The 57,671-nt window shown below is 68.3% G+C and carries 47 protein-coding genes (2 of these 47 running past the window's edge); 35 read left to right on the forward strand and 12 right to left on the reverse strand.

The window, feature by feature from the left end:
• Nucleotides 1-243 carry the 5' portion of an alpha/beta hydrolase family protein gene (locus NX02_RS01080; protein ID WP_025290370.1) on the reverse strand. 879 nt of this gene lie to the left of the window's left edge, so 243 of the gene's 1,122 nt are visible here — the first part of the coding sequence; its start codon is at nt 241-243; its stop codon lies off the left edge, out of view.
• A gap of 171 nt (nt 244-414) precedes the next feature.
• Here NX02_RS01080 and NX02_RS01085 point away from each other — a divergent pair, with 171 nt between their 5' ends.
• From NX02_RS01085 to NX02_RS01110, 6 genes are all read left to right on the forward strand, one after another.
• Nucleotides 415-1,020 (forward strand): hypothetical protein, encoded by a 606-nt coding sequence (locus NX02_RS01085; RefSeq protein ID WP_047099713.1) that lies wholly within the window; start codon nt 415-417, stop codon nt 1,018-1,020.
• Nucleotides 1,021-1,040: 20 nt separating this feature from the next.
• Nucleotides 1,041-2,624 carry a GMC oxidoreductase gene (locus NX02_RS01090; protein WP_025290371.1) on the forward strand — a complete coding sequence of 528 codons (1,584 nt, stop codon included), beginning with the start codon at nt 1,041-1,043 and terminating at the stop codon, nt 2,622-2,624.
• A gap of 13 nt (nt 2,625-2,637) precedes the next feature.
• Nucleotides 2,638-4,512, forward strand: coding sequence for a hypothetical protein (locus tag NX02_RS01095; protein ID WP_158013852.1), 1,875 nt, complete (start codon nt 2,638-2,640; stop codon nt 4,510-4,512).
• Between the two features lie 98 nt (nt 4,513-4,610).
• Nucleotides 4,611-5,075 (forward strand): Rrf2 family transcriptional regulator, encoded by a 465-nt coding sequence (locus NX02_RS01100; protein WP_025290373.1) that lies wholly within the window; start codon nt 4,611-4,613, stop codon nt 5,073-5,075.
• Nucleotides 5,068-5,766 (forward strand): class I SAM-dependent methyltransferase, encoded by a 699-nt coding sequence (locus NX02_RS01105; RefSeq protein ID WP_025290374.1) that lies wholly within the window; start codon nt 5,068-5,070, stop codon nt 5,764-5,766. Before NX02_RS01100 ends, NX02_RS01105 begins: the two co-directional genes overlap by 8 nt.
• A gap of 173 nt (nt 5,767-5,939) precedes the next feature.
• A complete protein-coding gene (locus tag NX02_RS01110; protein ID WP_025290375.1) occupies nt 5,940-7,097 on the forward strand; it encodes a winged helix-turn-helix domain-containing protein in 1,158 nt (385 codons plus the stop codon).
• A 39-nt stretch (nt 7,098-7,136) separates the two neighbouring features.
• On the opposite strand, the gene NX02_RS01115 is transcribed toward NX02_RS01110, so the two are convergent.
• On the reverse strand, nt 7,137-7,895 hold the full coding sequence (locus NX02_RS01115) for an SDR family NAD(P)-dependent oxidoreductase (protein WP_039996962.1): 759 nt from the start codon (nt 7,893-7,895) through the stop codon (nt 7,137-7,139).
• A gap of 255 nt (nt 7,896-8,150) precedes the next feature.
• Between NX02_RS01115 and NX02_RS01120 the strand changes: the two genes are divergently transcribed.
• Nucleotides 8,151-11,744 carry a hydantoinase B/oxoprolinase family protein gene (locus NX02_RS01120; protein WP_025290377.1) on the forward strand — a complete coding sequence of 1,198 codons (3,594 nt, stop codon included), beginning with the start codon at nt 8,151-8,153 and terminating at the stop codon, nt 11,742-11,744.
• Nucleotides 11,745-11,980: 236 nt separating this feature from the next.
• Here the strand turns inward: NX02_RS01120 and NX02_RS01125 are convergent, their stop codons facing one another.
• Nucleotides 11,981-13,054, reverse strand: coding sequence for a branched-chain amino acid aminotransferase (locus NX02_RS01125; RefSeq protein WP_039996343.1), 1,074 nt, complete (start codon nt 13,052-13,054; stop codon nt 11,981-11,983).
• A gap of 235 nt (nt 13,055-13,289) precedes the next feature.
• On the opposite strand from NX02_RS01125, the gene NX02_RS33850 reads away from it, so the two are divergent.
• The 7 genes from NX02_RS33850 to NX02_RS01150 all read left to right on the forward strand — a co-directional run bounded on the left by NX02_RS33850 (nt 13,290) and on the right by NX02_RS01150 (nt 18,313).
• The gene (locus NX02_RS33850; protein ID WP_281178273.1) at nt 13,290-13,412 is read left to right on the forward strand and encodes a hypothetical protein; all 123 of its coding nucleotides are present in this window, start codon (nt 13,290-13,292) and stop codon (nt 13,410-13,412) included.
• A 44-nt stretch (nt 13,413-13,456) separates the two neighbouring features.
• Entirely contained in the window at nt 13,457-14,110 is a 654-nt protein-coding gene (locus tag NX02_RS01130; protein ID WP_025290379.1) for a DedA family protein, read from the forward strand.
• 62 nt (nt 14,111-14,172) lie between these two features.
• Complete coding sequence (locus tag NX02_RS33985; protein ID WP_025290380.1) at nt 14,173-15,747, forward strand: TerC family protein; 1,575 nt, start codon at nt 14,173-14,175, stop codon at nt 15,745-15,747.
• Between the two features lie 543 nt (nt 15,748-16,290).
• Nucleotides 16,291-17,121 carry an alpha/beta fold hydrolase gene (locus NX02_RS01140; RefSeq protein ID WP_211258324.1) on the forward strand — a complete coding sequence of 277 codons (831 nt, stop codon included), beginning with the start codon at nt 16,291-16,293 and terminating at the stop codon, nt 17,119-17,121.
• Between the two features lie 86 nt (nt 17,122-17,207).
• Entirely contained in the window at nt 17,208-17,687 is a 480-nt protein-coding gene (locus NX02_RS01145) for a carboxymuconolactone decarboxylase family protein (protein ID WP_025290382.1), read from the forward strand.
• A gap of 261 nt (nt 17,688-17,948) precedes the next feature.
• Nucleotides 17,949-18,122, forward strand: coding sequence for a hypothetical protein (locus NX02_RS32005; protein ID WP_158013854.1), 174 nt, complete (start codon nt 17,949-17,951; stop codon nt 18,120-18,122).
• Nucleotides 18,123-18,163: 41 nt separating this feature from the next.
• On the forward strand, nt 18,164-18,313 hold the full coding sequence (locus NX02_RS01150; protein ID WP_162232648.1) for a hypothetical protein: 150 nt from the start codon (nt 18,164-18,166) through the stop codon (nt 18,311-18,313).
• Nucleotides 18,314-18,371: 58 nt separating this feature from the next.
• On the opposite strand, the gene NX02_RS32010 is transcribed toward NX02_RS01150, so the two are convergent.
• Complete coding sequence (locus tag NX02_RS32010) at nt 18,372-18,563, reverse strand: hypothetical protein (protein WP_158013855.1); 192 nt, start codon at nt 18,561-18,563, stop codon at nt 18,372-18,374.
• A gap of 93 nt (nt 18,564-18,656) precedes the next feature.
• A complete protein-coding gene (locus NX02_RS01160) occupies nt 18,657-19,733 on the reverse strand; it encodes a LacI family DNA-binding transcriptional regulator (protein WP_025290385.1) in 1,077 nt (358 codons plus the stop codon).
• Nucleotides 19,734-19,795: 62 nt separating this feature from the next.
• Between NX02_RS01160 and NX02_RS01165 the strand changes: the two genes are divergently transcribed.
• On the forward strand, nt 19,796-20,608 hold the full coding sequence (locus NX02_RS01165; protein WP_084717576.1) for a ThuA domain-containing protein: 813 nt from the start codon (nt 19,796-19,798) through the stop codon (nt 20,606-20,608).
• A gap of 58 nt (nt 20,609-20,666) precedes the next feature.
• Here the strand turns inward: NX02_RS01165 and NX02_RS01170 are convergent, their stop codons facing one another.
• On the reverse strand, nt 20,667-22,769 hold the full coding sequence (locus NX02_RS01170; RefSeq protein WP_425424027.1) for an alpha-glucuronidase family glycosyl hydrolase: 2,103 nt from the start codon (nt 22,767-22,769) through the stop codon (nt 20,667-20,669).
• 160 nt (nt 22,770-22,929) lie between these two features.
• Here NX02_RS01170 and NX02_RS01175 point away from each other — a divergent pair, with 160 nt between their 5' ends.
• From NX02_RS01175 to NX02_RS01210, 8 genes are all read left to right on the forward strand, one after another.
• Nucleotides 22,930-25,254 carry a glycoside hydrolase family 3 N-terminal domain-containing protein gene (locus NX02_RS01175; RefSeq protein WP_245648912.1) on the forward strand — a complete coding sequence of 775 codons (2,325 nt, stop codon included), beginning with the start codon at nt 22,930-22,932 and terminating at the stop codon, nt 25,252-25,254.
• Nucleotides 25,251-27,620 (forward strand): glycoside hydrolase family 3 N-terminal domain-containing protein, encoded by a 2,370-nt coding sequence (locus NX02_RS01180; RefSeq protein ID WP_025290389.1) that lies wholly within the window; start codon nt 25,251-25,253, stop codon nt 27,618-27,620. The genes NX02_RS01175 and NX02_RS01180 overlap by 4 nt, the downstream gene beginning before the upstream one ends.
• Before the next feature lie 8 nt (nt 27,621-27,628).
• A complete protein-coding gene (gene manD / locus NX02_RS01185) occupies nt 27,629-28,840 on the forward strand; it encodes a D-mannonate dehydratase ManD (protein ID WP_025290390.1) in 1,212 nt (403 codons plus the stop codon).
• Nucleotides 28,841-28,844: 4 nt separating this feature from the next.
• Nucleotides 28,845-30,167, forward strand: a complete 1,323-nt coding sequence (locus NX02_RS01190) for an MFS transporter (protein ID WP_047099714.1) — start codon at nt 28,845-28,847, stop codon at nt 30,165-30,167.
• Nucleotides 30,164-31,576, forward strand: coding sequence for a glucuronate isomerase (uxaC, locus tag NX02_RS01195; RefSeq protein ID WP_025290392.1), 1,413 nt, complete (start codon nt 30,164-30,166; stop codon nt 31,574-31,576). The genes NX02_RS01190 and uxaC overlap by 4 nt, the downstream gene beginning before the upstream one ends.
• A complete protein-coding gene (locus NX02_RS01200) occupies nt 31,573-33,018 on the forward strand; it encodes a mannitol dehydrogenase family protein (RefSeq protein WP_025290393.1) in 1,446 nt (481 codons plus the stop codon). The genes uxaC and NX02_RS01200 overlap by 4 nt, the downstream gene beginning before the upstream one ends.
• Nucleotides 33,019-33,351: 333 nt before the next feature.
• Nucleotides 33,352-33,567 carry a hypothetical protein gene (locus NX02_RS01205; RefSeq protein ID WP_025290394.1) on the forward strand — a complete coding sequence of 72 codons (216 nt, stop codon included), beginning with the start codon at nt 33,352-33,354 and terminating at the stop codon, nt 33,565-33,567.
• A 76-nt stretch (nt 33,568-33,643) separates the two neighbouring features.
• On the forward strand, nt 33,644-34,855 hold the full coding sequence (locus NX02_RS01210) for an SGNH/GDSL hydrolase family protein (RefSeq protein ID WP_025290395.1): 1,212 nt from the start codon (nt 33,644-33,646) through the stop codon (nt 34,853-34,855).
• 192 nt (nt 34,856-35,047) lie between these two features.
• On the opposite strand, the gene NX02_RS01215 is transcribed toward NX02_RS01210, so the two are convergent.
• Nucleotides 35,048-36,370, reverse strand: a complete 1,323-nt coding sequence (locus NX02_RS01215; RefSeq protein ID WP_025290396.1) for a sugar MFS transporter — start codon at nt 36,368-36,370, stop codon at nt 35,048-35,050.
• Nucleotides 36,371-36,451: 81 nt separating this feature from the next.
• On the opposite strand from NX02_RS01215, the gene NX02_RS01220 reads away from it, so the two are divergent.
• Entirely contained in the window at nt 36,452-38,251 is a 1,800-nt protein-coding gene (locus NX02_RS01220) for an IlvD/Edd family dehydratase (protein ID WP_025290397.1), read from the forward strand.
• Between the two features lie 120 nt (nt 38,252-38,371).
• Here NX02_RS01220 and NX02_RS01225 read toward each other — a convergent pair whose 3' ends face one another.
• A complete protein-coding gene (locus NX02_RS01225) occupies nt 38,372-40,744 on the reverse strand; it encodes a glycoside hydrolase family 95 protein (RefSeq protein ID WP_025290398.1) in 2,373 nt (790 codons plus the stop codon).
• Nucleotides 40,745-40,747: 3 nt separating this feature from the next.
• On the reverse strand, nt 40,748-42,151 hold the full coding sequence (locus NX02_RS01230) for a hypothetical protein (RefSeq protein WP_162232649.1): 1,404 nt from the start codon (nt 42,149-42,151) through the stop codon (nt 40,748-40,750).
• A gap of 212 nt (nt 42,152-42,363) precedes the next feature.
• Between NX02_RS01230 and NX02_RS01235 the strand changes: the two genes are divergently transcribed.
• The 4 genes from NX02_RS01235 to NX02_RS01250 all read left to right on the forward strand — a co-directional run bounded on the left by NX02_RS01235 (nt 42,364) and on the right by NX02_RS01250 (nt 48,900).
• Complete coding sequence (locus tag NX02_RS01235; RefSeq protein WP_025290400.1) at nt 42,364-44,985, forward strand: TonB-dependent receptor; 2,622 nt, start codon at nt 42,364-42,366, stop codon at nt 44,983-44,985.
• A gap of 11 nt (nt 44,986-44,996) precedes the next feature.
• Nucleotides 44,997-46,256, forward strand: coding sequence for a glucuronyl esterase domain-containing protein (locus NX02_RS01240; RefSeq protein ID WP_025290401.1), 1,260 nt, complete (start codon nt 44,997-44,999; stop codon nt 46,254-46,256).
• A 102-nt stretch (nt 46,257-46,358) separates the two neighbouring features.
• Complete coding sequence (locus tag NX02_RS01245; RefSeq protein WP_245648729.1) at nt 46,359-47,084, forward strand: GntR family transcriptional regulator; 726 nt, start codon at nt 46,359-46,361, stop codon at nt 47,082-47,084.
• A 229-nt stretch (nt 47,085-47,313) separates the two neighbouring features.
• The gene (locus NX02_RS01250; protein ID WP_025290403.1) at nt 47,314-48,900 is read left to right on the forward strand and encodes an ATP-binding cassette domain-containing protein; all 1,587 of its coding nucleotides are present in this window, start codon (nt 47,314-47,316) and stop codon (nt 48,898-48,900) included.
• Between the two features lie 4 nt (nt 48,901-48,904).
• Here the strand turns inward: NX02_RS01250 and NX02_RS30480 are convergent, their stop codons facing one another.
• The gene (locus NX02_RS30480) at nt 48,905-50,290 is read right to left on the reverse strand and encodes a DUF6683 family protein (RefSeq protein ID WP_025290404.1); all 1,386 of its coding nucleotides are present in this window, start codon (nt 50,288-50,290) and stop codon (nt 48,905-48,907) included.
• A 249-nt stretch (nt 50,291-50,539) separates the two neighbouring features.
• On the opposite strand from NX02_RS30480, the gene NX02_RS01260 reads away from it, so the two are divergent.
• Nucleotides 50,540-51,085, forward strand: a complete 546-nt coding sequence (locus tag NX02_RS01260) for a superoxide dismutase family protein (RefSeq protein ID WP_025290405.1) — start codon at nt 50,540-50,542, stop codon at nt 51,083-51,085.
• Between the two features lie 19 nt (nt 51,086-51,104).
• On the opposite strand, the gene NX02_RS01265 is transcribed toward NX02_RS01260, so the two are convergent.
• Complete coding sequence (locus NX02_RS01265; RefSeq protein WP_025290406.1) at nt 51,105-53,138, reverse strand: TonB-dependent receptor; 2,034 nt, start codon at nt 53,136-53,138, stop codon at nt 51,105-51,107.
• 86 nt (nt 53,139-53,224) lie between these two features.
• On the opposite strand from NX02_RS01265, the gene NX02_RS01270 reads away from it, so the two are divergent.
• The 5 genes from NX02_RS01270 (at nt 53,225) to NX02_RS33865 (ending at nt 55,152) form a co-directional block, all read left to right on the forward strand.
• Nucleotides 53,225-53,833, forward strand: coding sequence for a TetR/AcrR family transcriptional regulator (locus NX02_RS01270; protein WP_025290407.1), 609 nt, complete (start codon nt 53,225-53,227; stop codon nt 53,831-53,833).
• A 146-nt stretch (nt 53,834-53,979) separates the two neighbouring features.
• Nucleotides 53,980-54,423 (forward strand): Imm6 family immunity protein, encoded by a 444-nt coding sequence (locus tag NX02_RS01275; RefSeq protein WP_025290408.1) that lies wholly within the window; start codon nt 53,980-53,982, stop codon nt 54,421-54,423.
• A 269-nt stretch (nt 54,424-54,692) separates the two neighbouring features.
• Nucleotides 54,693-54,824 (forward strand): hypothetical protein, encoded by a 132-nt coding sequence (locus NX02_RS33855; protein WP_281178279.1) that lies wholly within the window; start codon nt 54,693-54,695, stop codon nt 54,822-54,824.
• A gap of 32 nt (nt 54,825-54,856) precedes the next feature.
• Nucleotides 54,857-54,985 carry a hypothetical protein gene (locus NX02_RS33860; RefSeq protein WP_281178280.1) on the forward strand — a complete coding sequence of 43 codons (129 nt, stop codon included), beginning with the start codon at nt 54,857-54,859 and terminating at the stop codon, nt 54,983-54,985.
• Nucleotides 54,986-55,020: 35 nt separating this feature from the next.
• Nucleotides 55,021-55,152: a hypothetical protein gene (locus NX02_RS33865; RefSeq protein WP_281178282.1), complete on the forward strand. Its 132-nt coding sequence runs from the start codon at nt 55,021-55,023 to the stop codon at nt 55,150-55,152.
• Between the two features lie 17 nt (nt 55,153-55,169).
• On the opposite strand, the gene NX02_RS01280 is transcribed toward NX02_RS33865, so the two are convergent.
• Complete coding sequence (locus NX02_RS01280) at nt 55,170-56,843, reverse strand: MFS transporter (protein ID WP_025290409.1); 1,674 nt, start codon at nt 56,841-56,843, stop codon at nt 55,170-55,172.
• Nucleotides 56,844-57,223: 380 nt separating this feature from the next.
• Here NX02_RS01280 and NX02_RS01285 point away from each other — a divergent pair, with 380 nt between their 5' ends.
• Nucleotides 57,224-57,671: the 5' portion of a rod shape-determining protein gene (locus NX02_RS01285; RefSeq protein ID WP_025290410.1), read on the forward strand. 590 nt of this gene lie beyond the right edge of the window; the window shows 448 of its 1,038 coding nt (coding positions 1-448); the start codon lies at nt 57,224-57,226; its stop codon lies off the right edge, out of view.

Consider the following 57,671-nt stretch of genomic DNA (forward strand, 5'->3'; position numbering starts at 1 on the left):
GAAGCACCACACGTCCGGATAACCGTTGGCGTGAAGATAGCGGACGAGATTTTCATGTTCCGGCATGATGAACATGTCGGATGAGGTGGTCAGCCCATGGACGATCATCACCACATCGCGCGCCGGCGCCTTGTTGAAGCGCAACAGGCTGAGCCCCAGCATGTCCTCGGTGGCGATATAGTGCGTCGATGTCTCGCAGTCCGGTACGCCTGCAAGCGTAAACAGCGGAATTATTCGCGTCATGACCAATGTCCCTAAAACGCGGAGCCCCTTGCGCAAGTCGGAGGCATGACCGGCATGGGTAACAAAACTTGTTGACTTGGAACAGATCAAATTACGGTGGAAGATGAATTTGCCTTGAATGCCAGTTGGATTCGTGATGATCTGGACACTGGATTTGGGCGGGGTGCGTCGATGGCAGGGATTCGCTTCAACGAAGCGATGACGGGCGGTTTCGTGCTTGGAGAGACTGATCCCGAAGCGGGACGTCGGCAGGGCGAACGAACCGGCAGCGCGCTGACGATGCACGCCCAGGTCGCGATCGACGATATCGATCTGTTCCTTTCCGATCCGGGGCACAACGGCACGCTGGGCGGCACGCTCGACGTGCCGGGCTGGGGGCAGGGGATCGCCGCCACCGCCGGGGTCTTCCGCCTGTTCAGCCCGTCCGGCCAGCCCAGGCTCAAGCTGATGGTCTATGAACTGGCGTTCGCGCATGGCGGACGGCCCTATTACCTGGCCGGCCGCAAGGAGGTGCGCGACGATCCGGGGTTCGACCTGTGGCGGGACACCACCACCTTGTTCACCCGGCTGCACGAAGGGGTAGACGCGGGCGGGACGGTGGTGGGTGCCGGCACCCTCGCCCTTGGCGTCGCCGATCTGGTGCGGCTGATGTCGACGATGCGCGCGACCGGGGCGGCCGATGCCGCGGCGGCGGCGGCGGTGCTGGCGCGCTTCGGCAGGATGTTCCTCGGCGAACTGTGGGACAGTTACGGCCCGCACGGCCGGAGCGGGGGCTGACGCCGCGATGGGCCATCGCGATGGACTGTGACACGATCGTCATCGGCAGCGGCTTCGGCGGCGCGGTGGCGGCGGCGCGGCTGGCCGAGGCGGGTGAACGGGTGATCGTGCTGGAGCGCGGCCGGCGCTGGTCCACCGCCAACTATCCCCGCACCATGGCGGACGAATGGCTGTGGAGCCAGGACGATCCGGTGAAGCGCAACGGCTGGCTGGACCTGCGCGTGTTCCGCAACATGGCGGTGGCGCAGGGCGCCGCGGTGGGCGGCGGATCGCATATCTATGCCAACATCTCGGCGGTGCCGGCCGCATCGACCTTCGATGCCGGCTGGCCGCCCGAAATCGGCTTCGCCGATCTCGCGCCGCATTACGCCACGGTGGGCGCGGTGATGGAGGTGCAGCAGGTGCCGGACAACCAGTGGCCGGCGCGGATGAAGATGATGAAGGAGGGGGCGGAGGCGATCGGCGCGGGTGCGCGCTTCCGCAAGCTCGATCTGGCGGTGCGCTTCGACCCCGAATGGAGCTATGACGCGCCCGGCGCGATGACGGTCGCGCGCAGCCGCCGTTCGCTCAACCGGCATGGCGTGGAGCAGGGCACCTGCGTCCATATCGGCAATTGCGACATCGGCTGCGACGCCGATGCCAAGAACACGCTCGACAAGAATTATCTCGTCATCGCCGAGGCGCATGGCGCCGACATCCGTCCGCTGCATCTGGTCACCTCGATCGAGCCGCTGGGGCGCAAGGGCGCGGACGGCTGGCGCGTCCATTTCGACCGGATCGAGGGGGAGCGCCGCGGCGGCAGCGTGACCGCAAAGCGCGTCGTGCTGGCGGCGGGATCGCTCAACTCCACCGAACTGCTGTTGCGGTGCCGCGATGTCCACAAGACCCTGCCTGCGCTCAGCGCGTTCGTGGGGCGCAACTGGTCGAGCAACGGCGATTTCCTGACGCCGGCCTTCTACCCCGGGCGCGCGCTCCATCCGCATCGCGGGCCGACCATCACCAGCGCGATCGACTTTCTCGACGGATCGGTGGACGGCCAATCCTTCTGGATCGAGGATGGCGGCCTGCCGGATCTGATCAAGGGGTGGATCGAGGCGGCGGACACGTCGCACAAGGAGGTCGCGCGCTTCCTGGCCGTGATGCGCAAGGCGATGGCGGCGCATGGCCCGATCGACTGCATGATGCCCTGGTTCGCCCAAGGCGTGGACGCAGCCGATGGCATACTCAGCCTCAGGCGGCGCTGGTGGCTGTTCGGCCCGAAGCGGCTGACGTTGACGTGGAACATCGCGAAGTCGCGCAAGCTGATGGATACGATCGTCGACATGCATGAGCGGCTGTCGCGCGCGACCGGCGGCACGCCGGTGGTGCCGCCGAGCTGGTCGGTCGCGCGCTACCTCGTAACGCCGCATCCGCTGGGCGGCGCGAACATGGGCACGTCCCGCAAGGCCGGCGTGGTCGATCATATCGGCCGGGTGTTCGGCTATGAAGGGCTGATGGTGCTCGATGGCGCGATCGTGCCGGAAGCGGTGGGGGTGAACCCCTCCCGCACCATCGCCGCGCTGGCGGAGCGCGCGATCGCGTTGCTTGCGAAGGGCGTGGCATGAGGAGGGCGGGACGATGAGGCGCAAGCGGGCGATGACGGGCTGGTACGATCCGGCGCAGCTCGCGCAGACCGGCATCCGCGTCGCCATCTCCACCGTGTTCGGCCAGTTCGCCGACAAGCGCGAGGCGCTCGCCGCCGCCAACGCGATCGCGCCGCAGCCGTTCGACGAGAGCTTCGACTATAAGGGCAAGGGGGCGGACGGTTTCTGGCTCGATTTCGTCGCCGACACCGGCGATGGCTGGAACTCCACCTATGCGATCGCCCGCCTGCTCAGCGCGAAGAGCCTGACATTCGACGGTGTGGAACTGCCGCGCGGGCAAGTGCTCATGATGGGCGGCGATCAGGTCTATCCCACCGCCAGCCGCGCCGAATATGAGGATCGCCTGCTCGCCCCCTTCGAGGCCGCCCAGCAGGCCGAGGCGAAGGCGAACGGCTGGCCGGAGGAAAAGGCCCGGCCGGACCTCTATGCGATCCCCGGCAATCATGACTGGTATGATGGGCTCAACGCCTTTTTCGGCCTGTTCTGCCGCCGCCGCATCGCGATTCCCGGCACGATCGGTCAGGCGCGGCCCGGTCGCGCCATCGCGGGCTGGGAAACGCACCAGACGCGCAGCTATTTCGCGCTGCAACTGCCCGGCGGCTGGTGGCTGTGGGGCATCGACAGCCAGCTCGAGGGCTATATCGACCAGCCCCAGATCGAATATTTCCGGCATGCCGCGCGCTATTGGATGCCCAAGGGCTCGAAACTTATCCTCTGCGTCGGCACGCCCAGCTGGCAATATGTCGACGAGGCCGACCCCGATCCCGGTTTCGCGAGCTTCTCCTATCTCGAGCGGTTGGCCGGGGCGGAGCGCGACGACAAGGGCGACCCGATGGGGCATCAACTGCGCCTCGTGCTGACCGGCGACAGCCACCATTATGTCCGCTTCGTCGAGGGGGACCGCCACTATGTCACCTGCGGCGGCGGCGGCGCCTTCCTCCACCCCACACAGCAGGTGACGGACAAGAATTTCACCTCGGAGTTCCCGCCGCCAGGCGTACAGCATCGGCGCAACAATCCGCGATCGCAGCGCAGCTTCGAAGTCGCGCAGTCCGCGGATGGCACACCCGCAGTCTATCCCGCCGCCGCGACGTCGCGGCTGCTGACCTTCTGGAACCTGCTGTTCGCGGTCAAGAACTGGAAGTTCCCGCTGCTGCTCACGCCCGCCTATGCGCTGTTCATCTCGATTCTCGATTTCAACGCGCGGCTGGACCAGAAGGTAGGGCTCGGCGATGCACTCCTGCGCGGCGGCAGCCTATGGCGTGCCGTGGAATTATACTGGCAGTTTGTCATTGCGTCGCCGCTTGCGCCGCTGCTGCTCGGCGTAACGCTGGTGGGCTATCACTTCTTCGCCGACGTGAAGAGCGGGCTGGGCCGTTTCGCCGCTGGAGCGGTGCATGCAGCGGCGAGCGCGGCAGCGGTGACGGTGACGACCTGTGCGCTCGCCCGGGCCACTTCTTCGATCTGGCCTGAAAAGGTGACGACACTGATCAGTTTCGCCCAGCAGATCGGGCTGATCGCCGGCATCGGCTTTGCATCCGCTGTGGTCTCCGCGACGGTCTTCGGTATCTATCTGCTTGTGATGCTGCTGCTGTTCGGTCGCCACGCGAACGAGGCGTTCTCGTCGATCGGTCATCGCGGCTACAAGGGCTTCCTGCGGATGCGCATCGACGCCGACGGCGCGCTCACCCTCTATCCGATCGGGCTGACCAACGTACCGCGGGACCGGGGCGAGACTCCGCGCAATCCGCCGCTGTCACCGCATCTGATCGAGGCGCCGATCCGGATCGCCGCCGCCGCGCCGGCCGTCAGTCCCGCGCCAGCGCCGCCACCCGTGGATAGCGCCTAGCCATCGCCAGCGCGTAGCCGAGGTCGAATACCGTCGGGCTCGCTGCCCGGCGTCGATCCGGCTTGCACCTTATCGAATCATGTAATAGTGATAGTTGCATGAGTCGCGACAGTCGTCTTTCGGGCGTGCTCCACGTCCTGCTCCACATGGCGGAGCATCGCGGGCCGGTGACCTCCGAGGCGCTGGCGCGGGTGATGCGCACCAACCCCGTGGTGATCCGGCGGGTGATGGCTGGGCTGCGGCAACAGGGCTATGTCCAGTCCGGCAAGGGGCATGGCGGCGGCTGGACCATCGCGCGCGACCTCGCCACGATCACGCTTCGCGACATCTATGAGGGCATCGGCTCTCCGCCCCTTTTCGCCATCGGCAACCGCAGCAACCATCCCGACTGCGCGGTCGAGCAGGCGGTAAACGGCGCGTTGGGCGCCAGTCTGGACGAAGCCGAGCGGCAATTGCTCGCGTCGTTCGGCACCGTCACGCTGGCGGACCTCAGCACCCATTTTCACGATCGCCTGGCGCAACATGTGCCGGGCGCCTGCCCGGAGCCCGATCATCATGGCTGATGCTGCCCAGGAACCGTTCCTGAAGAATTTCTCCGATCCGGACGCGGTGGCGCGTTATGAGGATGGGCCGCGACGCTTCGTGCCCGGCCTCGAGGCGCTGCACCGGATGACCGGGCTGCTGCTGGCGGAACGCATGCCCGCCGATGCGCGCGTGCTGGTGCTGGGCGCGGGCGGCGGCCAGGAATTGCGGGCGATGGCGGATGCCCATCCGGGCTGGACCTTCGTCGGCGTCGATCCGGCGGCGGAGATGTTGCGGCTGGCCGGGCGCGTGCTGGGCCCGCACCGCGAGCGGGTGGAGTTGGTGGAAGGCTATATCGACGACGCCCCCGCGGGGCCGTTCGATGGCGCAACCTGCCTCCTGACGTTGCATTTCCTCGATGCGGCCGAGCGCGAACGCACCGTCCGGGCGATCCATGACCGGCTTCGTCCCGGCGCGCCGTTCGTCGCCGCGCATGCCAGCTTCCCGCAGGCCGCCGCGGAGCGGGACGTCTGGCTCGACCGTTATGCCAACTATCCGATCGCGATGGGCGCCGATCCCGACCAGGTGAACGGCGCCCGCGCGGCGGTGGCCGCCAGTCTGCACAGCTTCGATCCGGAAACGGACGAAGCCATCATCCGCGCCGGCGGCTTCGCCGACGTTCGCCTGTTCTTCACGGCCTTCACCTGGCGCGGCTGGATCGCTCACGCCTGACCGGGACAGGCCGCTCACCTGTCGGGGACCGTCCGCGATTGCGGTAGCGGCGACGACGATGTGATCAGCCTATCTCAGCGACCTCGAACTCGACCTCGACAGCTACGGCACCCGCCATGTCGTTCGCGGCCGGCGGTTGCCAGACACCACCCGGCCGATTAGCTGTCGGGGCAATGAAGGTCGAGCGCATCGGGTTGCCGCTCGCGCGGCGCATCGCCCTTGCCGCGCAGGGCTTTGGCACGAAACAACCGGATGCGCCGGGTGCGGCGCATTTGCGGCGCAATCTGAAACGGCTGGCGCTGCACCAGATCGACAGCGTCAACGTGCTTGCGCGCGCGCATTATCTGCCGGCCTTCTCCCGCCTGGGGGCCTATGACCGCGCCGATCTCGACGCGCTCGCCTGGGGCGCGAAGCGCAAGCGCGCGCTGTTCGAATATTGGGCGCACGAAGCCTCGCTGCTGCCCTTCGATCTCCATCCGCTGCTGCGCTGGCGCATGGCGCAGGCGGATCGTGGGGACGCCGGCTGGCGGCCGATGCGCGCTTACGCCACCGGGCGGCGGGCGGAGGCGATGGCGCTGCTCGATCGCATCCGCGGCGAAGGCCCGCTCGCCGCGTCCGACTTCGAAGCGCACAAGGGGCAATCCGGCTGGTGGGAATGGAGCGATACGAAGCGCGCGCTGGAATGGCTGTTCTGGGCGGGGCACATCACCACCGCGACGCGGCGCGGCAGTTTCGAACGGGTCTATGATCTTACCGAGCGCGTCATCCCGGCGGACGTGCTGGCACGGCCGACACCCACGGACGCCGCGGCGCATCGCGCGCTGATCGAACGTGCGGCCATGGCGCACGGCATCGCCACCGAACGCGAGTTGCGCGACTATTTCCGCCAGTCGCCCGAACAGGCGCGTCCCGCGATCCAGGCACTCGCCGAGGCGGGGGTGCTCATCCCTGTCGAGGTTCCGGGCTGGCGCCATGCCTGGCTGCACCGCGATGCCCGCCAGCCCCGCCGGATCGAGGCGCAGGCGCTGCTCGCGCCATTCGACCCGCTGATCTGGGAGCGCGACCGCACCGAAAGGCTGTTCGGCTTCCGCTATCGCATCGAGATTTATGTGCCCGCACCCGCGCGCCTGCATGGCTATTATGTGCTGCCCTTCCTGCTCGGCGATCGCCTGGTGGCGCGCGTCGACCTGAAGGCCGATCGGCAGGCCTGCCGGCTGATCGCGCGCGCCATCCATTTCGAACCCGGTGCGCCCGATCACGCGCCGGAGGCACTGCAGGGCGCGTTGGAGCGCATGGCGCAATGGCTCGGCCTCGAAGGCGTCGATCGCTGAAGCGGGCGCCCGGCCGAACCGGACGCCGACGCCTTCGCCTCACGTCCGCACGATCGGCACCGTGTAGTTCAGCCCCAGCCGGCCACCGTCGGGATAGATGGTCTGCCCGGTGATGTAGGAGGATTCGTCGCACGCCAAGAACACCGCCACCGAGGCGATCTCCTCGGGCGCGCCGGTGCGCCCGAGCGGGGTGCGGCTGAGGATGCGGTCTTCGGCGGCCTTGTCGGTCATGATCGACCGCGCCAGTTCGGTCAGGATCGTGCCCGGCCCGATCGCGTTGACGCGGATGCCGCGCGGCGCGAGCGACAGCGCGCAGACGTTGGTCAACTGCTTCATCGCGCCTTTCGACAGCGCGTAGGGGATCTGGTTGGGGATGCCGAGGACCGCGTTGACCGACGACATGTTGATGATCACGCCGCCCGCCTGCATCATCCGGCCCGCTGCCTGCGTGGCCCATAGCGCGGATTTGAGGTTGATCGCGAAGACGCGGTCGAAATCCTCCTCGGCCAGATCGAGCAGGTCGCAGGCGTGGGTGACGCCGGCATTGTTGACGAGAATGTCGATGCCGCCCCACTGGCGCTCGACCAGCGCGAACAGCGCATCGATTTCCGCCTTCCTGCCGACGTCGACGCGCGCCGGGGTCTGTCCCAGCGTGTCGGCGAGCGCGGTCACCGCCGTCTCGTCGATGTCGGCGAGGATCAAGCTGGCGCCTTCGCGGACGAACGCCTCGGCGATCGCCTTGCCGATGCCATGGGCTGCACCGGTGATGACGGCGCGCTTGCCCTCAAGTCTCTTCATGCTCTGCTCCTGATTCTTCACGTTCCGCGATCGCACCCGATGGCGCATGATGGTTGTGCCGCTCGGCATGGCTGGCATTCATGCGCGGTCGGCTGCGAATGTTCCAGAGCTGCATTCATAATCACGTGATAATGGTTGAGCATCGGGGGCGCCGGGTTTGTGCGATGCGTTGCGCAGGCCGCGGTGCGGGGCGAACGGGGTTGTGCGCCGGCATCGGCCACTGGCATGGCGGCCGGGCAATTGGGATGATGGTTGATGTGGCATTTCTGGATCGATCGCGGCGGCACGTTCACGGATCTGGTCGCGCTGTCGCCGGAAGGCCACATCGTCACCCGCAAGCTGCTGTCCGCCCACCCCGAGCGCTACGAGGATGCCGCGATCCAGGGCATTCGTGATGTGCTGGGGCTCGCTGCGGGTGATCCGCTGCCTGCCGACCGCATCGCCAGCGTGAAGATGGGCACCACCGTCGCCACCAACGCCTTGCTCGAACGGCAGGGCGAACCGGTGGTGCTGGTGACCACCCAGGGGTTCCGGGATGTGCTGCGCATCGGCTACCAGAACCGACCGCGGCTGTTCGACCGCAACATCGTGCTGCCCGACCGGCTGGAACGGCGCGTGATCGAGGCGCGCGAGCGGGTGGATGTGCGTGGCGATATCCTCGTCGCGCTCGACGAGGATCATGTCCGCGCCGAACTGCTGGCCGCGCGCGAGGCGGGCTGCACCGCCGCCGCCATCGTGCTGATGCACGGCTATCGCTATCCCGCGCATGAGGAACGCATCGCCGCGATCGCGGAGGAAGTGGGTTTCGCGCAGGTCTCGGTCAGCAACCGCGTCAGCCCGCTGATGAAGATCGTCGGCCGCGGCGACACGACATTGGTCGATGCCTATCTCTCGCCGGTGCTCGGCCGCTACGTGCGGCAGGTGGCGGAGGCACTGGGGGCGGGCGTGCCGCTGTCGTTCATGCAATCCAATGGCGGGCTTGCCGGCGCGGCGTCGTTCCGCGGGCGTGACGCGATCCTGTCCGGCCCCGCCGGCGGCATCGTCGGCATGGTCGAGACGGGGCGGATCGCCGGGTTCGAAAAGGTCATCGGTTTCGACATGGGCGGCACGTCGACCGACGTATCGCATTATGCCGGCACGCTGGAACGCTCGCTGGAGACGGTGGTCGCCGGCGTCCGGCTGCGCGTGCCGATGATGGCGATCGACACGATCGCGGCGGGCGGCGGCTCGATCTGCCGCTTCGACGGCACCCGGCTGCGCGTCGGGCCGGAGTCCGCGGGCGCCGATCCCGGCCCCGCCTGCTACCGCCGCGGCGGGCCGCTGACGATCACCGATTGCAACGTGATGCTCGGCAAGCTTCAGCCCGACTGCTTCCCGCGGCTGTTCGGGCCGAACGGCGATCTGCCGATCGACCCCGAAGTGGTGCGCGACCGCTTCGTCGAGGTGGCAGAGGCGATCGTCGCCGCCGGCCATCCGCGCCGCTCGCCGGAGGAACTCGCGGAAGGCTTCCTCGCGATCGCGGTCGACAACATGGCGAATGCGATCAAGAAGATCTCGGTCGCGCAGGGGCATGACGTGACCGGCTATGTGCTGTCCTGCTTCGGCGGCGCGGCGGGCCAGCATGCCTGCCTGGTCGCCGATGCGCTGGGCATGCGCCATGTGCTCGTCCACCCGCTGGCGGGCGTGCTTTCCGCCTATGGCATCGGCCTTGCCGATCAGCGCATCGTCCGCCAGCGCGCGATGGAAGCCGAACTCGACGCAGGCGGCCTGGCAGAGGCGGCACGGCTGCTCGATGCGCTGCAGGACGAATGCGGCGCCGACGTCGAGAGCGACGGCTTCGACGTCGGTGCGGCGCAGTACCGACGCAGCCTGATGCTGCGCTACAGCGGCACCGATACCGCGATCGAGGTGGCGGAGGCCGATGCCGCGAACGCGCGTGCCGATTTCGAGCGGCAGTACCGGCAGCGCTTCAGCTTCACCACGCCGGGCGTGGCGCTGATCGTGGAATCGGTCTCGGTCGAACTGATCGTGCCTTCGCAGCGCGCGCAGGCGCGCTTCGGCACCGACCATCTGCCCGAGGCGACGGCGCGGACGGTGGAGACCTTCATGGCCGGCAGGCCGCGCGCGACGCGGATCATGCCGCGCAACGCGCTGCCGGTGGACAGGCCCACCGCCGGCCCGGCGATCCTCTACGACGACACCGCGACGATCGTCGTCGAGCCCGGCTGGTCGATCGAGCGGCGCGACAATGGCGATATCGTGATGACGCGCGTCGAGGCGCTGCGCCCGCAGGCCGAGGCGGGGCTCGCCGCGCTCGATCCCGTCCGGCTGGAGATCTTCAACAATCTGTTCATGGCGATCGCCGAGCAGATGGGGCAGGCGCTGCAAAACACCGCGCTGTCGGTCAACATCAAGGAACGGCTCGATTTCTCCTGCGCGCTGTTCGATGGCGCGGGTGCCCTCATCGCCAATGCCCCGCACATGCCGGTGCATCTCGGATCGATGGGAGACAGCGTCCAGGCGGTGCGCGACAAGGCGCTCGCGACGGTCGGCCTGCGAGACGGCGACGTGTTCCTCGTCAACAATCCCTACAAGGGCGGCACCCACCTGCCCGACCTCACCGTCGTGATGCCGGTGTTCGACGATGCCGGCACCTGTTCCTTCTTCGTGGCGGCGCGCGGCCACCATGCGGATGTCGGCGGCACCACGCCGGGATCGATGCCGCCCGACAGCCGCTCGCTCGACGAGGAAGGCGTGCTGTTCGATTCCTTCCTGCTGGTGGAACAGGGCCATTTCCGCGAGGCGGCGTTCCGCGCCGCACTGGCATCGGGCCCCTATCCGGCGCGCGATCCGGATCGCAATGTGGGGGATATCCGCGCGCAGATCGCCGCCTGCGCGCGCGGCGCCGCAGAGATCGGCAAGATGGTCGCCGCCTTCGGGCGCGATGTCGTGCTCGCCTATATGGGCCATGTGCAGGACAATGCGGCCGAGGCGGTGCGCCGCATCCTCGCGCGCCTGCCGGACGGTGCCTTCACCTATGCGCTGGACGACGGCTCGCATGTCCATGTCGACGTCGCGATCGACCGCGAGGCGCGGCGTGCGCGGATCGACTTTACCGGCAGCAGCGGCCAGCAGCCGACCAATTTCAATGCGCCGCCCTCGATCTGCCGCGCCGCGACGCTCTATGTCATGCGCACGCTGATCGACGAGGATATCCCGATGAACGATGGCTGCCTGCGGCCGGTCGACCTCGTCATCCCCGAGGCGTCTATGCTCCATCCCGCCTATCCGTCCGCAGTGGTCGCAGGCAATGTCGAGACCAGCCAGGTCATCACCGATGCGCTCTACGGCGCGACCGGCACGATGGCGGCGGCGCAGGGGACGATGAACAATTTCACGTTCGGCGACGCGCGCCACCAATATTATGAGACGATCTGCGGCGGTGCGGGGGCGGGCCCCGATTTCGAGGGCACCTCGGCGGTACACACGCACATGACCAACAGCCGCATCACCGACCCCGAAGTGCTCGAATGGCGCTTCCCGGTGCTGATCGAGGCGTTCGAGATGCGCAGCGGATCGGGTGGGGCAGGGCGCCACCGCGGCGGCGACGGCGTCCACCGCCGCATCCGCTTCCTCGCACCGATGACCGCGACGATCCTTTCCAACCGCCGCCGCGTGCCGCCCTTCGGACTCGCGGGGGGTGCGCCGGGGGCGCTCGGCCGCAACAGCGTGCGGCGGACCGACGGTTCGGTGGAGGTGCTGGGGTCGACCCAGAGCGTTGAAATGGCGGCCGGCGACGTGTTCGTGATCGACACGCCCGGCGGCGGCGGGTTCGGGGCGCCGCAATAGGCGACGGCCCAGAAACGCGCGTTTGGAGCGTCAAGCGATATGTATGAACCGTTCGCCCTGAGTAGGGACTGAGCGAAGTCGAAGGCCCGTATCGAAGGGGCTGCTCCGCGCTAGGCCCTTCGATGTGCCATTTCGACTTGCCCGTAGGGCAAGTTTATCCCGAGCGACGCTGCAGGCGGCGTCGAGGGGCTCAATGGCTATTCAGGGCGAACGGTCCAGACAAAATGCTCGCCGCTCTAGGCTATCCGCGTCAGCCAGCCGTGGCGGTCTTCCGCGGTGCCGGCATAGATGCTCTGCAGCGCCGACTTGAGCCGCGTCGTCACCGGCGTCGCGGCGGGCAGGCCGATCTCCTGGTCGCCATCGACGAACGTCGCGATCGACGACACGACGGCGGCGGTGCCGCAGGCGAACGCCTCGACCAGCCGGCCCGCGGCGACATCGGCCTTGAGCTGCTCGATCGAATAGGGCTCCTCGCGCACCGTCACGCCGGCGTCGCGGGCGAGTTGGAGCAGCGAATCGCGGGTGATGCCGGGCAGGATGGTGCCGCCCAGCGGCGGCGTGACCATCGATCCGTCGTCGAACACGAACATGATGTTCATGCCGCCGAGTTCCTCGATCCAGCGCTGCTCGCGGGCATCGAGGAACAGCACCTGGTCGCAGCCCGCCTGCGACGCGACCGACTGGGCGATCAGCCCGCCGGCATAATTGCCGCCGCACTTCGCCTCGCCGGTGCCGCCGGGGGCTGCGCGAACATGCTCGCGCGACACGAACAGGCGCAGCCCGGCCGAGCCGGATTTGAAATAGGATCCGGCCGGCGAGGCGATGATCGCGAACAGATATTCGCGCGCCGGCCGCACGCCCAGGAAGGCCTCGGTCGCGAACATGAAGGGGCGCAGGTACAGCGAGGCGCCGTCGCCGCTGGGGATCCAGTCGCGTTCCAGCGCGACGAACTGCTTGATGCCCTCCACGAACGCCTCTTCGGGCAGTTCGGGCATCGCCATGCGCACCGCGGAGCGGTTGAAGCGCGCGGCATTGGCTTCCGGGCGGAACAGCGCAGGCGTGCCGTCCGCAAGCCAATAGGCCTTCATCCCCTCGAAGATCTCCTGCGCATAATGGAGCACCGCCGCTGCCGGATCGATCGCAAGCGGCGCACGCGCGGCGATGACGCCATCGGACCAGCCGGCATCGGCGGTGTAGCGCATCGTAAGCATGTGATCGGTGAATACGCGGCCGAAGGCGGGCGCCTCGAGCAGCGCCTTGCGATCGGCGTCGGGAGTCGGATGGGCGGTCGGTTCGATACGGAAGGACATGGTCTTGCGGGGGCTCCCCGAATGGATGAAACGGGCGGCGAGAAACGCACCGCCCGCGGCCCCCTTTGCACGTTTCTGACGCTCCCGTCACCGCCTGCGATGCGAACCGCCCCGTGCGTCCGCTCGTATTGCGCCCGCTCGGATAAAGCCTGCCGGGCGCCAGCAAACATTCAACACCGATATGGCATTGCCCACGGCGGCAGCGACCGTTACCGAGTCCGTCACAGGATATGTCGTGATCATCGCCTTTCTGCGCATCGTCTCAACGGCCGACCATATGCCGTTCGCCTTGCATCGCGCCGCTTTGGGCGGCGCGTCGTTGACGGTGCCGGCGACCGGCCAGATCGCCGCCCGGTGAGCCGACACCGAACCATGCGCCCCGGCGTGGGCGAGGGCTGAGCCGTGGAAGATGTGATCGCCCGTGCCACCGCCTTCGTGACGGCACACGGGTTCTGGGCAGGGCCGATCGTCGGCGTGCTCGCCTTCGGCGAATCGCTGGCGATCGTCGGTATCTTCATTCCCGCAACCGCGGTGATGCTCGCGATCGGCGGACTGCTCGGCACCGGCGTGCTCGATCCCTGGCCGATCATCCTGTGGTCGATGGGCGGCGCGATCGTGGGGGACTGGATCTCCTACTGGATGGGGCGGCGCATCGGCCCCTCGGTCTACCGCCGCTGGCCGCTCAGCAAGCATCGCCCGATGGTGGCGCGGGCACGGCTGTTCTTCCGCAAATACGGCTTCATGGCGGTGTTCCTCGGCCGCTTTCTCGGCCCCATCCGCGCGACCATCCCGCTCGTCGCCGGCGTGATGGAGATGAAGAAACGCCCCTTTCAGGCCGCCAACATCGCCTCCGCCATCCTCTGGGTGCCGCTGATGTTCGCGCCCGGCTATCTCGCCGCCAACAGCATCGGCCCCGATATGCGGATCACCGAGGGGGACATGATCCTGTTCGGCGCCGGCATCGTCGTGATGACCCTGGGCGGCATGGCGATCACCACCCGCATCCTCGGCAGCGAACGCTATCGGCGTCGCCGCACGCGGAGGCGCAACCCGTGACCCCCGACATGAAACCGCCGGCCGCCCCCGATCGCGGTCGCAGGACAGGAGCCTGAACGACAATGGAGATGCTGCTCGATCCCTCAATATGGGCAGGGCTTGCCACGCTCATCGTGCTGGAGGTGGTCCTCGGCATCGACAATCTGGTGTTCATCGCGATCCTGGCAGACAAGCTGCCGCCGCATCAGCGCGATCGGGCGCGCCTGCTGGGGCTGACCCTCGCGCTGGTCATGCGGCTGGTGCTGCTCGCCAGCATCGCCTGGATCGTGGGGCTCAAGGCCACCGTCTTTTCCGTCGCCGGCCTCGATTTCTCGTGGCGGGACATCATCCTTGCGGGCGGCGGGCTGTTCCTGCTCGTCAAGGCGACCACCGAAATCCATGAACGGCTGGAAGGTACGCCGGACCATGGCAGCAGCGCGCCGGCGCATGCCGTTTTCTGGGTGGTGATCGCGCAGATCATCGCGCTCGACGCGGTGTTCTCGCTCGATTCGATCATCACCGCGGTCGGCATGGTTGAGCATCTGGAGGTGATGATGGCTGCGGTCGTCATCGCGATGGCGATCATGATCGCTGCCTCGAAGCCGCTCACCGCCTTCGTCGGCCGCCACCCGACGGTGATCATCCTGTGCCTCAGCTTCCTGCTGCTGATCGGCTTCAGCCTGGTGGCGGAGGGCTTCGGCTTCCATCTGCCCAAGGGCTATCTCTATGCGGCGATCGGCTTCTCGATCCTGATCGAGGGCTTCAACCAGATCAGCACGCACAACCGCCGCCGCGCGCTTGACCAGTTGCCGCTGCGCCAGCGCGCGGCCGACGGCATCTATCGTCTGCTGACGCCGCGCAGCCGGCTCGACGCCGATGGCACCCCGCAGGAGGCCGAAGCCGGCGGCGCTCCGCGCGACGCGGAGGAGGAGGCCTTCCAGCCCGCCGAACGCGAGATGATCCACGGCGTGATCGCGCTCGCCGACCTGCCGGTGAACGCGATCATGACCGAGCGGGCCGACCTGTTCTGGCTCGACGTGGAGGAAGCGCCCGAGACCAACCTGACGCGGTTGATCGAGAGCGGCCGCACCCGCGTGCTGCTGTGCCGCGGCAGCATCGACACTCTGCTGGGCGTGGTCGAGACCCGCACCATCCTTCCGCCGCTGATGCGGGACGAGCCCGATCTCGGCCGCCACGCCGAACGCGCGCTGGTGGTGTCGGAGGACATCTCGACATTGCGGCTGACCGACATTCTCCGCGAGACCGGCGAACGTTTCGCCGTCGTCGTCGACGGCCGCGGCAATATCGAGGGCGTGGTCACCACCACCGACATCTTCGCGGCGATCGCCGGCGACCTCGCCGAGGATGAGGACGAGGCGGAATGGCAGCGCGTCGACGATCATACGATCGACGCGGATTCCTCGATCGCGCTGCAGGACGTGACCGAAGCACTCGACCGCCGCCCGCTGACCGCCTCCGGTCGCCACGGCACCCTGGGCGGCTATCTGCTGTTCGAGTTCGGCCGCATGCCCGACGTGGGCGAGGCGATCGAGCGCGAGGGACTGCGCTTCACGGTGCAGTCGGTGCTGCCGAGCCGGATCGACAAGGTGCGGGTATCGGTGGTGGACGAGACCCCGGCGGAGGCCGTGGGGAAGTAGAAAGATCGGCGCGGATGGCCCACGGCCAGACGCGCTTCATGACGGCATAGCCTCCCGCCGCATGGTCCGGGCACGCACGGCGCCTGGGCGAAACCCTCTTCCGATCGGTCGCAGACCGGCCGGGGCGGTATCGGCCGCGCCGAACGACCCATCGCGCTCGACCATCTTGTGCACGGCCGCGAAAACGAGGCCGAGATCGGCGCCGGCTTCGCCCGATACCGGCGGTTCGGCGCGTCGGACCTAGCCGTTCGTATAGTCCGACCTTGCCCTCCATCGGATCGTCCGCGGGGGCGGCGGACGCTATCCTCGGGGTCGTCGATCAGGCTCGCCCCACCGGCGTCCGGGATCATCATGAGCGGCGCAGTGCCGCTCGGGAAAGGATCAGCGCCCATGCCTGCCACCAGCGGGACCTTCAATCCGATGACGTTCGATACGAACCGCCGCGACGTGCTGGGTGGCATGGCGCTCGCGGGGATCATGATTTCGGCGGGGCCGTTCGCCGGCCCCGCGCACGCCCAACGCAGCACGACAGGAGACATGACGATGGCCACGGTCAAGACGAAGGACGGGACGGAGATATTCTACAAGGATTGGGGGCCCAGGGATGCCCAGCCGATCTGCTTCCACCATGGCTGGCCGCTGTCGGCGGACGACTGGGATACGCAGATGCTGTTCTTCCTCGACAAGGGCTATCGCGTCGTCGCGCATGACCGGCGCGGACACGGCCGGTCCGAACAGGTCGCCAACGGCCATGACATCGATACCTATGCACAGGATGCCGCGGCGGTCGCCGACCATCTCGACCTGAAGAACGCCGTCCATATCGGCCATTCGACGGGCGGCGGCGAGGCGGCGCGCTATGTGGCGCGCTATGGTCATGGCCGCGTCGCCAAGGCGGTGCTGATGAGCGCGATCCCGCCGATCATGGTGAAGAGCGCGAGCAATCCGGGCGGCACCCCGGTCGAGGTGTTCGATGGTTTCCGCAAGGCGCTCGCCGCCAACCGCTCGCAATTCTATCTCGATGTGCCGAGCGGCCCCTTCTACGGTTTCAACCGCCCGGGTGCGCAGCCGGTGCAGGGCATGATCTACAATTGGTGGCGCCAGGGCATGATGGGTGCTGCCAACGCGCACTATCTGGGCATCGAGGCCTTCTCGGAAACCGACCAGACCGAGGATCTCAAGGCGATCACGGTGCCGACGCTGGTGATGCATGGCGATGACGACCAGGTCGTGCCGATCGCCGACAGCGCGCTGCTTTCGATCAAGCTGCTCCGGCAGGGCGAACTCAAGGTCTACAAGGGCTTCCCGCACGGCATGCTGACGACGCACGCCGACACGATCAACGCCGATCTGCTCGCCTTCATCCGCAAATAAACGCCGCCGCGGCGGGACGGCGCAGCCTGCCCGCCCCGCCGCGCATCGACCCCCCGCGGCCGCGGCCGCACTCAAAGAGAGCGATCATGACACAACGCCTGGACACCTCGAAGACGAGCCCGGAAATCTTCAAGAAGATGGTCGACGTCTCGATGGCGGTGAAGCATGGCAGCGTCGAGCCCGCCATCCTCCACCTCGCCGAGATCCGTGCCTCGCAGATCAACGGCTGCGCCTATTGCCTGGACATGCACATCAAGGAGGCCCGGATCGGCGGCGAGCGCGAGCTGCGCATCCATCATCTCCCTGCATGGCGCGAATCGCCGCTGTTCGACGCGCGCGAGCGCGCCGCGCTGGCGTGGACGGAGCTGTTGACGAACCTGCCGGCCGAAGGGGTGCCGGATGACGCCTTCGCCGCGGCGCGCGCCGAATTTTCCGAGCAGGAACTCGTCGACCTGACCTTCCAGATCATGGTCATCAATGCCTGGAATCGCCATTCGATCGCGTTTTCGTTCGTGCCGGGTTCGACCGACAAGCTCTACGGGCTCGACAAGGCGAACCTGTCCTGACCGGCTGGGCGGCGGTGACCGTTCGGCCCACCGCCCCCGTGAGGCACAGCCGCCGCCATTCGGCGTGACGGGACGCTGCGGCTCGCGATCGGCGCGGCCGCAGCGGTCTCCGGCCGGCAGACCGCCGCGCCGTGGCCGGGACCATATATGCGTGCTGCGTTTCCGTGGTTTCATGCTAGTGGAGACCACCGGCGGCCAAATCCGAGCTGCGCCCGGTTGAGAGATCCGACATGCTCTCGCTCGCTCCAGCAGGAGCGCCCTGTGGACGACCCCAGCTATCTGCATCACCGCCAGCGCATGGCGCTGGCTCTCGCCGGCGCGGCATCCGACTGCTGCAGTCGTGCGTCGCACGCCGCGATGGCCCGCGCTTATGGCGTGCGGATCGACGCCGTCGATTATGAGCCGGAAGGCGACGGCCTGTCGGCAGCGCGTTGAGGGCACCCGGCTCCAGCGCCTGGTTCGAGCAGGATCAGGCGATGCTGCGGCGCCGCGTCAGCGAAAGCCTCGAGGCGGCGGAGCGTGCCGGAACGCCTGAGGATGCCGAGCGCCACCGCGGTTTCGCACGACTTTACGAACATGCCCTGCAATCCTCGATCGCGGCCGAGAGCAAATCATGTCAGGCCTGATGTGCGCCGCCTTCGGCCACCGGGCGGACCGCGGACGCGCGGCGCATGACGGCCGGGACTATTGGTCGAAATGCCGCTGGTGCGGGAAGCCGCTGATCAGAAGCATGACCGGGTGGCGCGCCGGTGGGGAAACCGAAAGCGACGCGCACCGGCAATTGATGGATGACCGGGATCGCCACCGCACGGACGCGGGGCTGGACTGACCGGCGGCATCGCTGGCCCGCGCCGAATCGGGCGCGAGATCGATCATCGGCCCGTCCTTCACTGCGGCCGATCTCGCTGCGAGGCATGCCGCGGGTGCTGGCCTCAGGGAAGGTGAGACGGAACCGGGCGCCCCGCGATCCTAACGGCGCTGCGTGTTCGGGCGACGGCGCGGTGCCGCATCCGATTGGCGGCGGATGAGTTCATACTCCGCGATCACATGCGGATGGCTCACGCGCCCTGCCGGCGCCTTGCGCATGCGAATCTCGCGCACGAGCAGATCCACCGCCGTGCGCGACATCTCGATGACCGGCTGGCGGATCGTCGTCAGCTCGGGCCAGATCGTGGTCGCCAGCGCGGTATCGTCGAAGCCGCAGACGGTGAGGTCGCTCGGCACGTCCAGCCCGCGGCGGTGCGCGATCGCCACCGTCGCCGCGGCCATGTCGTCGTTGGAGGCGAAGATCGCGGAGGGCGGCTGCTTCACGTCGAGAAGCTGGTCGGCGGCGTCGAGGCCCGATCGGTAGGTGAACAGCCCTTCCACGACCAGTTCGGGGGCATCGGGCAGTTGCATGTCCGCGAGCGCCGCGCGATAGCCGTCCAGCCGTTCTGCGCTGGCGGTCTGGTTGGGGTTGCCGGTGATGAAGCCGATGCGGACGTGGCCGAGCCGCGCGAGATGACAGGTCATGTCATAGGCGGCCTGACGGTCGTCGATGCTGACCGACAGCGCCCAATCCGGCGCGCGGCCGGTCGCCACCGCGACCACGGGAATGCCGCGGCCTTCGAGCGCGGCGAGCACGGGCGGCGAGTCGCTGAGCGGCGGCGGCAGCACGATGCCGTCGATGCGGCCGCGCAGCAGATGCTCGATCGCCGCGGCCTCGCTGCCATCCTCGTCGCACTTCTCGACGACGAGCTGGACATTGGCGCGGCTCGCCTGATCCAGGCTGCCGACCAGGAAGGCGCTGAGATAGGCGAAGGACGGGTTGGAATGGAGCAGGCCGATGCGGATCTCCTCGCCCCCGGCGAGGGTGCGGGCGGCGACGCTGGGCGCATAGTTGAGCGCGGCGATCGCTTCCTCGACCCGGCGTTTGGTCTCCTCGCGCACATTGCCCTCGGCATTGATGACGCGACTGACCGTCATCGGCGAGACGCCGGCGCGTGCTGCCACATCGCTGATCGTGGGCGCATTGCGCTGGCGGCGGGATCCCCTGCTTTCTTTCATGTTTATCCTTTCGCTACACTCGTTACGGCGAGTGCACGCCCGTGGGCAAGATCAGGAGAGAGATGATGTTAGCGATAATCCTGGCGTTGGCAGCAGCGGTACAGCCGGCGCCACCGCCCCGAGATCCCAAATCCTGGCCGACGCCGGTGATGGACAGCACGCCGCCGGCGATCCCGCAGCTGCGGCGGGGTGCGGTGCTGGTGCTTTCGAAGACCAACGGGTTCAGGAACGAAGAACAGATCGTTGCGGCCAATGTCGCGATCGAACAGATCGCGAAGGAAGTCGGTCGGGACGCGTTCGTCACCGAAAATGCCGCGGTGATGAACCCCAGCGATCTGACGCGCTTTTCCGTGATCGTACTGAATTCGGCGAGCGGCAATCTCTTCACCGAACCGCAACGCGCGGCGTTTCGCGATTGGGTCGAACGCGGCGGCGGCGTGGTATTGCTCCACGGTGCCGGAGACGGCAGCCACGAATGGCCCTGGTTCGGTGACTCGTTGCTCGATGCGCGCTTCATCGGCCACACCGCCCAACCGGAGCAATTCCAGGAGGCGCGCATCGACGTGGTCGAACCCGACCATCCGGTGATGCGCGGCGTGCCGCGGCGGTGGGAGCGGGTCGAGGAATGGTATTCGTTCGACAAGCTGCCGCAGGGCAACGGCACCCGCATCCTCGCGACGGTCGACGAATCGACCTACAAACTGCCCGAGCGGCTGGTGATGGGGCGCGTCCACCCGATGGTATGGACACGCTGCGTCGCCAAGGGGCGTTCCGTCTTCTCGGCGCTCGGGCACCATGGTTCGGCTTATGCCGAGCCGGCGCATCGGCGGCTGATCGGCAATGCGATCGAGTGGGCCGCAGGGAAGAACTGTTGAGCGCCGACGTTCCTCCCCGGCGCCGCGCGCCGCGGAGGAACGTCGTCGGCTTATGGCGTTATTGCGGATTGCCCGGTGGATAGGGAAAGCGCTGCGCCTTGTACCATTCCAGGTCATGCGCCGGTGCCGCCACGCCCGCCGGCAGCGCGCGGCCGTTGACCGACATCCAGTAGGCGAGGCTCGCGTCGCGCCACCAGCGTGCCTCGCGTTCCTGCACGGCCAGATAGGTCGCGGTCTTCTGCCAGCGTTCGGCGTCGACCAAGGGCTTGAGGCCATCCCATTGCCGGCGCATGTCGGCGACGGTGGCGACGCCGCGGTCGTAGCGGTGGACCAGTTCCTCCCACAGCGAGCGGCCCGACTGCGTCTTCCAGTCCCATGACAGGTGGTGGAACCACAGCAGGTCGCGCTCGGGCGTCGTCTTCGGATCGGCGAACAGCGTCGCCACCGCGGGCGCATATTGCGCGACGCCGTTGCTGCCGGTCTTCGTCCGGTCGAAGCCGATGCCCTGCCGGTCGGCGCGGTGATAATAGACCGGGTTCCACTCCGGGCGCTTGAGGTCCGAGACCCAGGGGGCCGGGCCGTAATGATGGCCGGTGCCCATCAGATGGGCGAGGCCGAGCGGGCCGGTATAATCGACCACCGCCTCGCGCGACGCCATCATCATGCCGACCGCGGGCTCCACGACGCGCGGGTCGGTGCCGAAGGTCTGCTGCGCCCATTCGCGGGCGATGGCCTCGGCAGACAGCGCCGGATCCCAGGCGAGGCGGCCGAACGCGTACCAATTGGCCTGGTTGAAGCTCGATCCCGACCAGTCCCGGTCGCGCCCGATATTGGCGACGCCGGCGATGCCGGTCAGCGTGTGGCCCTCGAGCGCGCCCTCGACCACCTTGGCCACGGTCGATCCCTTGCCGCGGACCCGGGTGTCGGCAGCCAACGTCTCCTCGAACAGCGGGCCGAGATAGGCGAGGTGGGTGGCGAAGCCGAGATATTCCTTGGTGATCTGGAATTCCATCATCAGCGGCGTCTTCGGCATCGCCCCGAACAGCGGATGGAAGGGCTCGCGCGGCTGGAAATCGATCGCGCCATTCTTCACCTGCACCAGCACATTGTCGGCGAACGTGCCGTCCAGCGGCTTGAATTCGGTATAGGCCTGCTTCGCGCGATCGTCGGGATCGGTGTCGGCATAGACGAAGGCGCGCCACATCACGATGCCGCCATGCGGCGCGACGGCGGCGGCGAGCATGTTGGCGCCTTCGGCATGCGTCGCGCCATAGTCGCGGGGGCCTGGCTGCCCCTCGCTGTTGGCCTTCACCAGGAAACCACCGAAATCGGGGATCGTGCGATAGATCTCGTCGGCCTTGGCCTTCCACCACGCCGCGACGTCGGGATCGCGCGGATCGGCGGTTTTCAGCCCGCCCAGTTCGATCGGTGCGGAGAAGCGCGCCGACAGATAGACCCGGATGCCATAGGGGCGGAAGACGTCCGCGAGCGCGGCCGCCTTGGCGACATAGGGCGCTGTCAGGCTCTCCGCCTTGGCGTTGACGTTGTTGAGGACGGTGCCGTTGATTCCCAGCGACGCATTGGCGCGGGCATAGTCTGCGTAGCGCGGATCCTTGAAGTCGGGCAGCGTCCACCAGTCCCACAGCGATTGGCCGGCATAGCCGCGCTCCACCACGCCATCGAGATTGTCCCAATGGTTGAGCACGCGCAGCTTGATCTTCGGCGCTGAGCGCAGCGCGACATCGGCGGCGGTGCCGCCGGTACCGAGATGGCGGAGCAGCGCGAAGGCGCCGTAGAGCACGCCGACATCGGTGTTGCCGGTGACCAGCACGACCGGCCGGCCGGCGAGGGTCACGCGGCGGACGAGATAGCCTTCGGGGCCCAGTTCGGCGGTGGGCAGCCTGAGCGCCGCCACCGCGGCGTCGGTGGCGGCGGCGATCACCACGGGGCCTGCATCGCCGGTCAGACCATGCCGCAGTTCCGCTGCGGCGACCGCCAGGGTCGGCGATCCGCCGCGCACATCTATCTGTGCACCAGCGGGCGCGTCGTAGCGCATCCACAGACGGTAGCCGTCCTCGGCGCGCGCGGCGGTTCCGGGTGTCAGCGTCGCCATGCCGGCGAGCATCGTCGCCAAGGTTCGCAGATGATGCCGCCTGGTCATACCGTTCCTCTCCATCATTCTTTTGGCGCGGTTGACAACCGCGTCCGGTCTCGCGCATGTTACCGCTATCAAGAGCGTATGCAAGCGCGGGATCGAAGGCAGGAGGGGTGTTTTGAACCGCATCGTCGCAACCCTGGCGCTTGCCGCTGCGCTGCCTGCGATATCGGCGGTCGCGTCGCCGGTGGGCGCCCAGGCGGTCAAATCCTCCGCTCTCGCGCCTTACCGCGACGCCGGTCTGCCGGTGGAGCAGCGCGTCGACGATCTGCTCGCGCGGATGACCCTGCCGGAAAAGATCGCGCAGATCCTGTGCATCTGGGACGGCAAGGTCGGGATTCTGGACGACCGGCTGCAGCTCGATCCTGCGAAGCTGCGCGCGCGCTTTCCCAACGGCCTCGGCCAGTTCGCCCGCCCGTCCGATGCGAAAGGGTCGGGGTCGCCGCGGCTGGTGCCCGGCCGCGATCCGCGCCAGACGGTGGCGCTGGTCAACGCGCTGCAGCGCTGGGCGGTCACCGAGACGCGCCTGGGCATTCCGATCCTGTTCCATGAGGAGGGGCTGCACGGCTATGCCGCGCTCGGCGCCACCAGCTTCCCGCAGGCGATCGCGCTGGCGTCCACCTGGGATCCGGATCTGATCCGGCAGGTCAACGAGGTCATCGCCCGGGAGGTCTCGGCCCGCGGCGTCAGCCTCGTCCTTTCCCCGGTGGTCGATGTCGCGCGCGATCCGCGCTGGGGCCGCATCGAGGAGACGTTCGGCGAGGATCCCTATCTGGTCGGCGAGATGGGGGTCGCCGCGGTCGAGGGGCTGCAGGGGCCCGGCCGCGCGCGGGTGCTGCAAAAGGGCAGGGTGTTCGCCACGCTCAAGCATCTGACCGGCCATGGCCAGCCCGAAAGCGGCACCAATATCGGCCCGGCGCCGCTCTCCGAACGCGAATTGCGCGAGCGCTTCTTCCCGCCCTTCGAGCAGGTCGTCACCCGCACCGGGATCGAGGCGGTGATGGCCTCCTACAACGAGATCGACGGCGTCCCCAGCCATGCCAACCCATGGCTGCTGCAGGATGTGCTGCGCGGCGAATGGGGGTTCCGCGGCGCGGTGATGAGCGACTATGCCGCGATCGACCAGCTCCAGAGCCTCCACCACATCGCCGCGTCGCTCGACGAGGCGGCGGTTCGCGCGCTCGATGCCGGCGTCGACAGCGATCTGCCCGAGGGCCTGTCCTACGCCACGCTGGAAAAGGCGGTGCGCGATGGACGGGTGAGCGAGGCCGCGGTCGATCGCGCGGTGCGCCGGATGCTGGAGCTCAAGTTCCGCGCCGGGCTGTTCGAGCGGCCCTATGCGGATGCGGCGAAGGCGGTGGCCGACACCAACACCCCGGCGGCGCGCGCGCTGGCGCGCAAGGCGGCCGAACGCTCGATCATCCTGCTAAAGAACAACGGCATGCTGCCGCTGGCCGAAGGCGGCACGATCGCGGTGATCGGCCCCAACGCCGGCGTCGCGCGGCTCGGCGGCTATTATGGCCAGCCGCCGAAGACGGTGTCGATCCTGGAAGGGCTGCGCACGAAGCTCGGCGGGCGCACCCGCCTGCTGTTCGCCGAGGGCGTGAAGATCACCGAGAATGACGATTGGTGGGCGGACGAGGTGACGCTCGCCGATCCCGCGCAGAACCGCCGGCTTATCGCTCAGGCGGTGGAGGTCGCGCGCGGTGCCGACAGGATCGTCCTCGCGCTCGGCGACACCGAACAGACCAGCCGCGAGGGGTGGGCCAGCACGCATCTGGGCGACCGCACCAGCCTCGATCTGGTCGGCCAGCAGCAGGAGCTGTTCGATGCGCTGAAGGCGCTGGGCAAGCCGATCGCGGTGGTGCTGATCAACGGCCGCCCCGCCTCGACGGTGAAGATCGCCGAGCAGGCCGATGCGCTCGTCGAGGGCTGGTATCCGGGCGAGCAGGGCGGCAGCGCGATGGCGGACGTGCTGTTCGGCACCGTCAACCCGGGCGGAAAACTGCCGGTCACCGTGCCCCGCAACGTCGGCCAACTGCCGCTGACCTACGATCGCAAGCCTTCTTCGGGTCGGGGTTATCTGTTCGACAGCACGGAGCCCTTGTTTCCCTTCGGCTGGGGGCTGAGCTATACCAGCTTCGCGTTGTCGTCGCCGCGCCTGTCGGCTTCCAGTATCCGCCCCGGCGGCAGCGTCACCGTTTCGGTCGATGTCGCCAACACGGGGAACCGCGCTGGCGACGAAACGGTGCAGCTCTATGTTCGCGACAAGCAATCGTCGGTCACCCGCCCATTGAAGGAGCTGAAGGGCTTCAAGCGCGTGACCTTGGCACCGGGCGAGACGCGCACGGTGACGCTGACCATCGGCCCGGAGCATCTGCGCATGTGGAACGACCGGATGGAACGCGTGGTGGAACCCGGGGAGTTCGAGATCATGACCGGCGCCAACTCGATGGCCCTCGAGGCTGCAACGCTCACGGTGACGCAATGAACACGCGGCGCGACCTGTTCCGCTTGGCCGCCGGCGCCTCGCTGCTGGCCTTCCTGCCGGCCGCCACGCGCGGGGATGCGCCGCTCTACAAGGATGCGCGCGCGCCGATCGACCTGCGCGTGCGGGATCTGATGGCGCGGATGACGCTGGACGAGAAAGTGGCCCAACTCGTCACCTTGTCGACCACCAAGCGCGATGTGATGGATGGGGCGAGCGCGTTCGATCCGGCGAAGGCGGACACCGCCTATCCCCACGGCATCGGCCAGATCGCACGGCCATCCGATCGCGGCGGCGCTGCAACCGCCAACGACACCGGCACCGAGGTCACCGGCCGCTGGCGCGCGCCGGCGGATACGATCGCTTTCGTCAACGCGGCGCAAAAATGGGCGCGCGAGCGCAGCCGGCTCGGCATCCCGATCCTGTTCCACGAGGAAACCCTGCACGGCTATATGGCGCCGGAGGCGACCAGCTTCCCGCAGGCGATCGCGCTCGCGGGCAGCTTCGATCCCGATCTGATGCGCCGCGTGAGCGCGGTGATCGCGCGCGAGGCGCGCGCGCACGGCACCGCGCTGGCGCTGTCGCCGGTGGTCGACATCGCCCGCGATCCGCGCTGGGGCCGCATCGAGGAGACATTCGGCGAGGATCCCTATCTCTGCGGCGAGATGGGCGTGGCCGCGGTCGAAGGGCTGCAGGGCAACAGCAACATCCTCCAGCCCGGCAAGGTGTTCGCGACGCTCAAGCATATGACCGGGCACGGCCAGCCGCTGTCGGGCAACAATGTCGCGCCGGCGCCGATCGGGCGGCGCGAACTGCGCGAGAGCTTCTTTCCACCCTTCCGCGCGGTCGTCGAGCGGACCGGCATCGCCGCGGTGATGCCCTCCTATAATGAAATCGACGGGGTGCCGTCGCACGGCAACCGCTGGCTGCTGACCCAGGTGCTGCGCGGCGAATGGGGGTTCGACGGTGCGATCGTCAGCGACTATGCGGCGGTCCCGGAACTTGCGACCTTCCACCATGTCGCCGCCGACATGGGCGATGCGGCGGGGCAGGCGTTGATTGCGGGCGTCGATTGCGACCTGCCGGACGGGGTCGCCTATCGCACGCTTGCCGATCAGGTGCGCGCGGGCAAGGTTCCTTCGGACGCCGTCGATGCGGCGTGCCGGCGGATGCTGACGATGAAGTTCCGCGCCGGGCTGTTCGAGGCGGACCCCATCGACCCTGCCGCGGCCAGGCGCCTGACGGCCAATGCCGAGGCGAAGGCACTGGCGCTGGAGGCTGCGCGGCGTTCGATCGCGCTGCTGGTCAACGACGGCACATTGCCCCTGACGGCCGGCGCGCACAAACGCGTGGCGGTGATCGGGCCCAATGCGGCGGTCGCACGATTGGGCGGATATTCGTCGCTGCCCACCGGGCCGGTGTCGTTGCTGGAGGGCGTGAAGGCACGGCTCGCGGGAAAGGCCGAGGTCGTTCATGCGCAGGGGGTGTTCATCACCCGGAGCGAGGATCGTTCGGCGAACGACGTGCTGCTCGCCGACCCCGCGAAGAACCGCGCGTTGATTGCGGAGGCGGTCGCAGTGGCGAGGACCGCCGATATCGTCCTGCTGGCGATCGGCGACACCGAGCAGACCAGCCGCGAGGGCTATGCCAGGAACCATCTCGGCGACCGCACCGATCTGGACCTGCTCGGCGAACAGAACGCGTTGTTCGCGGCGATGAAGGCGACCGGAAAGCCGGTGGTGGTCGTGGCGCTCAACGGCCGCCCGCCGTCATGGCCGAGCGTCGTCGCAGGCGCCAATGCGCTGCTCGAATGCTGGTATGCCGGGCAGGAGGGCGGAACCGCGATCGCCGAGGCGCTGTTCGGAGATGTCAATCCGGGCGCCAAGCTGCCCGTCACCGTCATCCGCGACGTCGGCCAGATCCCCTATTTCTACAACCACAAGCCGTCGGCACGGCGCGGCTATCTGTTCGCGGACAAGGCGCCCCTGTTCCCGTTCGGCTTCGGGCTGAGCTACACGCGGTTCGAGGTCGGCGCGCCCCGGCTTTCCGCGCCGCGCATCGCTATCGCGGGCACCGTCACCGTCGAGGTGGACGTCGCCAATGTGGGCGAAAGGGCCGGGGACGAGGTGGTCCAGCTCTATGTGCGCGATCAGGTCTCGTCGGTCGCGCGGCCGGTGATGGAGCTCAAGGGCTTCGAGCGCGTGACCCTGAAGCCCGGCGAGCGCCGCACGCTCCGCTTCCAGCTCGGGCCCGCGGCTTTCCGGTTCTGGGATGCCGGCCAGCGCGAGGTGGTCGAGCCGGGCCTGTTCGACATCATGGTCGGGGCGAACAGCCGCGACGTCCAGACCGCCACTCTCGAAATCGTCTGAGGACCCTTATGCCGAAGATCGTCAATGCCCGCGTGATCGTCACCTGCCCGGGCAGGAACTTCGTGACCCTGAAGATCGAGTGCGACGACGGCACCACCGGCGTCGGCGACGCGACCTTGAACGGCCGCGAGCTTTCGGTCGCGAGCTACCTGACCGACCATGTCATCCCCTGCCTGATCGGCCGCGACGCGCACCGCATCGAGGATATCTGGCAGTATCTCTACAAGGGCGCGTACTGGCGCCGCGGCCCGGTGACGATGACCGCGATCGCCGCGGTCGACATGGCGCTGTGGGATATCAAGGGGAAGCTGGCCGGGCTGCCGGTCTATCAGCTGCTGGGCGGTGCGAGCCGCGAGGGGGTGATGGTCTATGGCCATGCCAACGGCACGACGATCGAGGACACGATCGAGGCCGCGCTCGACTATCAGCGGCAGGGCTACAAGGCGATCCGCGTCCAGTGCGGCGTGCCGGGCATGCCGAGCACCTATGGCGTCAGCAAGGATCGCTATTTCTACGAGCCGGCGGATGCCGACCTGCCGACCGAGAATGTCTGGAGCACGTCCAAATATCTCCGCATCGTGCCCGAGCTGTTCGAGGCGGCGCGCGGGGCGCTGGGGTGGGACGTGCACCTGCTGCACGACATCCACCATCGCCTGACCCCGATCGAGGCGGGCCGGCTGGGCAAGGATCTGGAGCCGTACCGCCCGTTCTGGCTGGAGGATGCGACCCCGGCCGAGAACCAGGAGGCGTTCCGCCTGATCCGCCAGCACACCACCGCACCGCTGGCGGTGGGCGAGATCTTCAATTCGATCTGGGACGTCAAGGACCTGATCCAGAACCAGCTGATCGACTATGTCCGCGCGACCGTGGTCCATGCCGGCGGCATCACCCATCTGCGCCGGATCGCGGCGCTGGCCGACCTCTACCAGATCCGCACCGGCTGCCATGGCGCGACCGACCTGTCGCCGGTGTGCATGGCCGCCGCGCTCCACTTCGACCTTTCCGTGCCCAATTTCGGCGTGCAGGAATATATGCGCCACACCCCCGAGACCGACGCGGTGTTCCCGCACGCCTACAGCTTTGCGGACGGCATGATGCATCCGGGCGATGCGCCCGGCCTGGGTGTCGACATCGATGAGGAACTGGCCGCCGGTTACGACTATAAGCGCGCCTTCCTGCCGGTGAACCGGCTGGAAGACGGCACGATGCACAGCTGGTGATCCGATGAGCGACGCCACCGACGCCGCAGCCGCTGCCCCCGCAACCGCCGTGGCCGCGGTGCCGCGCCCGGCGGGACGCATACGCTGGCTGATCTGCGGGCTGCTGTTCCTGGCAGTCGTGCTGTCCTACATCGACCGGTTGGTGCTGGGGGTGCTCAAGCCCCAGCTCGAAACGCTCTATGGCTGGACCAACACCGGTTATGGCGACGTCACCGGCTATTTCCAGGTCTTCTACGGCATCGGCTTCCTCGCCTTCGGCTGGCTGATCGACCGTATCGGCCCGCGGCTCGGCTATTTGCTGGCGATGGGAAGCTGGACGCTCGGCCATTTCGCGCAGATCCTCGTCACGAGCACCACCGGCTTCGTCATCGCCCGCATCCCGCTGGCGCTGGGCGAGGCGGGGACATATCCATCGGCGCTCGCCGCCGTCTCGCAATGGTTCCCCAAGAAGGAACGCGCGCTGGCGATCGGCATCTTCAACGCCGGCGCCAATGTCGGCGCGATCGTCACGCCCCTGCTCGTGTCCTTCATCGTCGCCGGGATGCTGCTCGACTGGCGCTGGGCGTTCATCATCACCGGCCTGCTCAACCTCGTCTGGCTGGCGGCATGGTGGCGCTTCTATCGCAAGCCCGCAGACCATCCTGCCTTGTCGGCGGAGGAGCACGCCTATGTGACGGCGGAGCCCGCCGAGGATGTCGGCCGCGCCACCTTCGGCCAGGTGCTGCGTCACCGGCAGACATGGGCCTATATGTCCGGCCGCTTCCTGATCGATCCGGTGTGGTGGACCTTCCTGTTCTGGCTGCCGGACTTCTTCAACAAGCAATATGGCTATGATCTCAAGAGCTTCGGCCCGCCGCTCGTCGCCATCTACCTGTTGGCGGACGCCGGTGCGATCGTCGGCGGCTGGTATTCCTCGCACCTGATGACGCGCGGCGTCGCGACGGGCAGGGCGCGCAAGCGCGCGATGTTCGCCTGCGCGCTGTTCGCGCTCCCGGTGATGTTCGCGGCGCAGGCGGGCAACATCTGGATCGCCGTGCTGCTGATCGGCCTTGCCTGCGCTGCGCATCAGGGCTTCTCGACCAACCTGTTCGCGCTGCCGGGGGATAGTTTTCCCCGCTACGCGCAGGGCACCCTCATCGGACTCGGCGGTTTCGCCGGTGCGGCGGGAGGATTCATCGCGTCCAAATCTTTGGGTGTTCTTCTTGACACCGTTGGCAGCTATGAGCCCTTCTTCATCGCCTGCGGCGTCGCGTATCTCTTCGCGCTCGTCGTGATCCACCGCCTCAATCCGCGCTATGCGGATGTCCAGATGAGTAAACCGGCATGACCCGACCGCTTGCCCTCCACCCCGATCGGCTGTTTCCCGCCGATCCAACCGTTCGCGCCATCGCGCGTTCGCTTTACGAACGGGTGAAGGATCTGCCGATCGTCAGCCCGCACGGTCATACCGACCCGTCCTGGTTTGCCGGTAACGAGCCGTTCAGCGATCCGGCGAGCCTGCTGATCGTGCCGGACCATTATGTGTTCCGCATGCTCTACAGCCAGGGCATTCCGCTCGAGAAGCTGGGTGTGCCAACGGTAGACGGGAGCCCGACCTCGACCGATTCGCGGGGCATCTGGAAGATTTTCGCCGAGAACTACCACCTGTTCCGCGGCACGCCCTCGCGGATGTGGCTCGACTGGGTGTTCGCAGAGGTGTTCAAGCTCGACGTGATCCTCGAGCCCGAGACCGCCGATCTCTATTACGACACGATCGACGCCGCGCTGAAGACCGACGCCTTCCGCCCGCGGGCGCTGTTCGAGCGCTACAATATCGAGGTGATCGCGACGACCGAGAGCCCGCTCGATCCGCTCGAGCACCACAAGGCCATTCGCGAGAGCGGCTGGTCCGGTCGCGTGGTAACCGCTTACCGGCCCGATCCGGTGGTCGATCCGGAAGCCAGGGCCTTCGCCGCGAACGTCCGCCGCTTCTGCGAAACGGCGGGCGAGGACGCTTCGAGCTATGCCGGCTATCTCGCCGCGCACCGTTTCCACCGCGCGCGCTTCCGCGAAGCCGGCGCGACGTCGACCGACCACGGCCACCCCTCCTCGCTGACCGCCGACCTGTCGCCGGACGAAGCCGCCGCGCTCTATGCCCGTGTGCTCGACGCGCCGACGGCAGCGGAAGCGGAGCTGTTCCGCGCGCAGATCCTCACCGAAATGGCGGGAATGAGCGTCGAGGACGGCATGGTGATGCAGCTTCATCCGGCGGTGCATCGCAACCACAACGAAGTGGTGCTCGCGCGCTTCGGCCGCGACAAGGGCGGCGACATCCCGACTGCCGGCGAATTCGTCCGTGCGCTCAAGCCCTTGCTCGACCGCTATGGCAACGATCCGCGGCTCACCCTGATCCTCTTCACGCTCGACGAGGATGTCTATTCGCGCGAACTGGCGCCGCTCGCCGGCCATTATCCGTCGCTGCGGCTCGGCCCGCCCTGGTGGTTCCACGACAGCCCGGAGGGCATGCGCCGCTTCCGCGAGCGCGCGACCGAGACCGGCGGCTTCTACAACACCGTCGGCTTCAACGACGATACCCGCGCCTTCCTGTCGATCCCGGCGCGGCACGACGTCGCCCGCCGCATGGACTGCGTGTGGCTCGCGCAGCTCGTCGCCGAGCATCGCCTGCCGGAAGACGAGGCGCATGACGTCGCCCGTGCCCTGGCCTATGACCTCGTCAAGGCGGCGTACAAGCTGTGAGGCTCTCGACCGAAACGCTCGACCGGCTTCCCGCCGATGTCGTCCGCCCCGCCTATGACCGCGCCGCGGTCAGGCCGGGGGTCGTCCACCTGGGCATCGGCGCGTTCCACCGCGCCCACCAGGCCGCCTATCTCGAAGCCGCGCTGAATTCGGGCGATCTCCGCTGGGGTATCGTCGGCGTCTCGCTGCGCTCCGCCGGCGTGCGCGACCAGATGGTGCCGCAGCACGGGCTCTATACGATGCTCGTCCGCAATGGCAGCGCCGAGCAGGCGCAGCTCATCGGCGCGGTTCAGACCGTGCTGGTGGCGCCGGAGGACCCCGCCGCGGTGGTCGCCGCGATCGCGTCGCCCGACACGCATCTCGTGACGCTCACCATCACCGAGAAGGGCTACAAGCTCGATCGGGCGACGGGCGGGCTGCTCGCCGAGGATGCCGATGTCGCGCACGACATGGCCTCGCTGGCGGCGCCGCGCACCGCGCCCGGCTTCATCGTCGCCGGCCTCGCCGCGCGCCGTGCCGCCGGGCTGGCGCCGCTGACCGTGATCTCGTGCGACAATCTGCCGCACAACGGCGCGCTGCTGCGCGATGCGGTGCTCGCGATGGCGGCGGCGCATGACGAATCGCTGGTCGCCTGGATCGCCGCCGCGTGCGCCTTCCCGGCGACGATGATCGACCGGATCGTGCCGGCGACCACCGACGCCGACATCGCGGCGCTCGCCGAGCGGCTCGGCGTCGAGGATCGCGCGATGGTGAAGACCGAGCCCTTCACCCAGTGGGTGGTCGAGGACAGGTTTGCCGGCGAGCGCCCCAATCTGGCGGCGTTCGGCGTGCAACTCACCGATCGGGTCGCACCGTGGGAAGACGCCAAGCTGCGCCTGCTCAACGGCGCGCACTCCGGCATCGCCTATCTCGGCGGGCTTGCGGGCGATGCCTTCGTCCATGAGTTCGTCAGCCGTCCGGCGGGCCGCCGCTTCGTCGAGGCGCTGTGGGATGAGGCGCAGGTGACGCTCGATCCGCCGGCGGGGCTGGATATCCCGGCCTATCGCGCCGAGCTGATGGCGCGTTTCGCCAACCCCTCGCTGCAGCATCGCACCCGCCAGATCGCGATGGATGGCTCGCAGAAGCTGCCGCAGCGGCTGCTTGCGGGCATCGCCGAACGCCGCGCGAAGGGGCTGCCCGTCGCCGCGCTGGCGCTGGCGGTCGCGGCGTGGATGCGCTGGCAGGCCGGGGTGACCGACGCGGGCGAAAGCTTCGCGGTCGATGATCCGCTCGCCGCATCGCTGGGGGCCGCCCATGCCGCCGCGGCGACGCCGGCGGAGCGGGTCGCGGCGCTGCTCGATGTGCTCGGCGTCGCGCTCGACGACGAAGCCAAGGCGGCGATCGCCGTGCGCCTCGACACGATCGAACGGTCGGGCGCGCGGGCGGCCGTGGAAGCGCTGTGAGCCGAGCCCCGCGCCGGCGCACAGCGCCGGCGCGGGGCCGTTTGCGCAGCACAGGGCGGAAGGGGCGGGCGCCGAATCGCCCGCCAAATTCGCAGATCGGGCCGCCCCCTTTTCGCCCCCCGATCACCCCCTTATACCCCCGATCGACCCCCTCTCGTGCACGTCCCAGCGCAGCGTGACGGTGCCGCCCGCGCGCCACGGAATCGTCGATCGGCATGTCATGCCGGATGGTCAGTCCTTGACGATCCGTGGTCTGACATCTATGGTCACGTGATAGCGCTAACAAAAAGCGTGCCCGACGATCGAAGCGGGCGTGTTTGCGGAGGAGGAAAGATGAAGGCCCATGACCCGTCATGCCGTGCGCGGAGCCCCGCCGGGGCGGTCGCGTTCAACGCAGCGGCGACGACGCCCCCTCCCGTCCGATCAGCGCGCATCTTCGAAAACCCCGGCACGGCGCCGGCGGCGTCCGGCAAGACGATCCTCGACACCACCACGGATCCCTCCCGTGAGGATGGTCTGCCTTCCGTGAACCGCCACGCCAGCGTCTGATCCTCGCAGCCCCCTGTTGCGAACATCCTGCGGGTCGGTCTCTATGGGCCGGCCCGCATTTTTTTTGGAGAATGAGATGCGTGTCGCACTCGCCTCATGCCTGACCCCGCTGCTCTTCGCCGCCGCGCCGGCGGCCGCCGGCACCTGCCCGTGGCTGCCGGCCTGGGGCTCTTCGCAGATGGCACCGGATGCCGCCAACAGCCTGCCCGACGGCGCGCTGGCCGACGCGACGCTGCGCCAGATCGTGCGCCCCTCGATCGCCGGCGCGCGGGTGCGCGTGCGCCTCTCGAACGCGTTCGGGCGCGCGCCGCTGCGCATCGGCGCGGCGACGCTGGCGCGATCGGCGGACAATCGATCGGCGCGCATCGACGTGGCGACGCTGCGCGCGCTGGCGTTCGCCGGCGCGGCCGGGGTGGTGATCCCGCCGGGCGGCGACTGGCTGAGCGATCCGGTGACGCTGCCGGTCGCGGCGTTCGACGATCTGGCGGTGACGGTGCATGTGCGCGGCCAGCCCGAGGTCCAGACCGCGCACCCCGGTTCGCGCGCGACCTCCTACGTCGCCAAGGGCGACCAGGCGCGGGCAGGGGATCTCGCCGGCGCGACGCCGACCGACCACTGGTTCCTGCTCTCGGGGATCGAGGTGGAGACCTGCTCGGCAAAGGGCGCGGTCGTCGCGCTCGGCGACTCGATCACCGACGGCCGCGGCTCGACCACCAACGGCAACGACCGCTGGACCGACCTGCTGGCGCGACGGCTGGGCGGCAGGGCGGCGGTGATCAACCAGGGCATCGGCGGCAACCGCGTGCTGCTCGACGGGCTGGGGCCGAACGCGCTGGCGCGGCTCGATCGCGACGTGCTGGCGCTGCCGGGCGTCCGCCACCTCGTGCTGCTGGAGGGCATCAACGACATCGGCACCCTGGCGCGCGAGGCGCCCGCGACCGCCGAGCAGCACCGCGCGCTGGTGGCGCACCTGACCGGCGCCTACGCGCAGATCGTGGCGCGCGCCCGCGCGCGGGGCATCAAGGTGCATGGCGCGACGTTGCTGCCGTTCCGGGGCAACGACTATTACCACCCGGATGCCGCGACCGAGGCGGACCGGCAGGCGGTCAACGCCTGGATCCGGACGCCGGGCAATTTCGACTCGGTGATCGATTTCGACCGGGTGATGCGGGATCCGGCGCGGCCGGATCATCTCAATCCGGCGTTCGATACCGGGGATGGGCTGCATCCCAATCCGGCCGGGTTCAGGGCGATGGCGGACGCGGTGGATTTGAGGGTGCTGGAGTGAACCTTATGTCCTCGCCGGCGCGCAGCGCGGGGGGAGGGGACCATTTGCGCAGCAAAGGGGGGAGGGGCAGGTGCCGGACTTATCCGATCGAAGGATATGGGGGCGGCGGACTCCGAGCCGGCCTCTCCACCACGCGCTGGCGCGCGCGGTCCCCCTCCCCGAGCAAAGCTCGGGGAGGAAAAACCCAGGCGCTTATTTGAACGGGTCGTCCTCGAGCTTGATGCCGCTGAGGTCGTTGGTCACCTTGCTGCCCCACAGCGCGTAGAACAGCACATAGAGTTCGCACACCGCGGTCAGCCAGAAGCTGGTCTGCAGGCCATAGGCGTCGGCCAGCCAGCCCTGCACAACCACCAGCGCGCCGCCGGCGATCGCCATGATCAGCAGGCCCGAGCCTTCCTCGGTGAGCGGGCCGAGGCCCTTGATGCCCAGCGTGAAGATGGTCGGGAACATGATCGAGTGGAACAGGCCGACGAGGATCAGCGCCCACATCGCCACCGGGCCCGTGGTGAACACCGTCACCACCATCACCACGAACGCGCCGATCGAGAAGGCGGCCAGCACGATTCCGGCGTCGATGCGCTGCATCAGCGCGGAGCCGACGAAGCGGCCGACCATCATGCCGCCCCACAGGAAGGTGAGGTAGCGACCGGCCTGCTCATGCGTCAGGTTGGCGATGTCGGGCTGGCTGACGAAGTTCACGAAGAGGTTGGCGACGCCGATCTCGGCGATCAGGTAGATGAAGATCGCCGGGATGCCGAACACGAGGTTGCGGTGCTTCCACAGCGAATGCTTGTGGCGCTCTTCCTTGGCGATGCGGCTGGTCGCCGATCCCATCGCCGGCAGCGGAAAGCGCGCGATCACCACCGCGAGCACCACCAGCACGATCGCGACGAGCACATAGGGCAGCACCACCGACTGCGCATCGGCCAGGCGCTCGGCCTGCGTCAGCACCGCGCCGGCTTCCGCCGTGCCGCCCTTGGAGCGGCCGAGGATCAGATAGGCGCCGAACAGCGGCGCGAGCATCGTGCCCGCCGAGTTCATCGCCTGCACGAGGTTGAGGCGCGAGGAGGAGGTCTCGGCCGGTCCGATCACCGCGACATAGGGGTTGGCGGCGACCTGCAGCAAGGTGATGCCGCTGGCGATCACGAACAGCATCACCAATGTGACGCCATAGGAAGGGATGCTCGCCGCAAGCGTCATGCCGAGCGCGCCGGCCGCCATGATCAGCAGGCCGATCACGAGCGACTTCTGGTAGCCCACGCGCTCGATCAGCTTGGCCGAGGGGATCGAGGCGACGAAATAGGCGATGAACCACACCGATTCGATCAGCGTGGTCTGCGTGTAATTGAGGTCGAACACGCTGCGCAGGTGGGGCAGCAGCGTGTTGTTGATGACGGTGATGAAGCCCCACATGAAGAACAGGCTCGCCAGCAGCACGAGCGCAGAGCCATAGCTTTTTCCGGCTGCGGGCGCGCCGCCGGAGGTCGTCGTCGCAGTCGTCGGCGTGAGCGCCATCATCCCCTCGCAAGGCCGTTGAAATTCTAATTGTCTGAGTATATCCGGATCGACAACCCGTCAATGCGGAGCCTTCCCAAGATGACCAGCCAGACTACCCCTTCCCAGCTCCGCAGCCGCGCATGGTTCGACAACCCGGCGAACATCGACATGACCGCGCTCTATCTCGAGCGCTATCTGAACTTCGGCCTCAGCCTCGACGAGCTGCGCTCCGGCAAGCCGATCATCGGCATCGCCCAGACCGGCAGCGATCTCAGCCCCTGCAACCGCCATCACCTCGTGCTGGCGGAGCGCGTGCGCGAGGGCGTTCGCGAGGCCGGCGGCATCGTCATCGAATTCCCGGTCCACCCGATCCAGGAAACCGGCAAGCGCCCGACCGCGGGGCTCGACCGCAACCTCGCCTATCTCGGCCTCGTCGAGGTGCTCTACGGCTATCCGCTCGACGGCGTCGTGCTGACGATCGGCTGCGACAAGACCACCCCCGCCGCGCTGATGGCGGCCGCCACCGTCAACATCCCGGCGATCGCGCTGTCGGTCGGCCCGATGCTCAACGGCTGGCACAAGGGCGAGCGCACCGGTTCGGGCACGATCGTGTGGAAGGCGCGCCAGATGCTCGCCGCCGGCGAGATCGACGATGCCGAATTCATCCGCCTCGTCGCCAGCTCGGCGCCGTCGACCGGCTATTGCAACACGATGGGCACCGCGACGACGATGAACAGCCTCACCGAGGCGCTCGGCATGTCGCTGCCCGGTTCGGCCGCGATCCCGGCGCCCTATCGTGACCGCCAGGAGGTCTCCTACCTCACCGGCAAGCGCATCGTCGACATGGTGTGGGAAGATCTGAAGCCGTCCGACATCCTGACCGCGGATGCGTTCCACAACGCGATCGTCGTCAACTCGGCGATCGGCGGCTCGACCAACGCGCCGATCCACCTGACCGCGCTCGCCCGCCATGTCGGCGTCGACGTGCCGATCAAGACCTGGCAGGAGCGTGGGCTCGACGTGCCGCTGCTCGTCAACCTGCAGCCGGCGGGCGAATATCTGGGCGAGGATTATTACCGCGCCGGCGGCGTGCCCGCGGTCGTCAGCCAGCTCATCGGGCAGGGGCTGATCGCGGAGGGTGCGATCACCGTCAACGGCAAGACGATCGGCGAGAATTGCCGCGGCGTCGAAATCGAGGACGAGAAGGTCATCCGTCCGTTCGCGCAGCCGCTGATGGACGCCGCCGGCTTCGTCGTCCTCTCCGGCAATCTGTTCGAGAGCGCGATCATGAAGACCAGCGTGATCTCCGAGGAGTTCCGCAACCGCTACCTCTCCAACCCCGACGATCCCGACGCCTTCGAGGGACCGGTCGTGGTGTTCGACGGCCCCGAGGATTATCACCACCGCATCGACGACCGTGCGACCGGCATCACCCCGGAAACGCTGCTGATCATGCGCGGTGCCGGCCCGGTCGGCTATCCGGGCGCGGCCGAGGTGGTCAACATGCGTCCGCCGGCGCACCTGATCGTCGACGGCATCCACTCGCTGCCCTGCATCGGCGACGGCCGCCAGTCGGGCACCAGCGGCAGCCCCTCGATCCTCAACGCCAGCCCCGAAGCGGCGGTGAACGGCACGCTCGCGCTGCTGCGCACCGGCGACCGCGTCCGCATCGACCTGCGCAAGGGCACCGCCAACGTGCTGCTCTCCGACGAGGAACTGGCGGCGCGCCGTGCGGACCTGGAAGCGGCGGGCGGCTATGCCTATCCCGCGTCGCAGACCCCGTGGCAGGAAATCCAGCGCGCGGTGGTCGGCCAGATGGGCACCGGCGCGATCCTGGAGGGCGCCGAGAAGTATCAGCGGATCGCCCAGACGATGGGCCTGCCGCGGGATAATCACTGAGGTTCGGGTAACCCCCCTCCCCTTCAGGGGAGGGGCCGGGGGTGGGGCCTGTCCGTCATGTGGGGAGCGGGGGACACTCCCCCACCCCAACCCCTCCCCTGAAGGGGAGGGGCTAGACAATCATCCCGCCCGCAGCCGCCGCAATTCGATCCCCTTCGCGGTCCCCCGCACGGCCACGCGCTCGCCCTTGCGCAGGTCGATCGCGGCTTGCGCCTGGCCATAGCGCACGCGCACCGGGCCGGCGCTGTCGGCGGTGATCAGCGCCTCTTCCAGCACGCCGCCCGACCAGGCGAGGTCCACCCCCAGATTGCCGCGCGCGCGGATGCCGGCGATGCGGCCGCCGGGCCATGCCCTGGGCAGCGCCGGCAGCAGGTGGACCATGCCCGAATGGCTCTGCATCAGCATCTGGATGATGCCCGCGGCGCCGCCGAGATTGCCGTCGATCTGGAAGGGGGGGTGGGCGTCGAACATGTTGGGATAGGTGCGGCTGGGCTGCAGCAGCATCCTGAGCACCTTGTGCGCGCGTTCGCGCTGTTCGAGCCGCGCCCACAGGTTGATCCGCCAGCCGATCCCCCAGCCGGTCGCCTCGTCGCCGCGGATCTCCAGCGAACGGCGCGCCGCCGCCGCCAGTTCGGGCGTGCGCTGCAGGCTGATCTGGTCGCTCGGGTAGAGCGCGTAGAGGTGGCTGACATGGCGGTGGTTGATCTCGGGCGCCTGCATGTCCCAGTCGTCGAACCATTCCTGGAGGTGACTGGCAGTGCCGATCCGGTCCTTCGGCAGCTTCGCCGCCGCCGCCGCGATCTCCGCGCGCAAGCCCGCGTCGCGGCCGAGCAGCTCCGACAGCGCGATCGTCCGCGCGAACAGGTCGCGCAGCAACTGGCTGTCCATCGCCGGCCCCGCGCAGATCGAGACGCCGGGGTGGTGCGAATTCTCGGGCGAGTTGGACGGGTTCATCACCAGTTCGCCGGTCTTCGGATGCGGTGTGAGCGCGTCGACGTAGAAGCGGCACGAACCCACCATCAGCGGATAGAGCTGGTCGAGGAAGGCGCGGTCGCGGCTGTAATCCCAATGGTCCCACAGCGTGTTGAGCAGCCAGGCGCCGCCCATCGGCCACATGCCGTAGAGCGCCTGCGAATTGACCGTCGCCTGCCGGAAGCCGTCGGTGTTGTGATAGGCCACCCAGCCGCGCGCACCCCAGTCGTTCTTCGCCGTGCGCTGGCCGGTGATGCTGAGATCCTTCGTCAGCCGCAGCAGCGGCTCGACCAGTTCGCCGAGATTGGCGGGATCGGCCGGCCAGTAGTTCATCTCGGCGTTGATGTTGAGCGTCCATTTGGACTCCCAGGGCGGCGCGGTGCGCTCGTTCCAGATGCCCTGCAGGTTGGCGGGCTGGGTGCCGGGCCGCGAGGAACTGATCAGCAGATAGCGGCCATATTGCAGGTAGAGCGCGGCAAGGCCGGGATCGTCGAGTTCGCCCGAGCGGGCGATGCGCTCGTCGGTCGGCAGCGCCGCGGCGGGGGTGCGGGCGAGTTCGACTTCGAGGCGGCGGAACAGCCGGCGATGCTCGGCCTGGTGCGCGCCGAGCAGCGCGTCCCAGCTCTTCCCCGAAGCCGCCGCGATCTGCCGCGTCGTGATCGCGGTCGGGTCGCCGGCGATATCGTCGAAGCGGCGATAGCTGGTGGCGGTGGCGACCAGCAGCACCACCTCGTCCGCATCCTCGATGCGGATCGCGTCGCGGCCGACCGTCTGGCGGCCGCCGGTGCGGCGCACCTTTACCCGCGTCTCGAAGCGGATGCCGCCGGGAATGCCGTGCTGCGCCGGGCCGATGCCGCGCATCACCAGCGTGTCGTCTCCCTCCACCGCGACCTCGCCATCCTGCGGCGTGGTCAGCGACACTGTGACGCCGACGCTGCCAGCGGGCGCGTCGGTGGAGAGGCGGACCGCGATCACCTGATCGACCGGCGAGGCGATCACCTCGCGCAGATGGGTGACGGTGCGCACCTTGAACCGCGTCGTCGCGATCGCGCCGTCGAGGTCGAGCGACCGTTCATAGCTCTGGCTGTTCTCGATGCCCTGGAAGAGCATCATCAGGTCGCCGATCGGCTGGTAGGACATCTGCCGCGGGGGGCGCGCCACCAGCACCTCGTCCGCCAGCGCCTGCGCCTCGGCGAAGCGCCCGGCCCAGACCAGCGCGCGCACCCGCGGCAGGCCCTCGCCCGCCTTGGGGTTGGTGCCGTCATAGGGGGAGCCGGCGAAGAAACTGTCCTCGTTGAGCTGGATGCGCTCGTTGGCGATGCCGCCGAAGATCATCGCCCCCAGCCGGCCATTGCCGATCGGCAGCGCCTGCACCCATTCGTCGGCGGGCGCGCGATACCAGAGGCGGTTGGGATGGTCGGAGCCGGCGGCGCCGGCCCGCGCACCGCGCGGCAGCGCCGCGCCGATCGCCAGACCCGCCCCGGCAACGAGCGTACCGCGCCGCGAAAGACCCTCCGCCATCGATCAGCGCCCGGCGAGGGTGAAGAGCATCGCGGTGGCGGCCGGCACCGTCACCTGCCGCGCCCGCCGCATCGTCACCGTCTTCAACGTGGTGCCGTCCCTGGCGGCGAGCGACGGGCCGGTCAGCACCACGACCGCGGCCTCGGGCATCGCCGGCAGGGTCACGGTGAAGGGCGCGCTGTGCTTGTTGACCAGCACGATCTTCGTCTTGCCGGCCTGGCTCAGCGCGTAGCAGCCGAGAGAGGGGCTGGCCGGCCGGGCATCGAGCGCGAGGAAGGTCGCGCCCACCAGCATCTGGCCGAACCGGGTCCCGTCATAGAGCGGCCGCCGGCTGAACCCGGCGGAGGGCGTGCCGACGATCGCCGAATAATGGCCATAGCCGCCGCCATGCCAGTTGATGCCGATCCAGCCGCGCTCGGCGAATTTGAGCATCGCGTCGGCGCCCCAGATCGCCGAGGCGTGGGTATCCGAAATGCCCGGCTTGCCGCCATCCCAGCAGCTGTTGCCCTCGGCCATGCGGAAGGGCAGGCCGGATTGCTTCACCGCGGCCTGCACCGTCTCGACGCCGGCATTTTTGAGCGTCGTCGTCTTCGGTTCGGGCTCCATCAGCTGTGCCATCGTCGCGTCGGGCGATCCCGCCGGGCCCATCGCATAATAATGGCCGGTCAGCATGATGACGTCGGGGAAGCGATGCGCCTCGCGTGCGAAGACGGTGAGATAATCGAGCTTGTTCGAAATGTCCGGCCCGCCGAACTTTGCCCCCGGCGCGGCGGCGGCGATCGCATCGTGGAACGCCGCCCATTCGCGCATGAAATCCTCCGGCCCCCATTCGGCCGGGCGATAGCGGTTGCGGAACACGTCGGGCTCATTGCCGATCTGGAAGGCGAGCAGCCGTGGCCCGAGGATGCGGTGGACGTCGGCGGCTTCCGCGGCGGCCTGCTCCCTGGTCGCGTGGGCGAGGTTGAGGCCGTAGATGCAGCTCCAGCCGGTGGCGTCGAGGAAGGTGCGCAGGCTCCGGAGCGCCGGCGTCGAGCAGACCAGCCCCTCCTTCACCGTCTTGTTATGCTCGGGCCCGAAAATCTCGAACGGCGGCCGCGCCGGCGCCTGTTCGCCGACATAGGCGGTATGCTCGCCCGAAGAGCCGCCGATCCGCAGATTGCCGACGGGGGATAGCCCCTTGAACAGCGCGACCAGCGCGCTGTTCTCCGCCGAGAAATAGGCGGGATTGGCGAGCTGCGCGCGCTCATAGGAAAGGCCGACGAAGTCCGCCGGAATCGTCGCACCGCGCCGGGCGGCATCCAGCGTCAGCGCGATGCCGCTGTCCTGAGCCCAGCCCCTTGCCGGCAGGGCGACGGCACTGCAAACGGTGGCAAGCCCCTGAAGCATCTGGCGGCGACTGCTATCCATCATCCTCTCCCGTCGATTTCCGGCGCGCCGGTGGTTGATCCTTGGCATCGACGGACGCGGTCTAGGCGCCGGCAGCCGGTCAGGTCAATATCACTGTGAGGAACAGAGATATCAGAATCGGCCTGACCAGCTTGACTGACATATCAGAGACTGTATGTGATCCCGCATCGAAGGCGCCAGCGAAGGGCGCCGTGATGTGGGAGGGTGCTGGAATGGTGAAGGCGAAGCTGTTGCTGGGTTCGGTCTGCTGGATGGGGCTGGCTGGCGCGATGCCAGCGATGGCGCAGGACGCGCCCGCGCCCGCGCCGCAGGCGGACCAGGGCGCCGCTGCGCCGTCCGATGCCGCGGTGGAAGACATCGTCGTCACCGGCATCCGCGGCACGCTGACCAGCGCGCGCGAACGCAAGCGCAATTCCGGCCAGATCCAGGAATCGATCGTCGCCGAGGATATCGGCAAGCTGCCGGATACCTCGATCGCCAGCACCTTGCAGCGCATTCCGGGCATCCAGCTCGCCCGCGACACGCGCGGCCAGGGCAACACCTATGTCGTCCACGGCCTGAAGCAGGTGACGACCACGATCGACGGCCGCCAGATCTTCTCGTCGACCAACCGCGCCGCCAACCTGCTGGAGCTGTCGGCGGACATCCTGTCGGGCATCGACGTCTACAAGACCGCGACCGCGGACCAGATCGAAGGCGGCCTCGGCGGCCTCATCAACATCCATTCGGCGCAGCCGTTCAACTTCGACGGCCTGCATGTCGCCGGCACGCTCTCGGGCTATTACAGCGACATCAACGACAAGCTGACGCCGCGCACCTCGCTGGTGCTGAGCAACCGCTTCGATACCGGCATCGGCGAAATCGGCGTGCTGGTCGGCGGCCAGTTCGAGCGGGTCTTCTCGGGCGGCTACCAGACCTCGACCAATGCCTATGGCGACAACCGCAACCTTTACGACCGCGACGCCGATGGCGCCTTCCCCAACGATGCGGGCGACATCGTCACCCTGCCGTCGCAGGTGCGCGGCCGTTACGAGACCGGCCGGCTGACCCGGTCCAGCGTCTATGGCGCGATCCAGTGGCGCCCGGTGGAAGAGCTGACGCTCTATGCCAACGCGATGCGCTTCAACACCAAATCGACCAGCGCGACGCAGCAGCTTTCCGTGCAGACCGATGGCGCGCGCGGCACGGGATCGTCGTTCCAGTTCAAGGACGGCAACCCCAATATTCCCGACAGCTATACGCTGACCAACGCGCTGATCCGGTCCAGCCGCGGCGCATCGGACTTCAACCAGCACACCAACAGCTATGCCGGCGGTTTCGACTGGAAGTCCGACCGGTTCACGCTGGGCGGGCAGGTTTCCTACGTCGATTCGACCGCGCCCTTCTATTCGCGCAGCGTGGTGCTGCAGGGGCGGGCGCCGACCGCGAACATCGATCTGTCGACCAACACGCCCGACTTCTCGCTCGGCGGCGTCGATCCGACCTCGCCCGCGGCCTATACCGGCCAGACGACCTATTCGGACCTCGGCCAGCAGGCCTATGGCGACGAGACCTCGGCGCGGCTCGACGCCACCTACAAGTTCGACGACAGCCCGATCACCGCGATCAGCGCCGGCGTGCGCTATGCCAAGCGCCAGGCGATCAACGAGGTCTACAGCATCGGCCAGAACGTGACGCTGACCCAGCCGGTCACGTCGGTGACGCAGCAGACGCCGGACGACCTGTTCTTCGATCGCACCGCCTCCACCAACCAGTGGCTGACCTTCCAGGAGAAATATCTGTTCGACAAGCGCCGCACCCGTGCGCTCGTCGGCGTCGATTCCAACGATCCGGTCTATCCGCCGACCAACTATTATAATTATCGCGAGACCGCCTGGGCGGCCTATGGCAAGGCCGATTTCGCGTTCGACCTGGGGCTGCCGATCGACGGCAATGTCGGCCTGCGCTACGTCCACACCACCAACAAGCAGCTCGTCTACATCGCCAATGCCGGGGCCTTCGATCCGGTGCGCGGCGAGAGCAGCTATGAGAACTGGCTGCCGAGCGTGAACATCCGCGGCGAGCTGACCAAGGACCTCTATCTGCGCCTTGCCTATTCGAAGGCGCTGACCCGTCCGGAGTTCGGCAACCTCTCGCCGGCGGTGGTGCTGAGCGTGCTCAACGGCACCGGCAGCGCGGGCAACCCCGATCTCGCGCCGACCAAGGCGGATCAGTACGACGCGTCGCTGGAATTCTATTTCGGCAAGTCCAACTATGCCGCGGTCTCGCTGTTCCAGAAGGATGTCGTCGGCTTTGCGCAGAAGTTCGCGCAGAACGAGATCATCGACGGCGAAACCTATCTGATCACCCGTCCGCGCAACAGCGGCCCGGGCACGATCAAGGGGTTCGAGATCTTCTACCAGCAGTTCTTCGATTTCCTGCCGGGCGCGTTCAGCGGCCTGGGGTTCCAGGGCAATTTCACCTATGCGGACAGCAGCCTGCCGGTGCTTGGCCGCACCGAGATGGTCGCCGCGGACCTGCTTTCCAAATATGCGTTCAACATCACCGGCATCTACGAGAAGGGCCCGGTTTCCGCGCAGCTCTCCTACAATTGGCGGTCGAAGAGCGTGCAGACCAATTTCGCGGACTCCGCCGGCCGTGCGCTCTATAACGCGCCGCTGGAGCAGATGGACTTTTCCATCAGCTACCGCGTGAATGAACATGTCTCGGTGAAGTTCGATGCGGTCAACCTGCTCAACGCCTATCAGCGGCAATATTACGGGACCGCGGACATCCCCGCGGTATCCAACCAGTATGACCGCAACTATCAGCTCGGCGTCCGCGTCAACTTCTGACGCGGGCTGAGATGCGGCGGCTGCTCGCCCTGCTGCTGATCTGCGCCGCGGCCGGTCCGGCGGCGGCGCAACCCGATGGCAATGGCGATGAGGCGAAGGTGCCGGCCTACCGGCTGCCCGATCCGCTGGTGATGGCGGACGGGCGGCCGGTGACCTCGCCGGCGATGTGGGCCAGGCAGCGCCGCCCCGAACTGCTCGATCTGTTCGAACGAACGATCTATGGCGTCGCACCCCCGGCGCCGCGCCGCCAGCGCTTCGTCGTCACCGATGAGGACGGCCATGCGCTGGGCGGCCGCGCGATCCGGCGGCAGGTGACGATCCTGCTCGACGGCACCGCGCGCGGGCCGCAACTGTCGGTGCTGATCTATCTGCCCGCCGCCGCCAAGGGCCCGGTGCCCATGTTCGTCGGGCTCAACTTCCACGGCAACCAGGCGGTCAATGCCGATCCCGGCATCGCGATCACGCCGAACTGGGTCGTGCCGGCGCAAGGCATTCGCAAGGGCAGCGCCACCGTCCATTCGCGCGGCATCGACGCGTCCGAATGGCCGATCGAGGCGATCCTCGCCGCGGGCTATGGCGTCGCCACCTATTTCCCCGGCGATCTCTATCCCGATGGCGACGGCAAGGTGGCGGAGAGCATCCATCCCTTCTTCGGCACGAGCCCCTCGGATCCCTCGCACTGGGGCGCGGTCGCGACCTGGGCGTGGGGGCTGAGCCGCGTCCGGGATTATCTCGCCACCGATCGTTCGGTGGACGAAAGCCGGATCGTCCTGATCGGCCATTCGCGCTACGGCAAGGCAGCGCTGTGGGCCGGCGCGCGCGATCCGCGCTTCGCGATGGTGATCGCCAACCAGTCGGGGGAGGGGGGCGCCTCGCTCTACCGCCGCCGTTTCGGCGAGACGATCCGGGTGATGAACACCTACTGGTTCGCGCCGCGCTTCAAGACCTATGCCGATCGCGAGGCCGAACTGCCGGTCGACGCGCATGAACTGGTCGCGCTGATCGCGCCGCGCCCGGTCTATATCGCCAGCGCCAGCGAGGACTGGTGGTCCGACCCGCGCGGCGAATTTCTTGCCGCCAAGGGCGCGGAACCGGTCTACCGGCTGCTCGGCGCCGGCAGCCTCGGCACCGCCACGATGCCGCCGCCAGACCGGCCGGTGGGCGATCGCCTCGCCTATCATGTCCGCACCGGGCCGCATTCGATCACCGCGGCGGACTGGGCGATCTACCTGCGTTTCGCCGATCGCTGGCTGCCCGCGCCGGGGCGATGATCGCATCGCGCGCATCATATGTCGGAACGGGTGCTTCACATGGTCGACGCCCCGCCCGCCGCCCGCTAGCATGTCGGCCAGTTCATGGCAGTTGAGATATCAGTGAGCGAAGCAATAACTCTGGGCAGCAGGCGGCGGACCGCGGCACCGGCGGCGATCGCGCCGGCGACCGCGGGCGGCGACAATCGGCGCCTAAGCGACATCGCCTATGCGCGCATCCTCGAAGGGCTGTTCGAGCGGACCGTGCCCGCCGGCGCCTTCGTGTCGCAGAACGACCTCGTGCGGCTGCTCGGCATTCCGGTGCAGCCGCTGCGCGATGCTCTGCGCGTGCTGGAGGCGGAAGGGGTGCTCACCATCCACCCGCGCTCGGGCATCCAGTTCCTCAAGCCCGATCTCGAACTGGCGCGCAGCACCTATCAGTTCCGTTCGATCATCGAGCGTTCGGCGGCGCGGACCTTTTCCGAAACCGCCGGCGCCGCGGAGATCGGCGGGCTGATCGAGGCGCATCAGACGCTGCTCGAGCGCATCGAGACCGGCGGTCTCGATGTGGAGGACATCAGCGCGCTCGACGCGCTGGAGGAGCGTTTCCATGGCAGCATGATCGCCAGCCTGCGCAACCCGCTGATCGAGACCACCTCGCGCCGGCTGAAGAATTATGTGCGGATCATCCGGCTGGAACGGCTCGTCACCCAGCCGCTGGCGATGCGCACGTTGCGCGAGCATCTGGAGATCCTCCACGCCTGCCGCGACCGCGATGCGGACCGGGCCGAGGCGGCGCTCTCGGCGCATTTCCAGGCGGCGCTGCAGCGCATTCTGGGGATGTTTTGACACCAGAGCCGCGGACGGGTTACATTTTGTCCGTTCTCCCTGAGTAGCCATTGAGCTTGTCGAAATGGCGTATCGAAGGGCACTGGCGCCGCGCTGGTCCTTCGATACGGGCCTTCGCCGGGCTCAGTCTCTACTCAGGACGAACGGTTTGGAAGATCAGCCTGAAAGGAACCCGCCATGGATCGCACCCTGACAGCATCGCCCGCGCGCACTGCTTTCAGGATGTCCCATGTCTCGTTCCGCTTCGATCACCGTCGCCAATCTCGGCTGGTCCACGCCTGACGGCGAACCGGTCCTCACCGGCCTCGACCTTTCCTTCACCCGCGAACGCTGCGGCATCGTCGGCCGCAACGGCGTCGGCAAATCGACCCTGCTGCGCCTGATCGCGGGGCAGCTCCAGCCCGCCACCGGCGCGGTCGCCGTCACCGGCACCGTCGAAACCCTGCGCCAGATCGTCCAGGTCCGGCCCGACGAGACCGTCGCCGACCTGTTCGGCATTGCCGACGGCCTTGCGCTGCTCGCCGCGGCCGAAGCGGGCACCGCGTCGATCGCGGCGCTGGCCGAGGCGGACTGGACGCTGGAGGCGCGGCTGGAATCCGCGCTCGCCCGCGTCGGGCTGACGGCGCATGCGGCGACGCCGCTCGCCTCGCTGTCCGGCGGGCAGCGCACCCGCGCGGCGCTGGCAGCGGCCCTGTTCGCGGAGCCGGACTTCCTGCTGCTCGACGAACCGACCAACAACCTCGACGCCGAAGGGCGCACCGCGCTGCACGCGGTGCTGGCGGAGTGGCGCGCGGGCGCGATCATCGTCAGCCATGATCGTGCGCTGCTGGAGACGATGGACGCGATCGTCGAACTCACCGCGCTCGGCGCCACCCGCTATGGCGGCAATTTCAGCCATTATCGCGCGCGCAAGGCGATCGAACTGGCCGCCGCCGACCATGATGTCGCGGTCGCCGATCGCCAGCGCGCGGAGGTCGACCGCAAGGCGCAGGTGGCGCGCGAACGCAAGCAGCGGCGCGACGCCGCCGGCGCCCGCAAGGGCGCGCGCGGCGACATGCCGAAGATAGTGATCGGCGCGCGCCGCGAGCGGGCCGAGAAGAGCGGCGGCAGCGGTGCCCGCCTCGCCGAACGGCTGGCGCTGGAGGCGGGCGCCGCAGCGGGCGCGGCGCGCGCGAAGGTCGAGCAGCTGGAAACGCTCAAGGTCGTGCTGCCGCCGACCGGCCTCGCCCCCGATCGCCGCGTCCTCGACATTGCCGGCCTGCGCTTCGGCCACGACATCCGGGTGCCGTTGATCGAGGGCCTGTCGCTGAGCATGGTCGGCCCCGAACGCATCGCGCTCACGGGGGCCAATGGCTCGGGCAAGACGAGCCTGCTGCACCTGATCGCGGGCGGGCTGACGCCGTGGGACGGGAGCGTCCGGCGCCACGTCCGCATGGCGCTGCTCGACCAGACCGCGGCGATGCTGGATCCGACGCTGAGCATTCTCGACAATTTCCGCGCGCTCAACCCGCATGCCGACGACAATCGCAGCCGCGCCGCGCTCGCCCGCTTCCAGTTCCGGGCGGAGATGGCGCTGCGCCGCGTCGGCACGCTCAGCGGCGGCCAGCTGCTCCGCGCCGCGCTGGCGGCGCTGCTGGGGGCGGAGCCGCTGCCCGAACTGCTGCTGCTCGACGAGCCGACCAACCATCTCGACCTGGAGAGCGTGGAGGCGATCGAAGCGGGGCTGGCGGCCTATGACGGGGCGCTGATCGTCGTCAGCCATGACGAGCGGTTTCTGGATGCGATCGGGATCACGCGGCGGGTCGGGATGGGGTGACCGCTCAATCCATGTCGACGAACACGCGGTCACCGATGAAGATCATGCTGGTCGCCGGTTGCGCGGGCGCCTTGCGCGATCCGAAGGCGAAGAATTGCCGCTTCGTCGCGCCGTCGGGCTCGACGAGGGTGATCGTGTGGCGTTCGATGCGATAGCGGCCGATCCCCGCCGCGGGCTTGCGGCTGGAGACGCCGAGCCCGACGCCGCTCTGGCTGCCCGATCCCACCGCGCCCGCGGACGAGGCGCGGCCATAGCTGCCGTCGGGCGAGAAGCTGAGGTCGGTCTGCGCGGCGATGGTCAGTTCGCCGCCCAGCGCCGCATTGCCGCCGCCCGACACGCGCGTATATTTGGCCGCCAGCTTGTTGGCGCCGGCCTCTGCCGGGAACGCCTTGAAGAAGGCTCCCTGCTGGAGCGCATAGTCGTTCGCCTTGCCCTTGGAATTCGTGAGCACGAAGCCCTTGCCGCCGCGCGACCAGCGGCCCCACTTGATCGGGCGGGCGCGCCGGCTGGCGTCGAGGTCGACATCCTCCAGCGCGGGGCCCTCGATCTCATAATAGCTGCCGTCCCTGAAGAGGATGATCGGCTCGAAATCCTGCGTCATCATGCCCCCGACCCCGAAATTGGTGAAGGATCTGAAATAGACGCCCTCCACCTTCTGCCAGTTCGCGGCATGGCGTCCCGCGCCGCCCGCCGGGACCGCCGGGGCAGCAGGGGCGGCAGGCGCGACCGCGGTGCCGCCGCCCGCCGGGGGCTTCACCGGGCCGCCCGCGCCGTCCGGCAGCGCCACGAAGCCCGCGGGCGTCAGCTTCACGCGGCGCAGGTCGGTCTTGATCAGCTGGCCCGCCTCGGTGTGGACGGCGTCGCTCACCTGCTTGCGCATCGACGGGTTCGCCGCGGCGGTTTGCATCCGGGCTTCGACGAGGATGGCCTGGAGGAGCATCGTATCGGCGACGTCCTGCTTGTCGCGGTCGCTCATCCGCGCGAGGCCGGCATTGCCGGCGAACGTCCGGGCGATCTGGTCGCGCGCGCCCCTGGCGAGGCGCGGGTCGGTCTTGCGGCCGACGATGCCGTTCGAGGCTTCCCAGGCGGCCACCCAATAGACCGCGGTCATGTCCGCCATGTCGTCCATGTCGAGCCCCATGCGCCGCATTTCCGGGGCGATCATGCCGAGCAGGTCCTGCCGGAACAGCCCTTCGAGTTCGGCGGCGGCCTGCGGCGACCGCTGGCGCAGCGCGGCGACCATCTGGTTCTGCTTCGCCTCGAAGGCCGCGGGGTCGCGGGTGAAGCCTGTCGCGGGGGCGGCGTCGGCGGGAGCGCTCCGCATGGGCTGGGCGCCCGCGGCGCAGACGGGCGCGAGCAGCAGCGACGCAAGAATGACGCGATGAATCATGGACCTACCTCGTCCGTTTCAATCGCTACCGGCTTGCCTGCGCCCCGCGTGCTGTCGATGACGGTCACGACGGGACGTGGCGGCGGCGCGACCGGCCCCGCTCATTGCCGATGCGCAACGGATCGTGCAGAAGCGCTGCGAACGTGTCGCACGGGCCGCAACCTTTCGGCACATGCCTCGTTGCCAACCGCGAAGGGGTGCGTCGCAGGGTCGCGGCGCGCCGCCGGGGCCAACCCGAAGGAGTCGACCATGCGCCTGACCATTTCCGCTGCCGCCGCCACGCTTTTCCTGCTCGGCGGATGCGCCACCACCGGCACCACCAGCGACGGTACGGAACCCAGGGGCACCCGCGCCTTCGCCTCGCTGTTCGACGGGCAGGGCGCGCCGCGCGGCGAAGCCAGCGTGACGCCCACCGCGAGCGGCGTCCGCCTCGCCATTTCGGGCATGGATCTGCCGCCCGGCGCGCATGGCTTCCACGTTCACACGGTCGGCCGTTGCGACGGACCCGATTTCACCACCGCCGGCGGCCACTGGAACCCCACCAACCACCAGCACGGCCGTGACAATCCGCAAGGATCGCACATGGGCGACCTGCCCAACCTGATGATCGGCACCGATGGCCGCGGCACGCTGGAGATCGATATCCCGGGCGCGAGCCTGAGCGGCGGCACCAACCCGCTGCTCGATGCAGATGGCGCGGCGCTGGTGATCCACGCCGGGCCGGACGACATGAAGACCGACCCTTCCGGCAACAGCGGCGGCCGGATCGCCTGCGGCGTGTTCGCCGCAAGCTGATCCGGGCAACGCAGCTGCTTTAGAAGGTCAGGCGCACCGAGGCGCGAAGCTGCCGCGGTTCGACCGGGTGGAGGTGGCGATCCTCCACCCCGCCGGCTTCGCCGGGCAGGCGGCTTTCGTAGAAATAGGTGATGTCGGCGTCGTTGGCGTCGAACAGGTTGAACACGTCCACCCCAAACCGCACCGGGCCGGTGCGGTAATAGACGCCCAGATTGACCAGGGTGGTCGGATCGGATGTCACCGATCCATCCTCGATCAACGGCGCGCTGCCGAAATGGCGGACGCGCAACGTGCCCGACAGACCATTGGGCAGATCCACCGTCGCGCCCGCCGCGATCACCTCGCCCACCGATCCCGGGATCCGGCGCAGCCCAGCAGGCACGCCGCGGAAGCGCGCGTTGGTGAATGCGGCGGAGCCGTCGAGCGTCAGCCAGTCGGTGGGACGCCAGAACCCCGTCGCTTCCACGCCGTAGCGGCGGGTCGCGTCGTTGGGCTCGGTCGATCCCGCGTCGCCGACGAACACCAGTTCCGATTCCAGCTTGAGCCACCAGCCGACCAGCGACGCTGTGAACCGCCCCTGCTCGATGCGCGCGCCCAGTTCGGCACCACGCACCCGCGGCAGCACCGGCACGCGCTCGGCCGGGTCGCCGGTGGCGGGATCGATGCTGATCGTGGCGCCGCGGACATCGTTGGAATGGAAGCTCTCGCCGTAATTGGCATAGAGTTCGACGCCTCTGGCGGGCGCCCAGGCGAGCGCGAATTTGGGTGCCAGGATCGCGTCCGATCCGTCGCCGCTATTCTCGGGGAGGCCGGCCTCCACGTCATACTCATAGAGGTCGCCGCGCAGGCCGACGATCGCGCGCAGCCCCGGGGCGAGCGTGACCTGCGCCTGCGCGTAGAGCCCGGCGCTGAGTTCATCGACCCGGTCCTCGCGGACCGTGTCGCTGATCCGCCCGCCGATGCTGCGGTAGAGGCCGACCTTGCCGATCGCGTCGTAGCGCAGATCGCCGCCGACCTTGATCGACACCGACCCGAAATCCGCGGCGTAGGACGCGGCGCCGCCGAACAGCCCGCGCCGGTCGCGCTGCTGGAACTCGTCGCCGTCGACCGGATCCTCGAGGAAATACGTGAAGTTGGAGGTCAGCCGCAGCCGATAGCCGATCGCATAGGCATTGGCGGAAAAACCGCCCCATCGGCCTTGCGCGGTCAGCGCATAGCGGCTGGACCTGCCGCCCAGATCGTCGTCGACGAAGCCGAAGCGATCGATCAGCCCGCTGTCGATCGCGCGCTCGGGCACCTGGTCGGTCGAGGTCCAGCGCGCGTGATAGAGGCTGGCAGCGACGTTCCAGCCATGCCCGGCGGTGCCTTCCGAATATTTGGCGAAGCCGTTATACTTCTCCAGATCCTCGTCGAGCACCCACGGGCCGTTGGAAAAGGTGCCCTCCACGCCGACGAGCAGTGCGCCGCCATTGCCGGTGTCGATGCTGCCGGCGGCGAGGCCGCGATAATAGCCATATTCGCCCACCTGCGCCTCGATCACCGGCGCGGGCAATCGATCCCAGGTCTTGAAGGCGACGGTGCCGGCGCCGCTGAAATCGCCGACATCGGAGAAATAGGGGCCCTTGCGGTAATCGATGCGCTCGACCAGCTCGGGGATCAGGAAGTTGAAGTCCAGATAGCCCTGGCCGTGGCCATGCGTGCGCATGTTGACCGGCGCGCCATCGACGAAGCCGGCGAAGTCGGTGCCATGGTCGAGGTTGAACCCGCGCAGGAAATATTGGTTGGCCTTGCCGGTGCCGGAATGCTGCGTGGCGATGACGCCGGGCACATTCTCCACCAGTTCGCCGACGCGCGAGATCGGCCGGTCCTCGAAATCCTTATAGCCGACGACGCCTTGCGAGCCGGACTGGGCAATGCCGATCTGCTCAAGCTCACGGCCATAGACGATGATCGGATCGTCGGGAGAATGGGGGGCATCCGCCTGCGTCTGCTGCGCCAGTGCCGATGCGGGAACAATCAACAAAGATGCGACCGCCAGCTTCGCAAGCGGCATCCTTCAGTCCTCCTGTTGCGTAACTTCGCCAAGGGCATAATGCGAGCAATCGATCGCGTTTGATACTCGCGGGGGAAAATCATCCGATGCACGGTACGGCACCCAGAAAACTGCCGCGGCAGGCGCGCTCGCAGGCGATGGTCGAGGCGATGCTCGACGCGACTGCTCGCATTCTGATTCGGGACGGTCGGGAAGCGGCCACCACCAACGCGATCGCGCTGGAGGCGGGGGTCAGCATCGGATCGCTGTATCAATATTTCCCGAACCGCGACGCGATCATCGCCGCGCTGGTGCATCGCCACGGGCATCGCATCCACGCGCTCGTCACCGATGCGATGCGGCCGCCGCCCGCGACGCTGGACGACGCGATCACGCGGATCGTGCATGCCGTGTTCGCGGCGCACCGGCTCGATCCGGCGCTCCACGATGCGCTCGATCATGATTTCGGGCATGGTGCGCATGGCCATCACCACCCGACGACCAAGCAGGCTGTCGCCGAACAGATGGGATTGCTGCCGGAGACGGTGAAGGCGGAGATCAGCTGCGTCGATGCCGACCATGCCCCGCTCGTCGTCGCGGAGATCATGCACAGCCTCGCGCACGCCGCGCTCGTCCACCCGCGCGAGCCGCGCGACGCCGCCGCGCTCGAACGGCAGGCGGTGAGCGCGGTGCTGGCCTATCTGCGCGCGGTCTGACCGCGGTTACAACAGGCTGATCTGCTCCCCGTCGACCACCCGGCCCGACCGGGTGTGCAAGAGACGCAGCCCGGTGCGCGGCAGATCGGTTCCGGAGATTTGCGCAACGGGCAATATGTCGCGCGTGATCGTTGAGGAACATCAGGATGCCGACTGCCGGATCGTTTGCGCAGCTTGCCGCCTCACTGCCGCCCGAACGCCGGGCGCATCTCGCGCTCGATGGCGGTGAGGAGGGGCTGAAAGGGCTTTCGGATTCCGCGCAGATCGCGCAGGCGCGCTCGGCGCTCGATCTCGCGCGCCGGATGCTGGCGGGCGAGGCGCCGGCCTATGAGGTGGAGGACAGGCTCCAGAACGAGGAGGACGAAGGCATCCTCATCCGCGAGCAGGAAACGGGCGACGAAACCGAGAAGGCGGCCTGGCTCTCCGTCGCCAGCGCGATCGCCTATGCCGCCCGCGTCGGCTATCAGCGCGCGGGCGAACTGCCGGGCCCGCTCGTCTCCGAAGTGCGCGACGATGCGGTCGCGTCGCTGGAAGACCATCTGCAGCAGATCCCGAACGTGGATTGGGCGCGGTTGCTCGGCGGGGCATAGGCGCCGATCGGGCGTCAGTGCGGTGACGGACGCCGCCGCACTGTCCTGAAGCGAACAGCTGTTCGAAATCGAACGGCTCGGCGAAAGCCGTATCTCAAAAAACGCCATCAATTGGCGATCCTTGCCGTGCCTTGGTGAGATTTCGCGCCGGATTGCGATCGTTTCGCCGCGAAAACCCCGAAAATGCGGGCTCCAGCGAATTGGCACGCTCCCTGCAACACTCCTGGCATCCCGCCGCAACCACGCGGCCGCCATCAGGAGTGACCACGATGACCGACACCGTTTCCAACGTCCGCCGCACGCTTTTCGCCGCTTTGGGCGCGCTCTTCGTCAGCACGCTGATGCTGTCGGCCGCGATCGTGCCGACCGTTGCGCCGATGACCGCGCAGCCGCTGCTCTGAACCCCGCCACACCAGATCCAGGGAGATCATCGATGACCGCCATCACCAACGTCCGCCGGACGCTCTTCGCCGCCTTCGGTGCGCTGTTCGTCAGCACGCTGGCCCTGTCCGCCGCGGTCGTGCCGGCCGTCGTGCCGATGACCGCGCAACCGGTGCTCTGATCCTTCAGGGCACCGCCAATCCGGGGACCCTCGTCATGACCGGTACCAGCATCGACATCCGCCGCACCCTGTTCGCAACCTTCGGCGCGCTGTTCGTCGGCACCTTCGCCCTGTCCGTGGCGGTGGCCCCGATCGTCGTGCCGCTGACCGCGCAGCCCGCGCTGTAAACGCGGGCAAGTGCGCATCAGGCCGATCGCGACGCGTCCGTCATCGGATCGGCCATCTCGCGTGGCCCCGGCTCCCGCGTCACCGGCAGCGAACCGGTCTGGCGTTCGAGCATGCGGTGGACGCGCGGCGCCTCGTCGCCGCGATGCAGCGCGCGCAACGCCAGGCTGTTCTCGGCATCGGCGTTGGTGCGCCGCTGGTTGTGGCGCACATAATCCAGCCAGGTCGCGACATGATAACGCTCGACCCACAATTCGGGGTCGGCAAGGTCGCGCAGCAGGGTCCAGTGACGCGCGCCGTCGCGCCGGCGGATCCGGCCGCGTTCGCTCATCGTCGTCAGGAAAGCGGGGATGTCCTCGCGCGCGATGCGATAGTCGATGGTGACGACCACCGGGCCGCTGCGCGGCTCGACGGGAACCGCGGTGAGCGGTTCCTGCCATTTGCCGGTCGGGTCGAGATCGAGCGTTTCGATCTGCGGCAGCGGCAGGCGCAGCCCCAGCGCCGCCGACAACAGCATCACCGCGGCCGCCGCGAGCAGCGCGGTGCCGACATCCTCCTTCTCGGCGACGAGCCCGAACACCCAGCTGCCCACCGCCATGCCGCCGAAGGCATGCATCTGGTAAAGCGCCAGCGCGCGCGCCACCACCCAGCGCGGTGCGGCGAGCTGCACCGAGACGTTGAACGTCGACAGCGCCAGCACCCAGCCGGCGCCGCCCAGCACCAATGCGGCCATCGTCAGCGGCAGCCAGGGACTGACGCCGGTGCCGGCCGCGCCGAGCGCAAGCCCGATGGATGCCAGCGCGACGAGGCGCTCGGTCGACATCAGCCGCCGCAGCCGGCCGCTGCTGAGCGCACCCGCGACCGCGCCGACGCCGAAGGAACCCAGCAGCAGGCCGTAGGTCAGCGGGCCGCCCGCGATCAGATCGCGCGCGACCAGCGGCATCATCGCCGGCACCGCGCTCGCCGCGAAGCCGAACAGCACCGCGCGGATCAGCACGACGCGGATGTTGGGGGACATCGCGACGTAGCGGACGCCCGCCGCCACCGCGACGTCGATGCGCTCGGGGGGCAGCGGGCGCGGCACGGCCGGCGGGCGCCACCGCGCGAGAACCGCGATGAGCGCGACATAGCTGAGCGCGTTGACGAGGAAGGCGGCGGCCGCGCCTGCCGCGGCGACGATGACGCCGCCGATCGCGGGGCCGAGGCTGCGCGCGATGTTGTAGCCCATGCTGTTCAGCGCGACCGCGCTCGGCAGCACGGGGCGGGGCACCATCTCCCCAACCGATGCCTGCCAGGCCGGACTGTTCACGGCGGTGCCGCAGCCGACGAGGAAGGTGAAGGCGAGCAGCAGCCAGGGCGTCAGCCACCCCGCCCAGGCGAAGATCGTCAGCGCCACCGACGCGACCAGCATGAAGATCTGCGCCGCGAGCATCACCGTACGGCGATCGAGATTGTCCGCCACCGCGCCGGCGAACAGCGACAGCAGCATGATCGGCAACGCCTGCGACGACTGCACCAGCGCGACCTGCTGTTCGCTGCCCTGCAAGGCGATCATCATCCACGATGCGCCGACCGACTGGATCAGGCCGCCGAAGTTGGACGCCATCGACGCCAGCCACACCGAGCGGAAGATCGGGATGCGGAACGGCGCGCGGGGGTCGTCGACGGACGCGGGGGGCAGCGGAACGGTCATGTTCGGCTAACGCTCTACGCCAGAGAGGGCGTCAGGTTAAGCCGCGGAAATCGGTGTCGGGCGTCTGCATGCGGGGCTGCGGAGAATCCTCAATATACGCTGTTGCGGCGCCGGATTATGGTGATCGTCGGTTCCGTCGTCGGGGGTCGAAGCTGGATGCGACGCGATGTTCTCCATTTTCCCATGCGCACGCGCGATTGCGGGGTTTCCGCCCGCCCGCGCCGCAGCCAGCCGCGCGAAACGGACAGTCCGCCGCAACGCCGGATTGACGAACCCACGCCCGCCACACAGCACGCAGGGGCTCGACAAGCCTGGGCGCACGGGGTCGAAGACGGGCCGATGCAAAAGCGGGGTCGAGGCATGAGGGCCGCCAATTTCCTATGAGATTTTTCCGTTTGTTCAGTTCCCCCGGCCACGACATGGCGATCGACCTCGGCACGGTGAACACCGTCGTCCATGTGCGCGATCGTGGCATCGTCCTCAACGAACCCTCGGTGATCGCGCTCGAGACGGTGGATGGCGTCCGCCGCGTCAAGGTGGTCGGCGACGAAGCCAAGCTGATGATGGGCAAGACGCCGGCGAACATCCAGGCGATGCGGCCGCTGCGCGACGGCGTGATCGCCGACATCGAGGTGGCCGAGCAGATGATCAAGCACTTCATCCAGAAGGCGCTCGGCCACCGGCGGTTCGCGCGGGGGCGGCGCGTGGTGATCTGCGTGCCGAGCGGCGCGACGATGGTCGAGCGGCGCGCGATCCGCGATGCCGCGTCCAACGCCGGCGCGCGCGTGGTGCAGCTGATCGAGGAGCCGATGGCGGCGGCGATCGGCG

The organism is Sphingomonas sanxanigenens DSM 19645 = NX02 (assembly GCF_000512205.2).
GTDB classification, from domain to species: Bacteria; Pseudomonadota; Alphaproteobacteria; order Sphingomonadales; family Sphingomonadaceae; genus Sphingomonas_D; species Sphingomonas_D sanxanigenens.

Bases quoted from the DNA above. Each gene is read 5' to 3' on its own strand.
- NX02_RS01110 (WP_025290375.1), top strand. From the start codon at position 5,940: ATGAAGGTCGAGCGCATCGGGTTGCCGCTCGCGCGGCGCATCGCCCTT.
- NX02_RS01090 (WP_025290371.1), top strand. From the start codon at position 1,041: ATGGACTGTGACACGATCGTCATCGGCAGCGGCTTCGGCGGCGCGGTG.
- NX02_RS01210 (WP_025290395.1), top strand. From the start codon at position 33,644: ATGCGTGTCGCACTCGCCTCATGCCTGACCCCGCTGCTCTTCGCCGCC.
- NX02_RS01165 (WP_084717576.1), top strand. From the start codon at position 19,796: ATGATGTTAGCGATAATCCTGGCGTTGGCAGCAGCGGTACAGCCGGCG.
- NX02_RS33855 (WP_281178279.1), top strand. From the start codon at position 54,693: ATGACCGACACCGTTTCCAACGTCCGCCGCACGCTTTTCGCCGCTTTG.
- NX02_RS01220 (WP_025290397.1), top strand. From the start codon at position 36,452: ATGACCAGCCAGACTACCCCTTCCCAGCTCCGCAGCCGCGCATGGTTC.
- NX02_RS01190 (WP_047099714.1), top strand. From the start codon at position 28,845: ATGAGCGACGCCACCGACGCCGCAGCCGCTGCCCCCGCAACCGCCGTG.
- NX02_RS01235 (WP_025290400.1), top strand. From the start codon at position 42,364: ATGGTGAAGGCGAAGCTGTTGCTGGGTTCGGTCTGCTGGATGGGGCTG.
- NX02_RS01250 (WP_025290403.1), top strand. From the start codon at position 47,314: ATGTCTCGTTCCGCTTCGATCACCGTCGCCAATCTCGGCTGGTCCACG.
- NX02_RS01275 (WP_025290408.1), top strand. From the start codon at position 53,980: ATGCCGACTGCCGGATCGTTTGCGCAGCTTGCCGCCTCACTGCCGCCC.
- NX02_RS01270 (WP_025290407.1), top strand. From the start codon at position 53,225: ATGCACGGTACGGCACCCAGAAAACTGCCGCGGCAGGCGCGCTCGCAG.
- NX02_RS01140 (WP_211258324.1), top strand. From the start codon at position 16,291: ATGGCCACGGTCAAGACGAAGGACGGGACGGAGATATTCTACAAGGAT.
- NX02_RS01280 (WP_025290409.1), bottom strand. From the start codon at position 56,843: ATGACCGTTCCGCTGCCCCCCGCGTCCGTCGACGACCCCCGCGCGCCG.
- NX02_RS32010 (WP_158013855.1), bottom strand. From the start codon at position 18,563: ATGATCGATCTCGCGCCCGATTCGGCGCGGGCCAGCGATGCCGCCGGT.
- NX02_RS01205 (WP_025290394.1), top strand. From the start codon at position 33,352: ATGAAGGCCCATGACCCGTCATGCCGTGCGCGGAGCCCCGCCGGGGCG.
- manD (WP_025290390.1), top strand. From the start codon at position 27,629: ATGCCGAAGATCGTCAATGCCCGCGTGATCGTCACCTGCCCGGGCAGG.
- NX02_RS01265 (WP_025290406.1), bottom strand. From the start codon at position 53,138: ATGCCGCTTGCGAAGCTGGCGGTCGCATCTTTGTTGATTGTTCCCGCA.
- NX02_RS01225 (WP_025290398.1), bottom strand. From the start codon at position 40,744: ATGGCGGAGGGTCTTTCGCGGCGCGGTACGCTCGTTGCCGGGGCGGGT.
- uxaC (WP_025290392.1), top strand. From the start codon at position 30,164: ATGACCCGACCGCTTGCCCTCCACCCCGATCGGCTGTTTCCCGCCGAT.
- NX02_RS01230 (WP_162232649.1), bottom strand. From the start codon at position 42,151: ATGGATAGCAGTCGCCGCCAGATGCTTCAGGGGCTTGCCACCGTTTGC.
- NX02_RS01125 (WP_039996343.1), bottom strand. From the start codon at position 13,054: ATGTCCTTCCGTATCGAACCGACCGCCCATCCGACTCCCGACGCCGAT.
- NX02_RS01145 (WP_025290382.1), top strand. From the start codon at position 17,208: ATGACACAACGCCTGGACACCTCGAAGACGAGCCCGGAAATCTTCAAG.
- NX02_RS01150 (WP_162232648.1), top strand. From the start codon at position 18,164: ATGCTGCGGCGCCGCGTCAGCGAAAGCCTCGAGGCGGCGGAGCGTGCC.
- NX02_RS01240 (WP_025290401.1), top strand. From the start codon at position 44,997: ATGCGGCGGCTGCTCGCCCTGCTGCTGATCTGCGCCGCGGCCGGTCCG.
- NX02_RS01120 (WP_025290377.1), top strand. From the start codon at position 8,151: ATGTGGCATTTCTGGATCGATCGCGGCGGCACGTTCACGGATCTGGTC.
- NX02_RS01085 (WP_047099713.1), top strand. From the start codon at position 415: ATGGCAGGGATTCGCTTCAACGAAGCGATGACGGGCGGTTTCGTGCTT.
- NX02_RS33865 (WP_281178282.1), top strand. From the start codon at position 55,021: ATGACCGGTACCAGCATCGACATCCGCCGCACCCTGTTCGCAACCTTC.
- NX02_RS01180 (WP_025290389.1), top strand. From the start codon at position 25,251: ATGAACACGCGGCGCGACCTGTTCCGCTTGGCCGCCGGCGCCTCGCTG.
- NX02_RS01160 (WP_025290385.1), bottom strand. From the start codon at position 19,733: ATGAAAGAAAGCAGGGGATCCCGCCGCCAGCGCAATGCGCCCACGATC.
- NX02_RS30480 (WP_025290404.1), bottom strand. From the start codon at position 50,290: ATGATTCATCGCGTCATTCTTGCGTCGCTGCTGCTCGCGCCCGTCTGC.
- NX02_RS01215 (WP_025290396.1), bottom strand. From the start codon at position 36,370: ATGGCGCTCACGCCGACGACTGCGACGACGACCTCCGGCGGCGCGCCC.
- NX02_RS33985 (WP_025290380.1), top strand. From the start codon at position 14,173: ATGGAGATGCTGCTCGATCCCTCAATATGGGCAGGGCTTGCCACGCTC.
- NX02_RS33860 (WP_281178280.1), top strand. From the start codon at position 54,857: ATGACCGCCATCACCAACGTCCGCCGGACGCTCTTCGCCGCCTTCGGT.
- NX02_RS01100 (WP_025290373.1), top strand. From the start codon at position 4,611: ATGAGTCGCGACAGTCGTCTTTCGGGCGTGCTCCACGTCCTGCTCCAC.
- NX02_RS01105 (WP_025290374.1), top strand. From the start codon at position 5,068: ATGGCTGATGCTGCCCAGGAACCGTTCCTGAAGAATTTCTCCGATCCG.
- NX02_RS01260 (WP_025290405.1), top strand. From the start codon at position 50,540: ATGCGCCTGACCATTTCCGCTGCCGCCGCCACGCTTTTCCTGCTCGGC.
- NX02_RS01095 (WP_158013852.1), top strand. From the start codon at position 2,638: ATGAGGCGCAAGCGGGCGATGACGGGCTGGTACGATCCGGCGCAGCTC.
- NX02_RS01170 (WP_425424027.1), bottom strand. From the start codon at position 22,769: ATGACCAGGCGGCATCATCTGCGAACCTTGGCGACGATGCTCGCCGGC.
- NX02_RS01115 (WP_039996962.1), bottom strand. From the start codon at position 7,895: ATGAAGAGACTTGAGGGCAAGCGCGCCGTCATCACCGGTGCAGCCCAT.